This is a genomic window from Pseudomonas sp. KH_024_B2 (assembly GCF_057839965.1).
This window is the reverse complement of record NZ_CM174502.1, coordinates 707,501-765,171: the sequence shown is the minus strand read 5'-3', so window position 1 is coordinate 765,171 and position 57,671 is coordinate 707,501. Positions and strand designations below refer to the sequence as shown.

Below are 57,671 nucleotides of genomic sequence, written 5' to 3'. Positions count from 1 at the left end.
AGCATTCAGGATCGTGCAAACGATTGTCCCGGCACCCGTCGTGGCGGTACCTGATGCGGTAGTCGTGCAGTTACCCGTAGTAGCGGTGCCGCCCACCAGGGCCAATGTCGGATCGGTGCCCTGATTGATGACGTCTTCAAAAGGAACTTTCAGCGCGGTGATCTCGGCCAGACCGGCTGTGACCTTCGCTCTGGCCTGGTACTTCGAGTAAGCCGGCAGCGCGAACGTTGCCAAAATGCCGATGATCGCGACCACAATCAACAGTTCGATCAAGGTAAAACCTTTTTGACTATTCATAGAAAAGCTCCAAGCATTAGGTGAAGTTTCATGACCTTAACAGGTCAAAGCACAGCACGTGCCAAACCCTTTGGACCCTTGCCAGCAGGCCCGCGCCGGTGCCGGTGCAGTGCCCTTATCCTCAAAAGTTGCACATTCTGACATTTTTCGTCACCCGAGCGTCCCTGATTAGGCTCCTGCGACCGACTACGCTATAAGTCTCCAACTGTTTGCCGCTGGTACTCGAATGAATGACATCGCCCTCTCCGGTCTGGCCAGGCAATTGGTTCTGGCCGAGCTGCTCACGGACAAAAGCGCGCTACAGGCGTCTGAGCAAGCTCAACGCAATCGAATGTCCCTGGTGACCTACCTGGTGCAGAACAAGCTGGTCAAAAGCCGGCAGCTGGCACAAGTCGCCTCTGAACACTTTGGTGTAGCCCTGCTCGATCTGAGTTGTCTCGATAAGGATTCTCAGCCTCGCGGCCTGGTCAGCGAAAACCTGATCCGGCAACACCACGTGCTGCCCCTGTGGCGTCGCGGCAACAAATTGTTTGTCGGTGTTTCCGACCCGACCAATCATCAAGCCATCAACGATATTCAGTTCAGCACCGGGCTGACCACCGAAGCCATCCTGGTGGAAGACGACAAGCTCAGCGACGCCATCGACAAGTTCTTCGACACACAATCCAATGGCCTGGAAGACCTCGCCGATGTCGATCTGGACGGCCTGGACATCGAGTCGATCGATGACAAAAAACACGACGCCATTGCCGGTCAAGACACCGACGATGCACCCGTGGTGCGCTTCGTCCACAAGATGCTGCTGGACGCGATCAAGGGCGGCTCTTCGGACCTGCATTTCGAACCTTATGAAAAGATCTATCGGGTCCGTCTGCGCACCGATGGCATTCTTCGCGAGGTCGCCAGGCCTCCCATCCATCTCGCCAGCAGGATCGCCGCGCGCCTGAAGGTTATGGCCAGCCTGGATATTTCCGAACGCCGCAAGCCGCAAGACGGGCGGATCAAGATGCGCATTTCGAAGAGCACATCCATCGATTTCAGGGTCAACACCTTGCCGACACTGTGGGGCGAAAAGGTCGTGATGCGAATTCTCGACCCGTCCAGCGCACAAATGGGCATCGATGCCCTGGGCTATGAACCCGAGCAGAAAGCCCTGTACATGACGGCGCTCAAGCAGCCCCAGGGAATGATTCTGGTGACCGGGCCGACCGGCTCAGGCAAAACCATTTCGCTGTATACCGGTCTGAATATCCTCAATACCGTGGACATCAATATCTCCACCGTCGAAGATCCGGTGGAAATCAACATGGAGGGCGTCAACCAGGTCAACGTCAATCCCAGGCAAGGTCTGGATTTTGCCCAGGCCCTGCGCTCGTTCCTGCGTCAGGACCCGGACGTCATCATGGTCGGCGAAATTCGCGACCTGGAGACCGCCGAGATCGCCATCAAGGCCGCACAGACCGGCCATATGGTGCTTTCGACCCTGCACACCAACAGCGCCGCAGAAACCCTGACCCGCCTGCAGAACATGGGCATCCCCGGGTTCAACATCGCCACCTCGGTAAACCTGATCATCGCCCAGCGTCTGGCCCGCAAGTTGTGCAGCCACTGCAAAAAAGAAATCGATGTACCCCACGAAACACAGCGCAAGGAAGGCTTCGCCGAGGAACATATCGGCAGCTTCAAAATCTATGAGCCGGTGGGTTGTGATCATTGCAATGGCGGTTACAAGGGGCGAGTCGGGATCTATGAAGTGGTGAAAAACACGCCGGACCTGCAACACCTGATCATGGCTGAAGGCAATTCACTGGAGATCGATGCGCAGATGCGCAAGGACGGTTTCAACGACTTGCGCACCTCCGGCCTGCTCAAGGCCATGCAGGGCATTACCAGCCTTGAAGAAATCAATCGGGTCACCAAGGACTAATCGATGGCGGTCAAAGCAGTAAAAGTCAGTGTTTACGCCTGGGAAGGCACAGACAAGAAAGGCGCCAGAATGACCGGCGAACTGAGCGGTCATAACCCGGCGCTGATCAAGGCGCAGTTGCGCAAGCAAGGCATTACCCCGGGCAAGGTACGAAAGAAAAACAGCTCGATCTTTGGCGCCGGTAAACGCATAAAGCCTCTGGATATCGCCCTGTTCACCCGTCAGATGGCGACCATGATGAAAGCCGGGGTACCGCTGCTGCAGTCCTTCGACATCATCGGTGAGGGTTTCGATAATCCTAACATGCGCAAGCTGGTGGACGAGGTGAAACAGGAAGTCGCGGCCGGCAACAGCTTTGCCGCTGCGCTGCGTAAAAAGCCGCAGTATTTCGATGACCTGTACTGCAACCTGGTGGACGCCGGTGAACAGGCCGGTGCCCTGGAAACCTTGCTGGAGCGGGTGGCCACCTACAAGGAAAAGAGCGAATTGCTCAAAGCCAAGATCAAGAAAGCCATGACCTATCCCCTGGCCGTGATCGTCGTCGCGATCATTGTGACCGGCATTCTGCTGATCAAGGTGGTCCCGCAATTCAAGACGGTTTTTTCCGGTTTTGGCGCAGAGCTTCCGGCGTTTACCCTGATGATCATCGCCATCTCCGAATTCTTGCAGCAGTGGTGGATGTTGGTACTGGGCGGGATCGCCGCCGCCGTGTTCGGTTTCCGCTATGCGCGCAAACGCTCGCAAGGCTTTCGCGACTGGCTGGACATCAGCTTGTTGAAACTGCCGCTGGTGGGCCCGCTGATGTATAAATCAGCCGTGGCCCGTTATGCCCGTACGCTTTCCACCACCTTCGCCGCTGGCGTACCCTTGGTCGAAGCCCTGGACTCGGTGGCCGGCGCTACCGGCAATATCGTGTTCAAGAATGCGGTCAACCGCATCAGGCAGGATGTCTCGACCGGTATGCAGTTGAATTTTTCCATGCGCACCTCCGGCATCTTCCCGAACATGGCGATCCAGATGACTGCCATCGGCGAAGAGTCCGGCACACTGGACGACATGCTGGAAAAAGTCGCGACCTACTATGAGGGTGAAGTCGACAATATGGTCGATAACCTGACCAGCCTGATGGAGCCGTTCATCATGGTGGTTCTTGGCATCATCGTCGGCGGTCTGGTAGTTGCCATGTACCTGCCTATCTTCCAACTTGGCTCTGCGATTTGAACATGCCCTTGAGCGATTTTCTGGCCAGCTCTGCGCTGGCCCTGGTTTTATCGGCGCTGGTCCTCGGTCTGATCGTCGGCAGCTTCCTCAATGTGCTGGTCTGGCGCCTGCCAAAGATGCTCGAACGCGAGTGGCGGGAACAAGCCAACGATGTGTTGGGTTTACCGCCAGAGTCGCCAGGCCCGACCTACAATCTGCTGCGGCCACATTCCCAATGCCCGCACTGCGCCCAGCCGATCCGCGCCTGGGAAAATATCCCGCTCATCAGTTATCTGCTGCTCCGGGGCCGCTGCGCGAAGTGCAAGACACCGATCAGCAAACGCTACCCGATCACCGAACTGGCCTGCGGCCTGCTGACGGCCTTCGTCGCCTGGCATTTCGGCTTTGGCTGGCAGGCGGGGCTGGTATTGATCCTGAGCTGGGGTTTGCTGGCGATGAGCCTGATCGATGCCGATCATCAACTCTTGCCGGATGTATTGGTGCTGCCCTTGCTTTGGCTGGGCTTGATCGTCAACAGCTTCGGTCTGTTCGTGTCCTTGCATGACGCCTTGTGGGGCGCGGTGGCCGGTTACATGAGCCTGTGGTCGGTGTATTGGCTGTTCAAGCTGCTCACTGGCAAGGACGGCATGGGCTTTGGTGACTTCAAGCTCCTGGCGATGCTCGGTGCCTGGGGCGGCTGGCAAATTCTGCCCCTGACGATTTTGCTGTCATCCTTGCTCGGCGCCGTGCTGGGGCTGATTTTTCTGCGCGTGCGTAACGTGGAGACTTCGACACCCATCCCTTTCGGCCCTTATCTGGCGATTGCCGGCTGGATTGCATTGCTCTGGGGTGGTCAAATAACCGACTCCTATTTGCAGTCTGTCGGTTTCAAATGAATACCCCTGATCTCAAACCCTGGATTCTTGGTCTGACCGGTGGAATCGGTAGCGGCAAAAGTGCCGCTGCCCAGCACTTCATCGACCTCGGTGTGCATCTGGTGGATGCCGATCATGCCGCCCGCTGGGTGGTCGAACCGGGTCGTCCGGCACTGGCGAAGATCGCCGGACACTTCGGTGCGGGCGTGCTGCAAGCGGACGGTCAACTGGACCGCGCGGCGCTGCGCAAGCTGATCTTCGAAGTCCCGGAAGAACGGCGTTGGCTGGAATCCTTGTTGCATCCGTTGATCGCTCAGGAAATCGCCAGTCATTTGGCCCAGGCCCGGTCGCCTTACGCGATTCTGGTCTCGCCGCTGCTGATCGAGTCGGGGCAGTACAAGCTGACGCAACGTGTCCTGGTGATCGATGCGCCAGAGCAACTGCAAATCGAGCGAACCCTGTTGCGCGACCAGACCAGCGAGCAACAGGTCCAGGCGATTCTCAAGGCTCAGGCCAGCCGTGAAGAACGCTTGCGCCATGCCAACGATGTACTGGTCAATGACCGCGATCTAAACTGGCTGCATAGCGAGGTCGAACGCCTGCATCACTTTTATCTTACCTTGCGTGGAGGCCAGTCATGAGCCAACCCAAAACCATCGAATGCCCAACCTGCGGTGCCCCTGTGGAATGGAGCGCAGCCTACCCCAACCGGCCGTTCTGCTCGGAGCGTTGCAAACTGATCGACCTGGGCGCCTGGGCGTCTGAAGAGCACAAAATTCCGGTCAGCCCGGATGCCGAAGACGAGATGTTCTCCGAAGACTTCGATCCTCGTACGCACTAATCAGAAAATCACGGCCGCATAAAACCGTAATCCTGCCCCTCCTCGAGGTTCTCGGCCAGAAACTGCAACTCATCCGCCAGATCCTCGAGGCTGCGTACGCCCTTGCTCTGCTGCACCACCGCACTGAGCAAGGCGCGCAGACTCAAACCCGGGTCAAAACCCACTTCTTGCGCTGCATCCAGACTCTGACGCAGCTCCTGTCTTGCCCACTCGTAGACACTCATGCCGATGCTCCTGAAGATTTTTCAGAGCATGTAGGGCGTCACGATTTCAGTCTTTGATGTGGATCAAGATCGTGGATCAAGATCGCGGATCAAGATCGCGGCTCGTCATCCTTCCACGGCGCCGACAGGTAGCGGGTGCGATTGAAGGTCTCCAGCCACTCGGGGCAGAACACCACCAACGCACTGACGATCATGCCGTTGATAAAGGCTTCGGGAAAAATGATCAGCCACAGATAACCGACAAAATCTTCCAGCCATTCCGGCATGGCGAAACGCTCGTCGAACCACAGCAAGCCGAGCGCCAGCAATAGACACGACAACGCCGAAAGCGCCGCCGCCAAAAAGCCGGAACAAAAGATATACACAAAGGGATTACGCGGCTGCGCCCGCTCTACCAGTATCGCGCAGCATTCAGTGATCAGCACGGGCAGCAGGATCAGCAAGGCACCGTTGACCCCCACCGCCACCAGATCCTGACGACCCAACGCCACCAGCCCGAGTTGCGCAACCAGGCCGCCGACGATCGCCAATGGCCAGTCCAGCAGCAAGGTCACCGCGGTCATGCCGATAAAGTGGTAGGACACGCCGGTATCGAAGTCCCGTCGCACCAGCCACAATACAAACAAGGCGAACACCGTACCAAACAGCAGGTGCTGACGCCGACTGTCGGTGAACAGCTCGACCCAGGGCGAGCGCGCAATCGCCCAGACCAGCACCGGCACATAGATCAGCCAGCCGACCGTCAGGGTTTGGGGCGACAGCAGCTCGGCGCCAATCATGGCTGGAGCCTCTCCGGGGCCCACATCGGCGCAAGACTCAGTAACACCACTGACCTGAACTTCACCCCAGACTCCTTGCGCGATAGGGCTCGATGTAACAGGCCGTCAGTCTACACCGCCCTTTCCATGATGGCTTTTTGTAGGAGCCGAGCTTGGTCCGGGCGGCGTTCCGACGATGGTGATCTCAAGGACGCCATCGCTGGCAAGCCGTGCTCCTACAGGTTGCTCCATACGTGACAGGCAGTGTCGAAGACCGGGCAGCAGCTCTTACCACTCTTTTCTCCATGCCAATCAAAGCAGCGTCCAGGTGTAACTGAGGATCAGCCGGTTCTCGTCGATATCGCTGCGGTAGTTGGAACGCGCCATGACGTTGCGCACCCGCACCCCGAGCCCCTTCAGGGTTCCGCTCTGCACCACGTAACCGAGATCGAGGTCGCGCTCGCGATCCTTGCCTTCGAAGCCCTTGCCGGTGTCGACGTTATTGCCCGTGATGTAACGCACCGTGCTCGTCAGACCGGGCAACCCCAGGGCCGCATAGTCGTAGTCGTAACGCACCTGCCAGGAACGCTCATCGGTGAAGGCGAACTCGTAGGTCGGCACCTCGTTGCCCAGCGGCGAGACGTTGGCGAATACCCGCGGGAAGGCGCTATCGCCATAGATTCCCTGATAACCGAGGTAGAAGGTATGGCCGCCGCGCTTGGCTGACAGCAAGGAGAAGAACGCCTGATTATCGATCGTGCCCAGCAGCTTTTTTCCGTCCTCTTTGGAGTCGTAGTAACCCAGATTGGCGCCGAGGGTCCAGCCACCGAACGGCTCGCTGTGCTTGAGGCCCAGGAAGCGCTGGTTGTAGATATCTTCCAGTTGTCCATACCAGGCACTGACCGAGGTGCGCTTGTCATTGAAGGCGTAATCCGCGCCGGCATAATTGAAGCCATCACTGCTGACCTGGCGTTGCGGCACATGGCCGAGCATGGCCTGCATTTTTTCGTCACCCGCCTCGTTGCGCAGGCTGGTTGAATTCAGATGACCGCCTTGCAGGGTCAGGCCATTGATCTCGCTGGAGGTGATGCTCGCCCCTTGGTAGCTGGGAGGCAGCAGTCGGATATCACTGAAGGCCAATACCGGGAGATTGGGCTGCAGCTCACCGACCCGCAGTTCGGTCTTCGAGTAGCGCAGCTTCAAAGCGCCCTCCAGACGGCTGTAATCATCCGCTGCACGACCATCGCCGTGCACCGGCAATAGCCCGGTGTTAACCCGGTCCGGGCTGCTGTCGAGCTTGATCCCCAGCAAGCCGATGACATCCACACCGACGCCGATCGGCCCCTGGGTATAACCCGATTTGACGTTAAGGATAAAACCTTGCGCCCACTCCTCGGCCTTCGATTGCCGGTTGGCCCCGACGATGTCGGAGAAGTCACGGCTGAAGTAGTAATTACGTGCCTGCAAGGTGGCGCTGGCATCCTCGATAAAGCCTCCCTCGGCGGCCATCAGGCCACTGGAAAAACTCAAGGCGAGCGAAAGGGACAACACTGAACGAGTTGCTGGGAAAGTCTGTTTCATCGTTTTGCTCTTATTGTTATTAATCGACAGGTTGCAGTACTCCACCCGCACAGATGGAGATTCGGGTGGTTGTAGAAGTCAGCGCGCCACCTCCTGGCCGCTGGTTGCCTGAATAACGGGGTCAGGTCGCCGCACACTCAGCAACAAGTGCGCAGCCATGCCGAAAATCAGCCCCCAGAACGCAGCGGACAATCCGAACAGGGACATACCCGATGCCGTGGTGAGAAAGGTCACCAGCGCCGCCTCGCGGTCATTCGGCACCGCCATGGCACCAGCCAGAGCGCCCGCAATCGCGGCGAACAGTGCCAGCCCGGCCAAGGCCGCGATCAGCTCTTTGGGAAAGGCGGAAAACAGCGAAACCAAGGTGGCGCCGAAGATGCCCAGTAGCAGGTAGCAGAGGCCACCCACCACCCCGGCGACATAACGTTTGCCCGAATCTTCATGGGCTTCACGCCCGGTGCAGATGGCGGCGGTAATAGCTGCCAGATTCAGACCATGGCAGCCGAAGGGTGCCAATAGCGCAGTGCCCAACGCGCTGCTGGCGATGATCGGGCTGGCCGGAGTGGCATAACCGCTGGCACGCAGCACCGCCATGCCCGGGACGAACTGGCCAGTCAGTGCCACCATCACCAGTGGCAAGGCGATGTTCAGGGTTGCACTCAGACTGAACTGCGGCGTGATCCACACCGGCGTTGCCAGGCCAATCACCAGCGCCTCGCGGTGCAGATCCCCGGCGATAAAGGCGATGGAGCAACCCACCAGCAGCACCATCAACACCGCATAACGCGGCATCACACGCTTGCACACCAGATAGGTGGCGAACATCGCCAGCACCAGCAATGGCTTGCCCTGCAAGGAAACGAACAAGCCAGTCCCGAAACTGAACAGAATGCCTGCCAGCATCGCCGCCGCGATCGCCGCTGGCAGCTTGCTGATGACGCGATCGAAGGCCCCTGACACCCCGATCAGAAAGATGATCAGGCTGCTGATCAGATAGGCGCCCACCGCCTCGTGCATGGAAACATCCGGCAGCAGTGCCACCAACAATGCCGACCCGGGTGCCGACCAGGCGATGATCACCGGTACCCGGTAACGCAGGCTCAGCCCTATGCCAAGCAATGCGCTGCCAATGGAAATAGCCCACACCCAGGACGACAGCACCTCATGGGATAGATGGGCTGTTTCGGCTGCCTGGAAAATGATCACCAAGGGACCGGCATAGGAAATCACCGTAGCGATAAACCCGGCGACCGCGGCGGACAGGGAAAAGTCGTGGAATAACGCTTTCATGGGACCTCGTCGCAAGGCGCATCTGGCCATCCATGGCACGCGGCCCGGATGTGCTTGTCAGGGGAAATCGACTGATTCAGGTAAGCGCAGGCACGGCAGAACGCCGCGCCCCTCCGTCCTCAGGCCCTGGACGTCGACAGCACCGACGCAACCCCGTTGGCGCTGCGCCGACTACTGATGGCGAACACGGTCATGGCGATGGCAGCGATGGCGCCCGGAACAGCGAAGGCCATGAAGTTGAGCTGCAACGGCAGGCTGATACCCAGCAGAGCACCGCCCAGCAACGGGCCGACGATGGCACCGTTGCGACCGATACCCGAAGCCCAGCCAAGGCCAGTGGAGCGAATGGTCATGGAGTAAAACTGCGCGGCACAGGCATACAGCAGAATTTGCGAACCGATGGTGGTGGCGCCGGCGATGGCGATCAGCAGATAAAGCAAGGGCGTCGGGCTCTTGAAACCGAGCAAGGTGATCGACACGGCGGCAATGGTGAAGAACACCCCCAGCACCCGCGGCAGATTATGTTTGTCGCCCAATACCCCGCCGCCTACCGCACCGAAGATTGCGCCGAAGTTGAGTACCAGCAAGAAAGACAGACTCGAACCCAGACTGTAACCGGCATTGGCCATCAGCTTCGGCAGCCAGGAGCTCAAGGCGTAGACCATCAGCAAGCAGCAGAAAAATGCCGCCCAGAGCATCAGTGTGCGCAGGGCACGACCTTCACGGAACAGTTGCAGAACCGGAGTGCCGGTGCCTTTCACTTCCGCCATGTGCAGCTGATCGGTGGCCTGCGCCACATAGCCCGGGTCGATTCGTTCGAGGACTTTGCGTGCTTCCTCATTGCGCCCCTGGCGCAGCATGAAACCCACCGACTCGGGCAGGAAGTACATGATCAGTGGCAACAACAGCAACGGCAGGGCCGCCACATAAAACACCGCCTGCCAACCGAAGCTGGGAATCAGCACAATGCCCAGCCCGGCGGAGAGCATGCCGCCCACCGAGTACCCGCTGAACATAATGGCAACCAGTGTGCTGCGGATTTTTTTCGGCGCGTACTCGTTCATCAGCGCCACCACATTGGGCATCACGCCACCAATGCCGAGCCCGGCAATGAAACGGCAAATACCAAATTCCGTGGGGCTCCTGGCAAAGCCATTGAGCACGGTGAAACCGCTGAAGAGGATGACGCAGATGGTGATGGCTTTTTTTCGGCCGATCTTGTCCGAGAGCGGGCCGAAAAACAGCGCCCCGAACATCATGCCGAACAGCGCATAACTGCCCAATGCCCCGGCTTCAAGGGGACTCAACCCCCACTCCTTCATCAGCATCGGCAATACCACGCCGTAGATCACCAGGTCATAGCCATCGAAGATGATGATCAGGGCACACCAGAACAACACCATCCAGTGGAAGCGGTTGAAGCGGGCGTTGTCGATAACCTCATGTACGTCGATATTGCGCATGGCATCTGTCTCTTGTTGTTGTTTTTAGAACGGTGGACGAGAACTCCAGCGTTTTTTGGTGCAGGCCATGCGAGGTTATGGAGGCAAAACAAAACGCAATATCCGCCCAGTGCAGATCGCTATCCGTTTTGTGCAGAGCTGGCTTCATGCCCCCAAGGTCGAGAAGCTCGCGTCAAAGGCATGACAGCTTTTATGCTTCCCCGACAGAAGTTCTTCTTTTCGATCACATTTGGACGCTAAGCTAGGGCTATGGATGATTCAGATTATTTGCGCCTGCTGACTATCGCGGCCGAGCAAGCCAACGCGTTCCTGTCCAATGCCCGCAAATGGGAGCGTGAGCGTTGGGTCTGCCAGCGCCTGCTACAAGGCTTGAACATTCCCTATCGCGTCGACGAATTCGCTCCTGCCGGGGAACCGCCGGACGTGTTGTTTCGCGATGCGAGTTTCGAGGTGTTTTTCGTGCTCGATGAGGGGCGCCGCCTGAACGACGAATGGCGCGACGAGCTTCAACGCCGGCGCAGCGCCTTCTCGCTGAGCCAGCTGGTGCGTCGCCAAGCCAAACCCAGACGCATTCCCGCCAACGAGTTCTTGCTGCGATTGGCGCCGACCTTGCGCAAAAAAGCGCATAACTACAAAGAGCGCGGCATGGACCTGGGCGAACTGGACATCATTGCCTTCGCCAGCCTCAAGCGTGAAGTGCTCGACCTCAACAGCCACTTCCCGCCGCCGACCGAATACCTGCGCCAGGGCTGGCGTTCGCTGTCGCTGGTCGGTCCGACCTTCGCCCGCGTGCTGTTCGCCCACCCGGACGCCCCCGACTTCCTGCGCAACAACCTGGGACGCAGCATCGTCTTCGACGTCGGTATCAGCCTGTGAGCCAGCGAGCGGCTATGCTCCTTCGACGCCGGATGAGTCCGCACTGTAGCTTCTATACATTTCGCAACGTCTACCTGACGAGGCCTTTATGACCAGCCGCCTGAACCCCGACGACCAAAAGCATGTCGAAGAGTACCTGCAACTGTCCCCGCACCGAGTCGAGCGCCGGCCATTCCGGCCCTGGATGCTCCTCGTGGTGGTAGTGGCAGTGACGATTACCTTGGGCCTGCTGGCCCGACTTTTGAGTTATCTGACGCTATGAGCTGCGTGGCGCTCGCTCGGATAACTGCACCGATTTCTTTTAGCCTTGCGAGATATCCCCATGACCCATCGTATTATCATCGTTGGCGGCGGCGCCGGCGGTCTGGAGTTGGCTACCCGCCTGGGTAAGACTCTGGGCAAGCGTGGTACGGCCAGTGTGGTACTGGTCGACGCGAACCTGACCCACATCTGGAAACCGCTGTTGCACGAAGTCGCGGCCGGTTCGCTGAACTCTTCCGAAGACGAACTCAATTATGTTGCCCAGGCAAAATGGAACCATTTCGAGTTCCAGCTAGGTAGCATGAGCGGGCTCGATCGCGAACAGAAGAAAATCCAGCTCGCAGCCACCCTGGACGAAAAAGGCAACGAACTGGTCCCGGCCCGTGAACTGGCCTACGACTCGCTGGTGATTGCCGTCGGCAGCACCACCAACGATTTCGGCACCCAAGGCGCGGCAGAGCACTGCCTGTTCCTCGACACCCGTAAACAGGCCGAGCGCTTCCATCAGCAATTGCTCAACCACTATCTGCGCGCCCATGCCGGGCAAACCGATGCGGTCGAAAAAATCAGCGTGGCCATCGTCGGCGCCGGCGCCACAGGCGTCGAACTGGCGGCCGAGCTGCATAACGCCGCCCATGAACTGGCGGCTTACGGCCTGGGCCGGATCAAGCCGGAAAACATGCACATCACCTTGATCGAAGCCGGACCACGGGTGCTGCCAGCCTTGCCGGAGCGCATCGGCGGCCCGGTGCATAAAACCCTGGAAAAACTCGGGGTCACAGTGCTGACCAATGCTGCGGTCAGTGAAGTCACCGCTGATAGCCTGATCACCAGCAGCGGTCAGGTGATCGCGGCCAGCCTGAAAGTCTGGGCCGCGGGGATTCGTGCGCCGGGATTCCTCAAGGACATAGCCGGTCTGGAAACCAACCGGATCAATCAGTTACAAGTGCTCCCGACCCTGCAAACCACCCGTGACGAAAATATCTTCGCCTTTGGTGATTGCGCCGCCTGCCCGCAGCAGGGAACCGATCGCAACGTGCCGCCACGGGCACAAGCCGCGCATCAGCAGGCGTCACTGCTGGCCAAATCGCTGAAACTGCGCATCGAAGGCAAGACCCTGCCCGAGTACCGCTACACGGATTACGGCTCGCTGATCTCGCTATCGCGTTTTTCGGCTGTGGGTAACTTGATGGGCAACCTGACCGGCAGCGTGATGCTGGAGGGCTGGTTGGCGCGGATGTTTTATGTGTCGCTGTATCGTATGCACCAGATGGCGCTGTACGGCGCTTTCCGCACGGCGATGCTGATGCTCGGCAGCAAAATCGGACGCGGGACTGAGCCGCGGTTGAAGCTGCATTAAGGGAAATTTCCGACAGTCGATCGTTCCCACTCCCGCGTGGGAACGATCACCATGATTGGGATCGACGCTGTACCTGTGGGAGCGAGCTTGCTCGCGATGACTATTTAATCGGCGCCCCATGTTCCGGAATTATCATCAAATGCCCCACGGATTGATGACAGGCAAACCGGAAAACTCGAAATCGCGCACATTGCGCGTAGCAATCGCTGCTCCGTGCACCCGACAGATCGCTGCGATCTGAGCGTCCGCCATGGAGACCGCCCGACCGTTGGCCTCGCTACCTGCCACCAACGCAGCATACTCGACGGCCGCATAAGCATCGAAGGGCAGGATCTTGCCGGCAAAATCCTCCTCGAACATCGCCAAGGCGTGAGCCTCCAACCCTTGTTTGCGCTTGCCGGCGGGGAGTCGGGCAATGCCGTGGAGAATTTCTGCCACAGTGATGGCGCTGATGGCCAGATCCATCGCCGGTTGCCCATCGACCCAAGCCAGTACCTGATTAGCCGGTTCAGCGCGCATGAACTCCGATAGAACATTGGTATCGAGCACAATCATTCAGTGAGATCTACCGCAGTGGCTTTCTCATGCCGAGCAGGCAAGTCGAGTTCAACCCCTCCGCTTGCGCTGAATCGAGCGCGAATCCGACTGCCAAGGCCTCCGGCGCGATTGACCTGGGCCAATGCCCGTCCGAGGATCAGTCGTGCCTCCTCTTCCATCGAGTGGCCATTGTGAGCCGCCTCGATGCGCAGTTGCTCTTTGATCTGGTCGTCCAGATGACGAATGGTGATGCTGGCCATGGAAGCGCCCCCTATGCAATCAATGAAATCATTGATTTATCCTAGCACGGGATCCACGCTGAATGTACCACCGCCTTCGCGGGCAAGCCCGCTCCCACAAAGACGGCGCAATACCTGTGGGAGCGTGGCTTGCCCGCGAAGGCCGTTATGCGGTCTTGCGTAGACACCTCACACATCTCGTTGCGAATCAGCCTTCGAACACCGTCATGGCGTAGGCCGCCAGCTTGCTCTGAATAAAGTCGAGGAAGCATTGAATGCGCAACGCCAGCTGCGAGTTTCGGTAGTACACCGCGTTGATCGGTTGGCGATAGCCGCTATTGGCTTCGGCCAATAGCACTTTCAAGCGGCCGGCCTTGATGTCATCGATGGTCATGAAATGCGACAAGCACGCAATGCCCTGCCCCTCCAGCGCCAGATGGCGCAAGGTTTCACCACTGGACGCCGATATGCCCGGCTGAATTTGCCAGCGGTCACCCTGGGCGTGCCGCAATGGCCAATGATTGAGGCTTTCGGTCTGGGTGAAGCCCAGTAGAAGATGCCCGGCCAGTTCCGCCACGGTAGCCGGCGTGCCGTGTTTTTCCAGGTATTCAGGACTGGCAAGGATGTGCAACGGGCTGCAACCCAATGAGCGCGCATGGAGCGTGGAATCCACCAACGGCCCGATACGAATGGCGATATCGGTGCTTTGCTCCAGCAAATCGATGATCAGATCGTTGCTGTTGAGTTCCAGTTGGATGTCCGGGTACAGACTGCGAAATTCGCTGATGTACGGCACGATAGCGTGGAGCATGAACGGCGAAGCGGCGTTGATTCGCAGGCGCCCGGACGGCGTTTGCTGGCGTGAGGACAAACGCTCTTCGAGGTCGTCCATTTGCTCGAGAATCAGCTTGGCGTGCTCGAAGAAATACTTGCCCTCTTCGGTCAGGTCCATGCGCCGCGTGGTGCGATTGATCAGCGTAGTGTCGAGCTTGGCCTCGAGCCGCGACAGCGTGCGGCTGACTGCCGAGGGTGTTTGCCCGACCTGTTCGGCCGCAGCGGAAATCGAACCGCACTCGATCACGCAGACGAAAATCTGCAACTCATCGGATCTGGCTTTCACGTATGTCCTCTTTATCGAGTCGTCCCGGCGAGCGCTTAATTGTGGCGAGGGAGCTTGCTCCCGCTGGACTGCGAAGCGGTCCTAAAACCAGTCACCGCGCTGCTTCTGGTGGAACGCATGCGCCGGTTTACGACTGCTGCGCAGCCGAGCGGGAGCAAGCTCCCTCGCCACAGGTTCGATGCTTATTGCTACTGACGTGTCGATAGTAGTCCGAAGCGGGGCAAAAGGAACGCTTACGCCGGCAGGTTGAAAACCTCGGTCAGGTGCTGCTCGTAGCGGACGACGTCGGCTTCGATGTCTGGACGCTTCATCACGTCGACGCACAGGAAGGTCGGCAGACCGCTCATGCCGAGGAAGGTGTTGGCCTTGTGGAACGGGAAATACACCGCGTCCACGCCTTTGGCTCCAAAGAAGTCGGTCGGGTCGTCGAAGGCTTGCTGCGGCGCGTTCCAGGTCAGCGAAAGCATGTATTGCTTGCCCTGCAACAGGCCGCCGCTGCCGTATTTTTGCGAAGCATCGGAACGGGTGCGACCGTCACTGGCATAAAGGCTGCCGTGGCCTTCGGTGAAGACTTCGTCGATGTACTTCTTGACGATCCACGGCGCGCCCATCCACCAGCCCGGCATCTGATAAATGATTACGTCGGCCCAGACAAACTTCGCCACTTCCTCAGCGAGGTCGTAGCCCTCGTCGATGTGGGTGACTTTCACGTCGAGGCCGCCGCGATCCAGCACGCTCAGCGCGGCGTCATGCAGCGTCGAATTGTAGCGACCATCGGAGTGGGCGAATTTTTTGCCACCGTTGAGCAACAGTACTTTTTTCATGAGGAGCCTCATCAGGGTCCAATCCGCAGCGCTGTGGATAAGTCGCTGGATTGAGAAGGTTGAAAGTTGATGACGGCAGGTTATCGATGCAGCGCTGAGGGAATAAGCCCGAAGCAGTCAAAATACATTTGACCCATACGCACGAATCATTGACGAATTGTTGCCGTAGACTTTTCGAACCCCAGACTTGAGGAGATCTACATGAGCGACTTGCACGGTTTTATCTTGCACGCCAAAACCAGACTGGAAAAAGCCGAAGCGTTCGAAGCGCTGTTTCGCGCCTATGTCGAACCGAGCCGCGCCGAGCCCGGTTGCATCGAGTACCACATGCTGCGCGACCAGCAGGACCCGACGCTGTTTATCTTCTACGAAATCTGGCAATCCCGGGCGCATCTGGAGGTGCATTCAAACCTGCCGCACATGAAGCAGTTCTTCGAGCAACGCATGGATTACCTGGAGCGCGATTTCGATGTCCGCCCCATCGACATGCTCAGCCCGTCATCCGCTAGCCGCTGATCAGCAAATGGCCGCCGAGCAAGAGCAGCCTTGACTCTCCCGTCAGGGGCAGACTCTACCCTGAAGGCACTATTTTCAGGAGCAGGTCCGATGAGCAAGCGAGTACTGGTGATTCTCGGCCACCCTTCCAGCGACAGCTTCTGTGGCGCGCTCACCGACAGCTACGTGCAGGCCGCGCAAAGTGCCGGGCACGAGGTACGTCAGTTGCGCCTGGGCAAACTGAGTTTCGACCCGGTTTTGCGCGAAGGCTACAACCAGATCCAGCCTCTGGAAGCCGATTTGCTGCAAGCCCGGACGGATATCGCATGGGCCGAGCATTTGGCGTTTGTTTATCCGATCTGGTGGGGCGGAACTCCGGCGCTGTTGAAAGGTTTTTTCGAGCGGGTTTTCCTGCCGGGTTTCGCCTTCCAATACCGCGCAGGCAAAGCCTTTCCGGACAAGCTCCTGCAAGGCCGCACCGCCCACTTGCTGGTGACCATGGACACCCCGCCCTGGTATTACCAGTGGATCTACCGCATGCCCGGGCTGCACCAGATGCGCAAGACCACGCTGGCGTTCTGCGGTATCAAGCCAACCAGGACCCTCACCTTCGGGCCGATTCTCGGTTCGAAAGCAGCGCAACGGCAGACGTGGATCAAGCAAGCGCAGGCTATCGCCAGCGGTTGAATGTCCCGGATAATGCGCCAGCCTGTCTGGCGCACTCAGGGACATTCATAAAAGGGATTTGTCATGTACATCGGCAAAGCTGCACAGCTGTCGGGAACCACGGTCAAGAGCATCCGTCACTACGAAGACATCGGTTTGTTGCCGCAGGCACCGCGTCAGGGCAAATACCGGATCTACACCCAGCAAAGCGTCGAGCTGCTGATGTTCATCAAGTGCGCCCAGCAACTGGGTTTCAAGCTCAAGGAAATGCAGATGATGTTTGAGCAACACCGGGGCGAGGCACTGCCCTGGGATCTTGCTCAAGCCGCCATCGCGGACAAGAAGCGCGAACTGATGGACAAAATCGACGCACTGCAACAACAGCATGCCGGGCTGGTCGCGTTCGAAGCCAGCCTCGAAACGGCCCAGGATCAATGCCGGCTCGGCAGTCTATGAAAACTGCCGGCCGGCATTGCCTGCTTCCCCCTGCTAAACCTTCGGCAGCGGATTCAACGCCACGGCTGCCTTGGGTTTTCTGAAGAAGATCCAGTAGACAACCGTAAGGATCAGCAGGAAAGGCACACCGAAGACCAGGGTCATTTTGAAGGCCTCGGTGAAGTAGGTGGTGATCATCACCGCGCCCATCAGCACCAGCCCCAACAGCGTGGTGTAGGGAAACAGGCGCATGCGGAAGGACAGTTTCCGCTCGCCGTTGCGCTCGTGGTAGCGACGGAAACAGTAGTGGGTCAGGAAGATCATGAACCAGGTGAAGATCGCGCCGAACATCGAGATCGCCATCATCAAGGTGAAGGAGCTTTGCGGGTACAACACGTTGAGCAACGTCGCCAGAGCAATGCCCGAGCTCGACAGCAACAAAGCATTCAGCGGGATCCCGGTCTTGCTCAACACCCCCATGGACTTGGGTGCATAACCGCCGCGGGACAGGCTGAACATCATGCGTGTGGTGATGTAGAGCTGACTGTTCATCGCCGACAACGCCGCAATCAGGATCACGAAGTTCATCACCCCGGTGGCACCGGGAATACCGATGGTCTGCATGACGGTGACAAACGGGCTCTGGGCATGACCGGCCTGGACCCACGGCACAATGGCCAGCATCAGGGCCAGGGTCAGCAGGTAGAACACCACCAGCCGCACGATGGTCGCGCGAAAGGCCTTCTTCACCGCTCGCTCTGGATCCTGCGCTTCACCGGCCGCCACCGCGATCATTTCCACGCTCAGGTAGCTGAAGATCGAGACGATCACCGCGATCCACATCCCTTGCAGACCATTGGGAAAGAAGCCGCCATGAGCCGTGTAGTTGTGCACGCCGTAATCCGGGTTGCCGGAACCGTACACCACATACACCGCGAGGATGATGAAGCCGACAATCGCACCGATCTTGATGGTCGAGAACCAGTACTCGAAGGTGCCGAAAGTCTTCACGCTGATGGCGTTGAGCACGATCAGGATGCTCGAGAACGAGACGATCCAGATCCACTCCGGGACGTTGGCGAACCAGTACTTCATGTACATCGCCACTGCCGTCACTTCCGTGCCCACCGCCAGCACAATCGCCGCCCAATAGGCATAGCGCACCAGAAACCCGGCCAATGGGCTGATATAGAATTCGGCATAGGCGCCGAACGAGCCGGAGGTCGAATGGGCCACGGTCATTTCCGCCAGACAACCCATCAACAGCAGCGTGATGATCGCGCCAATCGCGTAGCTGAGCAGCACGCTCGGCCCGGCATAACCAATGGCGTAGGCACTGCCCATGAACAGCCCGGTGCCAATCGCGCCGCCAATGGCGATCATGCTCATCTGACCCGAGGTGAGCTGGCGCCTGAGGCCCTGTTCACGCTTGGAGATGCTTTCAAAACCGGTGTTATCGGTCATTTTTCTGTCCTCTGAATATTGTCTTTCTTGAAGAGAGCAAGTCGTTGGGGTTACCGGTGGGGATCAGCCACGCACAGCAGGACACGGATCAGAAAATACTCAGCGGATACTCGACGATCACCCGGACTTCATTGTTGTCGGTGGTGTCTGCCCGGGCCACCTGGCCGGTGGAACGCACACTGGCCTGACGCACACGTATCGACAGATCCCTGGCCTTGCCCTCCTGCACCACGTAGCGCGCTTCAAGGTCGCGCTCCCAGCGCTTGCCGTCGCTGCCGTAACGTCCATAGGCGCCATTGGCACCACCGTCATAGTGGCTGTCGTCGATATGGTCACCGCTCACATAGCGCGACATGAAGCTCAGGCCCGGCACGCCGAAAGGCGCCATATCCAGGTCATAACGCAGCTGCCAGGAACGTTCATTGGGCGCGTTGAAATCGAGGATCTGTATCGAGTTGGCGAGGAAGATCGAGGTGCCCGGTTGTTGATCGAAACCCAGATAATCGAACGGCTCATCGCCATCGACCCGTTGGTAGGCCAGGGTCAACCGGTGTGCACCGACCTTGTAAGCGGCGGCCAGCGACCAGGTGGTGTTGTCGATTGTTCCGGCCAGGCTCTGGCCAGAGTCGTTGGTGCGATAGAGGTTAAAGTCCAGATTCAGCGACTGATTTTCGCTCAGGGCATAGCTGTAGTTGGCGTTGGCGTAGTACTGCCGCCAGATATCGGTGAACTGCGAACCGTACAGGCTGACGCTCAATTGATCGTTCAGGGCATAGCTGCCGCCCAGATAATCGACGCTGCGGGTCTCGACCCCGGCATACAGCGCCTTGAGGGCGCCATCGTCGTTGGTCGAGGCACTGTCATTGCCCGAGGTGAAGTGTCCGACATCGAGTTGCAGTCCTTTCAACTCGCTGCTGGTCAGCTGAAAGCCGTTGGCGTAGGTGGTGAACAGGCGCGCCGAGCCGGTGCCGAACACCGGGTTGAGCGGTGTCAGGTTGCCGTATTTGAGTTCGGTCTTCGAGATCCGCGCCTTGAGCGCGCCGCCCGCTTCGGAATACTCATCCTCGGCGCGACCATCGGAATCGACCGGCAATAAACCGGTGCCGGTACGACCCCTGCCGCTGTCGAGTTTAAGGCCCAACTGCGCATAGGCATCGACCCCGAAGCCCACGGTGCCCTGGGTATAGCCGGAACGATAATCGAGCATGATCCCGTGGGCCCATTCCTCCCGATAGTTCTGACCACCCGGGTTGTTGAGGTTGTTGCGGTAGAAATAGAAGTTGCGGTTGGTTAGGGTCAGGCTGCTGTCTTCAACAAATCCATTGTCGGGTGCGGCATAGGCCACTTGGCCGAGACAGCTGGTAATGGCGAGCGGCAAGGCGGGCCAGAGGGACAGTTTCATTCTGCGTGCTCCTTATTATTGTGTTTTCACAGAACTCTTTATTGGAGGCGACCGAAGCCCTGCTGCCGGGAAATTCGTGGCAGCAAGACAAGGGCGCCGGATGTATCAGGTGACGCTGTGGCGGACCTGGAATTGCTCTTGCGACCAGGTTTTCTGATCGAGAATCTCGCCGAGTATCTGCACCGCATCCCAGACCTCGGTGAAGCTGGTGTACAGCGGGGTGAAGCCGAACCGCATGATCCGCGGCTCGCGGTAATCGCCGATCACGCCACGGGCGATCAAGGCCTGGATCACCGCATAACCTTGGGGGTGTTCGAAGCTGACATGGCTGCCACGTTTGGCGTGTTCGCGCGGGGTGATCAGGGTCAGCTCGTGAGCGGCGCAGCGCTGCTCGACCAACTGGATGAACAGGTCCGTCAGGGCCAAAGACTTGCTGCGCAGGCTGGCCATGTCGGTCTGGGCGAAAATATCCAGACCGCACTCGACCATCGCCAATGAAGTGATGGGCTGGGTGCCGCACAAGTAGCGGGCGATTCCGCTGCTCGGCTGGTAACGCGACTCCATGGCGAACTGCCGTGAATGACCGAACCAGCCGGACAGCGGTTGCGCCACCAGATCGCACAGATCAGGAGAAACCCAGACGAAAGCTTGCGAACCCGGACCGCCATTGAGGTACTTGTAGGTGCAACCGATGGCGTAGTCGGCGCGCGCCTGATGCAGATCGACCGGCACCGCACCAGCGGAATGCGCCAGGTCCCAGATGGCCAGCGCGCCACATTCGTGGGTCAGCGCGGTCAGGGCCTGCATGTCGTGCATGTAGCCGGTCTTGTAGTTGACGTGGGTGAGCATGACCACCGCGGTGTCCTGGTCAATTGCTTGCGGCAGCTCTTCAGGGCTGTCGACCAGACGCAAGGTATAACCCTGCTGCAGCATGTCCGCCAGACCTTCGGCAATATACAGGTCGGTCGGGAAGTTGCTGGTCTCGGTGACGATCACCCGCCGCGTCGGCGCCCGCGTGGCCTGCACCCGCAGCGCAGCGCTGAGCACCTTGAACAGGTTGATCGAGGTAGTGTCGGTCACCACCACTTCACCGTCACCGGCGCCAATCAGCCCCGCCAATCGATTGCCCAGACGTTCAGGCAGGTCGCGCCAGCCGGCGCTGTTCCAGCTGCGGATCAGGCCATTGCCCCATTCCTCGGCGATCACCGCCTGAGCACGCGCCAGCGCTGCGACCGGGCGCGCACCGAGGGAGTTGCCGTCGAGATAAATCACCCCTTCGGGGAGCGCAAACTGCTGACGCAGAGGCGCCAGAACGTCCTGCGCATCAAGCGCCAGGCAATCGTTTCTTGTAGTCATTGAGTGTCCTGTTTTTTTGAAAGAAGTGCCGTCCGGGCAGATCGCGATAGTCGGGCCGAGCATGGGCGTGAGTGTCGTATTTCAGGCGTTATTTGCGCCTTCACGGTGATGAGATAATGAACGAAGTTTTAGAGAATTTTCGTGCAAAGTAAGCGGCCATATAGTAGTTATCTCGAATAAAATTCGAATCCAACTCCAAATATCGAGGATTTATTCTAGCCATGACTCTCGACTCGACAGACCTGCGGATCCTGCATCACTTGCAACAGGACGGCCGTATCAGCAATCAGGAATTGGCAGAGAAGGTCGCACTGTCGCCGTCGGCCTGTTTGCGCCGATTGCGCCTGCTGGAAAGTGAGGGAATCATCACCGGCTATCGAGCGGTGCTGAACGCAGAAAAGCTCGGAATCGAACTGGAAGCCATCGTCCATGTGTCATTGCGACAGGACGTCGAGGACTGGCACGAGACCTTCATCAAGAAGGTCCAGTTGTGGCCGGAAGTGGTCACCGCCTACGTGATTACCGGGGCGAGCAACTATGTGCTGCGGGTCCAGGCGCGCAACCTCAAACACTTCTCCGATTTCATCGTCAACCAGCTGAACCGCACGGCGGGGGTGACTGATATCCGCTCGGAAATTGTGTTGCAGAAAATCAAGGAGCGGGAGGCGTTGCTTGATCTTGTTGTGCGCAAGTGAGGGCGGCGATGTAGATGCGATCTACAAAACTCCACAGATCCACATTAGATTTTCTTTGCCTCAAGACCGTGCTCGCAGGTGATCACCCCTGATCACCGCCACCCACCGGCAGTGTCATGCCGGTGATGTAAGAGGCCTCGTCCGAAGCCAGAAACAATATTGCCGCGGCCTGTTCATCGATCGTGCCATAGCGCTTCATCAGGCTGCTGTCGCAGGTCTGGTCAACGATCTGCTGGTACCAGATTTTCTCTTGAGGCGTTTGCTCAGCGCTGTTGCGTGGGATGCGCCGGGGCGGTGCTTCGGTGCCGCCGGGGGCCGTGGCATTGACCCGGATTCCGCGCTCGGCGGTCTCGAATGCCAGGCATGCCGTCAGCGCATTCACCCCGCCTTTGGCCGCGCCATAAGGCACACGGTTGATGCTGCGGGTGGCAATTGACGAGACGTTGACGATAGCCCCGCTGCCCTGCTCCAGCATGTACGGCAACGCGGCATGACAGCACCAGAGTGTCGGGAACAGCGAGCGCTGCACCTCGCTCATGATCTCGTCCGGCTGGTAATGCTCGAACGGCTTGGCCCAGATCGTCCCGCCGACGTTGTTGACCAGAATATCCAGGCGGCCGAAGCGCTCGATGGCCTGAGCCATGACCCGATTGCACTCTGTGTATTGCTCAAGATCGGCGGTCAGCGCCAGCACTTCGCTGCAGGCCGCCAGCTCATCGCGCAACTCGAAAACCAGTTCCGAACGATCGACCACCACCAACCGCGCACCTTCGGCCGCCATGCGCTCGGCAACCCGTCGGCCAATGCCCTGGGCAGCGCCGGTGATCAATGCGACCTTGCCGCTGAAACGTGAAACGCTCATGTCATCTCCTCAACCATGGGATTGGATTCAGGCCGCGCTGGCGGCGAATTTCTCGTAGTAGAAGTTCGCTGGCGCAATGCCCTGTTCGGCCAGAAAGCGGCTGACCCCATCGACCATCGGCGGTGGCCCGCAGAGGTAGACGTCGACGTCTCCGGCGTTGAGATGCCGCGGTTCGATATGTTGGGTGACGTAGCCCTTGAGCGGATGGCCGCTGTCCGGATTGGCGACGCACGCGCTGAAGCTGAAGTTTGGAATGCTCGCCGCGAACCCTTGCAGCCGCTCCAGCTCTACCAGATCGTGGTCGTTGGTCACGCCGTAGATCAGGTGCAACGGATACTCACTGCCCTGTTCGGCGATACGCTCAAGCATCGCGGTAAAGGGCGCCAAGCCGGTTCCGCCCGCCAGCAACAGCAACGGCCGACGGATTTCCCGCAGGTAAAAGGAGCCCAATGGACCGGCAAGGTTGATCGAATCGCCAGCCTTGGCCAATCCCGTAAGGAAACTGCTCATCAACCCGCCCGGCACATTGCGGATCAGGAAACTGACCTCGCCGTCGCGCTGCAGCGAGCTGAAGGAATAGGCGCGAGTCTGTTCGCTGCCGGGCACTTGCAGGTTGACGTATTGCCCCGGCAGGAACGCCAGTTTGCTCAGTGCCTCGCCCTTGATCGACAGCGACAGGGTGCTGTCGGAGAGCTGGCGAATCTGGCTGATGGCGGCGTTGTAACTGCTCTGCTGGGTGCGACAAATGTCCGAGGACACCGGGACCCGCACCACGCAATCGCTTTGCGCGCGCATCTGGCAGGTCAGCACGTAACCTTGCGCCGCTTCATCCTCGCTGAGGGCGTCTTCGATGTACTCATTGCCCAGATCATAGCGACCGGCTTCGGCGAAGCATTTGCAGGTCCCGCAAGCACCGTCGCGGCAGTCCAGCGGAATGTTGATGCCTTGGCGATAAGCTGCGTCGGCAACGGTTTCGCCGACATCGGCAGCGATGAAACGGGTCACCCCGTCTTCGAAATTCAATGCGATTTGATGGCTCATGGCGCCGGCCTCACAGATGGTAGATGTCGATGACCTGACGGACGTAATCGTTCTTCAGGATGACTTTCTTGGCCTTGATCAGTGGGGTCTCGCCACGCACGTCGAGGGTGTAGAAACTGCTCCCGAAATAGCTGTCCACAGTCTTGTAGCGAAAGCTCAGGGTGTGCCAGTTGAAACGCACCTTGCACTGGCCATCGGCGACTTCCAGCAGTTCGATATTGCTGATGTTGTGGGAGGTCCGGGTGTCCGGCACGCTGGCGCTGGAGCGCTCGGTCTTGATCCGGAAGACCCGGTCTTCCAGACCTCCACGGTTGCCGTACCAGATCAGCGAAATTTCTTTCTGCGGATCTTCGGTGAGCTCGTCGTTGTCGTCCCAGGACGGCATCCAGAAACTCGCATCAGCGGCATAGAGTTCCAGCCAGTTGTCCCAGTCCTTGTCGTCCAGGTAACGCGCTTCGCGGTAGAGAAAATCACGCACCGCGTCATGGGAGATGGTCATTACACGGCCTCCACAGGAATGGCTTTCGACTGTTCGGCGGCCAGAGCCTTGAGCATGGTCTCCTGCCAGTACTTGTGCTGGAGCACGAACAGACCTTCGTCTTCGGTGCGCACGCCGCTGAGCAGCGGGTGCAGATCGATTTCCTGAGCGGCCGGATCGGCCCCTTCGACCCAATGCATGGCGCCGCGCGACATGTCGTTCCAGCCAGCGCTGCCCTGATAACCGACCTGGCAGGAGCGGAACTCTTCCAGGTCATCGGGAGTGGCCATGCCACTGACGTTGAAGAAATCCTCGTACTGGCGAATGCGTTTGGAGCGGGCCTCGTCGCTCTCGCCTTTCGGTGCGATGCAGTAGATGGTGATCTCGGTGCGATTCACCGAAATCGGCCGGGCGATGCGGATCTGCGAGCTGAACTGGTCCATCAGGTAGACGTTGGGGTACAGGCACAGGTTGCGCGAGTTCTCGATCATCCAGTCGGCGCGGGCCTGACCGAAGTCCTTGGCCAACTCATCGCGGCGTTCGTACAGAGGACGGTCTTCAGGGTTGGCCCAACGGGTCCAGAGCAGCATGTGGCCCTTGTCGAAGGAGTAGAAACCGCCACCCTGCTTGGCCCAGCTGCCGGCGCTCATGGTCGGATTGCAGTCACCGGCTTCGCGCTGTTTACGCTGGTTCTGGGTGGCTGCATAGTTCCAGTGCACGGAGCTGACGTGATAGCCGTCGGCACCGTTCTCGGCGGTGAGTTTCCAGTTGCCTTCGTAGATGTAGCTGGACGAACCGCGCAGCACTTCAAGGCCGTCGGCGGATTGATCGACGATCATGTCGATGATCTTCGCCGATTCACCGAGATGCTCGGCCAGCGGCGGCACGTCGGCGTTCAGGCTGCCGAACAGAAAACCGCGATAGGACTCGAACCGCGCGACCTTGGTCAGGTCGTGGGAGCCTTCGCAGTTGAAACTCGACGGATAGCCCGCTTCGGCCGGGTCCTTGACCTTGAGCAGCTTGCCGGAGTTGTTGAAGGTCCAGCCATGGAACGGGCAGGTATAGGACGCCTTGTTGCCGGTCTTGTGCCGGCACAACATCGCGCCGCGATGACTGCAGGCGTTGATGAACGCGTTGAGCACGCCGTCCTTGTTGCGCGCGATAAAGATCGACTGGCGGCCCATGGTGGTGGTGTAGAAGTCGTTCTTGTTGGGGATCTGGCTCTCATGGGCCAGGTACAGCCAATTCCCTTCGAAGATGTGTTCCATTTCCAGGTCGAACAACCGCGGGTCGGTGAACATCTCGCGCTTGCAGCGGTAGACGCCTTGTTCCGGGTCTTCTTCCAGCAGTGAATGAAGGTATTCAGGTCGCAAAGACATGGCCACAGCCCTCCGTTGTTTTTATTCAGGCAAGGCTCATGCTAGGGAGATGGTGCAGGCGGCAATATCCGTTGAGTGCAGATCGCTATCCGTTTTCTGCACTGGGGATTGAGGGGAGTGGAGCGCGGATTCAGTGACGACGCTTGAGGGTGTCCGACGGCAGTTCGCCGAACTGCTGGCGATAGCTTTGCGAGAACCGCCCCAGATGCAGGAAACCATAGTCCATGGCCAGCTCCGTGACGTTGCGCACGTTGCACGTCTCATCGCTGAGACAGGCATGCACCCGCTCCAGCTTCTTCAGGCGAATGTAGTTGTTCGGCGTGGTTCGGGCATGGCGCTCGAACAACGAGTACAGCGAACGCAGGCTCATCCGCGCCTGAAGCGCCAGTTCTTCGCTGCCGATGTCCTGTTTCAGGTGTTGCTCGATATAGTCGACGATGTGCTCGAAGGTGGCACCACGGGAACTCAGATGGGCGCGACTGACGTTGGTTTTCATCAGGCTCAGCATCTTGCTGGCGACGATCTGGGCGTAATGCTCCTGGACCTGGAACATGGGTTCGGCTGCCTCAGCCTCCATGCAGACCATTGCCAGCAAGTTGACGAAGCCTTCCAGCTCTCCCAGAGTGTAGCGATTCTGCAAAAAGCGCACGCCCTGCGCCGGGTGTAACCAGCGCTGCTCCAGACAAACCGACTCCAACAGGCTGGTTGGTATTTTCAGAATGAATTTTTCGCAGTCGGCGGAATAGGTCAGATCCACCGGGTCATCAGGATTGATCAGCAATAATTCTCCCGGCGCCAGATAGTGTTCCTGATTATGCCCGCGCCACAGGCAATTGCCCCTGAGCAGCACTTGCAGGTGATAGATGGTTTCCAGTGCCGGTGAGGTGACGTGAACGCTGCCGCCATAGCTGATGCGGCACAGGTCGAGGCTGGCAAACTTGCGGTGATTGAGGCTGGCCTGCGGGCTGGAGGCCCTGGGCAGATGAATGCAATGCACGCCAACATGCTGATTGACGTAACCGGACACCGCATAGGGGTCGGCACGCTCAAACACCATACTGCGCTCGCTCAGCAGACTTTCCATAACCGGTCACTCTTATTGTTCTTCAGCCGTGATTCTATGCCAGCCGACGCTGCAAAAAACGCCGCGAGATAAACGGTCATCTCGCGGCTGCGCAGCGATGAGCTGTCAGTCCTCCAGGGCGCGGACCCGCTCCATACGCTTCTGTTCAACCGGCTCGGCGGCGGCCTGCAAGGTGAAGTCAAAGTCGATCTGTGCGAAACGCCCTTCGACACCCAGCTCGCGGGCCATTTGCTGTTCCTCGCTGAAACGAATCTCGGCGATCAGTTCATCACGGGTCGCATAGGCGAAATCGTCGTGCAGGTATGGATCACCGGACAGGTTGATCTGCGTAGTCAGGTGCCGATGGCCGGGCGCCGAAATGAAGAAGTGGATATGCGCTGGACGCTGGCCGTGGCGGCCCAATTGATCGAGCAACTGCTGGGTCGGACCGGTCGGCGGGCAGCCATAGCCGGACGGCACGATACTGCGGAAACGATAATTCCCCTGGGCATCGGTCTCGATACGCCGACGCAGGTTGAACTCCGACTGCGTGCCATCGAAGTAGGAATAGGTGCCGCCGGTGTTGGCCTGCCAGACATCGACGATAGCGCCGGCCAACGGTTTGCCGTCGGTGTCGCGGACCTGGCCCTGCATGAACAACGGGACGCCCGGATCCAGACCGTCATCGAGGCGCGCTTCGTATTTCGACAGCGGCGCACCGGCCACATACAGCGGCCCTTCGATGGTCCGTGGCGTACCGCCCGACTTGCCGGCCTGCTCGTCCTCGGCATCCATCAGCAGGTCCAGATAATGCTCAAGGCCTAAACCTGCCACGAGCAAACCGGCTTCCTGGTTCTTGCCCAGTTCGTTGAGGTAGTTGACCGCTTTCCAGAACTCTTCCGGGGTCACTTCCAGGTCTTCGATGATGTTTACCGAGTCACGCAGGATCCGGTAAATCAGCGCTTTGGCCCGTGGGTTACCGCCGTCATTCAGGTTGCCGCTGACTTCTTCAAGAAACTTCTGGGCGCTGGCAGTGTGGGAAATTCTGACTGACATGATTCATTCCTCATCTTGTATTTATTAGGTTAGAGCACAAAGGTCACAGGGCTCAGCGATCGTCTTCGTGAATCGACGAAGGATGCCGGCACAGTGCATTCACTTCGATGGCCATGTACGGATAAAGCGGCAGTTGCATCAGCAGGTCATGAAGCTCCTGCACGCTGTCGACGTCGAACACGCTGTAGTTGGCGTAGAGACCGGCAATCCGCCACAGGTGCCGCCACTTGCCTTGCTGTTGCAGGCGCTGGGCCAAGGCTTTTTCGTCAGCCTTGAGCTGCGCGGCGCGCTCTGGATTCATGTCGACCGGCAGGTTCACGGTCATTTTTACGTGGAACAACATGGCAGGATGTCCTCAGGCGTGTGAAGTAATTGGGGACGACTTGTCGCGTCGGAAGAACGCCAGGCGCTCCTCGTCAATGCTCAGGCCCAGGCCCGGCTCGTTCGACACGTGCAGTTGGAAATCGCGGTACACCAGCGGTGTGGTCAGGATGTCTGCGGTCAGCAACAGCGGACCGAACAGCTCGGTATCCCACGCCAGTTTGCCCAGGGTCAGAAAGGCATGGGCCGACGCCAGCGTGCCAATCCCGCCTTCGAGCATGGTGCCACCGTACAGGCCGATCCCCGCTGCTTCGGCAATTGCCGCGGTGCGCAACACGGCACGCGGGCCGCCGTTCTTGGCGATCTTCAGGGCAAACACCGAGGCCGCGCCTTCACGGGCCAGATTGAAAGCGTCCTCGACACATTCGATGGACTCGTCGGCCATGATCGGCGCCGGGCTGGACAGGTTGAGCCGGGCCATCCCGCCACGGTTATTGCGCGAGATCGGCTGCTCGATCAGATCGATGCCGTTGTCGCCCAGCACCTGGCAGGCCCGCAGGGCGACGGCTTCATCCCAGGCCTGGTTGACGTCAACCCGGACACTGGCGCGATCACCCAGGGCTTTTTTGATGGCGATGACATGGGCCAGATCCTGATTCACTTCGCCAGCGCCGATCTTCAGTTTGAAGATCCGGTGACGACGCAGATCGAGCATCTGCTCGGCTTCGGCGATGTCTTTTTCAGTGTTGCCGCTGGCCAGGGTCCAGGCCACCGGCAAGGCATCCCGCACGCGCCCACCCAGCAACTCGCTGACCGGCAGACCAAGGCGTTTGCCCTGGGCATCGAGCAGCGCGGTTTCGATCCCCGACTTGGCGAATGTATTGCCGCGAATGCTGCGATCGAGCCGGAGCATGGCCGCGTTGATGTTGCAGGCATCCTGACCGATCAACAGCGGTGCGAAGTGGCGGTCGATGTTGGTCTTGATGCTGTCCGGGCTTTCATTGCCATAACTCAGGCCGCCGATGGTGGTGGACTCACCGATGCCTTCGATACCGTCGGCGCAACGCAGACGGATGACTACGAGGGTCTGGTTCTGCATCGTGTGCATCGCCAGCTTGTGCGGGCGGATGGTCGGAAGATCGACGATGATCGTCTCGATCGATTCAATGGCGCTAGCGTGCATGTCGATACCCGTCAGGTTCTTTGCTTGTTTTCCCCGATTTTGCCCCCCATTGTTTAGCTGTTCCAATATAGAATTTGTCTCGATCCATACCCTCAGGGTATGCAACACATTCTCTTCGAGGAGTCCCCATGGAGCTTCGCCATCTGCGTTATTTCCAGGTCCTGGGGGAAACCCTCAACTTCACCCGCGCCGCCGAGCGTCTGCATATCGCCCAACCGCCCCTCAGCCGACAGATTCAGCAACTGGAAGACGAGTTGGGCGTGGTGCTGCTGGAGCGCGGCCGCCCGCTGCGACTGACCGAAGCCGGACGGTATTTTTACGAACACTCCAATGTCTTGCTCGAACAACTGGGCAAAGTCTGCGACAACACCCGGCGCATCGGGCTGGGTGAGAAGACCTGGCTGGGCATCGGTTTTGCGCCTTCGACCTTGTACGGCATGCTGCCGGAGCTGATTCGGCGCCTGCGCAACAACGACGCTCTGGAACTGGAGCTGGGCTTGTCGGAGATGACCACCCTGCAACAGGTCCAGGCGCTCAAGGCCGGCAGGATCGATGTCGGTTTCGGCCGCATCCGGATTGATGATCCGGCGATTGCGCAACGGGTGCTGATCGAGGATCGGCTGGTCGCCGTCCTGCCTGCCGGTCATCCGTTGCTGGCCGGGCCGACGACCCTTGCCGAGTTGGCCAGGGAGCCTTTCGTGCTGTATCCGGGCAACCCCAGGCCGAGTTACGCCGACCATGTGATCGCGCTCTTCGATGCCCATGGATTGAGTATCAAGGTGTCCCAGTGGACCAATGAACTGCAGACCGCCATCGGTCTGGTCGCGGCTGGCATGGGCACGACGCTGGTGCCGGCGTCGGTACAAGTGTTGCACCGCGCCGACATCGGTTACACCCCGCTGCTCGAGGCCACGGCCACCTCGCCGATCATTCTCAGTCGGCGCGTTGCCGACCAGTCGCCAGGCCTCAATCACTGCCTGCAACTGATCGAGGAGTTGCTGATTCAATCCTAGACGCCGGGATATTCAGAGCCCGCGCATGCGCCGGGCTTCGTTACGCTGCAAGGTCATGCTCGGGGACTCGTCAAACAACTTGCGGTACTCGGCGGAAAAACGCCCGAGATGCGTAAAGCCCCAGCCCATGGCGATCGCGGAAATATTGCGCGCCGAGCCGTGTTCGAGGATTTCCTGACGCACAGCGTTCAACCGGTACTTTTTCAGGTAGACCATCGGCGACAGGGCGAAGTACTTCTTGAACGCCTCGAACAGCTTGAAACGCGAGACCCCGGCCGCGGCTTCGATGTCCTCCAGGTGCAACGCTTCGCGAGCATTGTCGTGAATGCATTGTCTGGCCCGGATCAGATAGTGCGGCAGTTTCACACCGAGCACGTTGCGCAATGCTTCGGAGTAGTTGTTCGGCTGGGCGAGGATCAAACCTTTGATCAATGAGCTTTCGATGTCCCGAGTGAAGGCCACCTGTTCGTACAGTTCATTGCTGCGTTCCAGCTCCGCGATGAAATAACGCGCCATGCGCCACCACGAGGCTGACGCGCCGTCGACGGCATCCATCACCGGCTCGAAGCGCAGCGGCGCCTCCAGCGGTCGCTGCAGCATGCCTTCCAGCGACTCGCTCATGGCGGCGCGGGTGATCACCACCTGGACTTTGCGACAGTCGCCGGAGATCGCCAGCATCTGGCTTTCATGCGGGGAAATGATCACCCCTTGGTCGCGGTTGGACTTCAACAGGGTGCCGTTCTTGCTCAGTTCCTGCTCGCCCACCAAAGGTAAACTCAGGCTGTAACTGCTGAAGTGTTCGGCGTCTTCGATATCGATGGTGACATCGGTGCCGTATTCGATAGTCCCCAGGGTCGTGGCCATCGACTTGAACACATTGGCGCTGTGATGAAAGCGGATCCGCTCGGGCGTCGAGGTTTGCAGTCGGTGCGGCCCGCAGATACCGGACATCCAGTTCCTCGCACCCTCGAGGTCATAACGATCGATACGAATGTCGCGAAACTGCGGATCAGCGTTGCTACTCATCACGGCGCACCCACGGCAATATTTTTCAGCGCGCTCTGACGGCGCGTATCAGGCTTGAAAAGAGCAAGTTCCAAGCCACAAAACGGCTGTACCAACCCAGTGGATAGCAATCATCTACCCAGCGGATAAAGCAGCCGGTTTGAGGCCAGCGAACAGCACTGACACCCCGCAAAACAGTACCTGATTGCTGCACATGGGTGCAGCCGTTCATCGGAGGGTGCAGGAGTTTGAGTAGTAGCTGCCCAGAGCAATGCCCGGGTGTTACCCCGAGTTAAATCGCAATGGTGAGCCTTTGTGGCGAGGGAGCTTGCTCCCGCTCGGGCGCGAAGCGGCCGTAAAACCGGCAGATATGTTTTACCTGACAAACCCCGGTTGCAGATTTTAGGGCTGCTTCGCAGCCCAGCGGGAGCAAGCTCCCTCGCCACAGGGGTTGCGCTCGGCCTGTCTTCTCTGACTGACCCGTCAACAAACTTTATGGACTGCCTTCGCCGACAAACCGGATAGACCCCTGTGCGCCCCACTCTCTCTAATGAGTACAGCCGTACAAAAACGAATGGCAATTGAATAAACTGACGCATTCAAACCAAACCTGACCATAACAATTAGAAAGGGAATCAGATGGCAGATGAATTCTTGCAACAAGGCGAGCTCAAGCGGGGGCTGAAAAATCGTCATATTCAGCTGATCGCATTGGGCGGAGCGATTGGTACCGGGCTATTTCTAGGCTCCGCCGGCGTGCTCAAATCGGCCGGACCGTCGATGATCCTCGGCTATGCGATTGCCGGGTTCATCGCCTTTCTGATCATGCGTCAGCTGGGCGAGATGATCGTCGAGGAGCCGGTGGCGGGTTCATTCAGTCACTTTGCCCACAAGTACTGGGGCGGTTATGCCGGTTTTCTGTCCGGCTGGAACTACTGGGTGCTGTATGTGCTGGTGGGCATGGCCGAGCTGACCGCCGTCGGCAAATACGTGCAGTTCTGGTATCCGGAAGTCCCCTCCTGGGTCAGCGCGGCGGTGTTCTTCGTTCTGGTCAACCTGATCAACATGACGAACGTCAAAGTCTTCGGCGAAATGGAGTTCTGGTTCGCGATCATCAAGGTCGTCGCGATCATCGGCATGATCGCCCTGGGCTGCTACATGCTGTTCAGCGGCACCGGCGGCCCGCAAGCCTCGGTCAGTAACCTGTGGAGTCACGGCGGTTTCTTCCCCAACGGCACCACGGGTTTGCTGATGTCCATGGCGTTCATCATGTTCTCCTTCGGCGGCCTGGAGCTGGTCGGCATCACCGCTGCTGAAGCCAGTGAACCGCGGAAGGTGATTCCCAAGGCGATCAACCAGGTGGTTTATCGCGTGTTGATCTTCTATGTCGGCGCACTCACCGTGCTGCTTTCGCTGTATCCGTGGGATCAACTGCTGCAAACACTGGGCGCGTCCGGCGATGCCTATAGCGGCAGCCCGTTCGTGCAGATCTTCTCCTTGATCGGCAGCGATACCGCAGCGCACATCCTCAATTTCGTGGTGCTCACCGCAGCGCTTTCGGTCTACAACAGCGGCGTCTACTGCAACAGCCGCATGCTGTATGGCCTGGCCGAACAGGGCGACGCTCCCAAGGCGCTGATGAAACTGAACAAACAGGGCGTGCCTTTACTGGCGCTGGGCGTATCGGCGTTGATCACGATGTTGTCCGTGCTGGTCAACTACCTCGCCCCGCATGAAGCGCTGGAGTTGCTGTTCGCACTGGTGGTCGCCTCGCTGATGATCAACTGGGCGATGATCAGCCTGACGCACCTGAAGTTTCGCAAAGTCATGGGTCAACAAGGCATCGTGCCAAGCTTCAAGTCATTCTGGTTTCCCTTCAGCAACTACCTGTGCCTTGCGTTCATGGCCATGATCGTCTGCGTGATGTTGATGATTCCGGGGATACGCGCTTCGGTGTTCGCCATGCCGGTGTGGGTGTTGATCATCTTCGTTTTCTACCGGATGCGTGTGGCCAAGGGTCGGGTATTGCCAGTGACTCAATAGCGCGGCAGCCGCTACAAGCAAAAACGGCCCGGCATTCGATGAATGCCGGGCCGTTTTTTTATCCGGGTCAGAGAGTCGAACGCACTCGCCACAATTCCGGAAACAGCACGGTATCGAGCATCTTGCGCAGATAACCGACACCTTCGGTGCCACCGGTCCCTGGTTGAAAGCCGATGATCCGCTCAACCGTGGTGACATGCCGGAAGCGCCATTGCCGGAACGAGTCTTCAAGGTCGATGAGTTTCTCCGCCAGTTGATAGAGATCCCAATAACGCGAAGGGTCAGTGTAGACCTCGCGCCAGGCCGCTTCGACCGACGCGTCATGCACCGTCGGACTGGTCGGATCGCGCTCGAAACGCTGCGGGTCGATGGACAAGCCAGCGCTGACCATCAAGCGAATCGCCTCGTCATACAGCGAAGGAGTGGCGATCGCCTTTTCAAGCTCCTGCAACAGCTCCGGCCGATGCGCATGGGGGCGCAACAGGGTCGCGCTTTTGTTGCCCAGAATGAATTCGATCTCGCGGTACTGGAACGACTGGAAGCCCGATGACTGCCCCAGAAAGGGCCGTATCGCGTGGTACTCGGTGGGGGTCATGGTGGCCAGCACCGTCCAGGCATGCACCAACTGATCAAAGATCCGCGAGACCCGCGCCAGCATCTTGAAGGCCGGCGGCAACTCTCCCAGCCGAACGTGTTCACGGGCAGCTTTGAGCTCGTGCAGCATCAGCTTCATCCACAGCTCTGACGTCTGATGCTGGATGATAAACAGCATCTCGTTATGGTCCGGAGACAAGGGATGCTGAGCGCTGAGAATACGCCCCAGATCCAGGTAATCGCCGTAGCTCATGGAGTCGGAAAAATTCAGCTCGGCGTTATGCCATTCTTCCGTCTGGTTTGCAGGTGAATAGGGGCATTGGCTCATTGAGTCGGCTCCTCAAGTTGCGGTTTATTCAGTGGACGTAAAATTGCCCTTACCGGACTGGCGTCCAGATGGGCAAAACGCAGCGGCAGCGCGATCAATTCATAGTCCCCTTCCGGGACGTCATCGAGCACGATGCCCTCGAGGATGGCCATGCCATGGCGGGCCACCGCATTGTGCGAATCCATGGTTTTGGATTGCTGAGGGTCCAGCGACGGCGTATCGATACCGATCAAGCGCACACCGAGGCTCGCCAGCAGGTCGACGGTTTCTTTGGCGACTGCGGTGAAATCCGGATCCCAGGAGCTCAATGGCGCTTGTCGCCAGGTGCGCAGCAGAACCCGTTCAGGCAGGTCTTGCAAGCGACCTTCAAGCTGCTCAGGGTGCACCAAGTGGCCGCTGTCCAGGCAATGCAACACGCGGCAAGGCCCCATATAGACATCGAGCGACACGTCGCCAATGGCCGCGCCATCAGCGCTGTAATGCAGCGGCGCGTCGACATGGGCACCGGTGTGAGGCGACAGGGTGATGCGCCCGACATTCACCGGACACTCTGGACCGAACTTCCACACGCGCTCTTCCTGAAAAGGTGTATCACCCGGCCAGGTAGGTGTTGCGGTGCTCAAGGGCGGGCTGATATCCCACCACGATATTGTTTTTTTCATTGCAAAGCTCTCGGCCTGTTCCGAAGTGAATGATACGAGTGATACCTGTGAATATTCTTGCGAAAACCTTCGGGAACGCCCAAGTGTTTCGCACAAAATTCTAAAAACCACGAATTTACCGGATGGAAATTTCAACGGGAAAAGCAGGCAGCTCAACAGCCTGTTTTCATCCGCCAGGCATTGCGTGAATGCATGCCGGCCGCTGCGTTTCTGGATAGCTCAGTGTCGAGCACAGACAACTGATGCCTGGCCAAGCCCTATAGGGTGCGACTTCAGTTCACCCTAACGCTCGGAGTCATCATGTCCGCACCGATTACCGTTCTTCGCGATACCCACCCATTGCCCGTGCTCGATGCCTGCAAATGGGAAAAGCTCGAAGGCGACCCGCACACCGTCAACCTCAACGCCTACACCAGCGAAGACGGCAGCAAGATCATGGGCACCTGGATCTGCACGCCGGGCAAATGGCGTGTGGAATATGTGAAGTGGGAATACTGCCATTTCCAGGAAGGCTACTGCGTGATCACCCCGGACGGCATGGCGCCGATCCATCTGCGGGCGGGTGATATTTTCGTTATCGAGCCGGGGATGACTGGCACCTGGGAAGTGGTCGAGACCGTGCGCAAGTATTTCGTCTTCGCCTGACTCTCTGGCGGACATTTGTGAAAAGCGGGCTTGGCGCAGCCTATTGTAGGAGCAGCCGGTCGACGCTCGATTGCTCGCGATGGACGTTAACGATGACGCGTGTTTGCTGGATAAACGCGTCGCCCTTGAGTCCATCGCGAGCAATCGAGCGTCGACCGGCTGCTCCTACACATACCCCTTATTGGGGTTTGCGATAGCTGTTGATGATCGCCGAGAAGTCCATGTCACCTTCCCCACGCTGACTCATCGCCTGATACAACTGCTGGGCCATTGCGCCAAGCAGTACCGGTTGGTGCGCCTGACGCGCCGCTTCAGTGGCCAGGCCCAGATCCTTGAGCATCAGCTCGGCATGGAAACCGCCGGTATAACCGCGTGAAGCCGGCGCCGTTTCGACGATGCCTGGCCATGGGTTGTACATCTCCGAACTCCAGCAACGCCCGGTCGAGCTGTTGATGACGCCGGCGAGCACCTGGGTGTCGATCCCCAGTGCGTCGCCAAGGGCCATGGCTTCGCTGACGCCGACCATGGAAATCCCCAGCAGCAGGTTGTTACAGATCTTGGCGATTTGCCCGGTGCCGACTTCACCGCAATTAACGATATTGCGGCCCATTTGCGCCAGCACTGGTTGCAGGGTGGCGAACAGCTCTGGCGTCGCCCCGACCATGAAGGTCAGGGTGCCTGCCTGGGCGCCACCGGTGCCACCGGAGACCGGGGCATCAGCCATCGCCACGCCTTGCTTGGCCGCCGCCGCCGCAACATCACGGGCGGTCTGCGGGTCGATGGTGCTGCAATCCACTGCTGGCACACCCTTGGCGATCCCGGCCAGCACACCGTCTTCACCCAGCCAGACACTGCGCACATGGGCGGCGGCCGGCAACATGGTAATGACCAGTTCACTGCCTTGGGCTGCTTCACGAGGTGAAGTGCTGATGGTGCCACCAAGCAGAGCCAGTTCGGCGAGCACGGTCTGATTCAGGTCAAACAGATTCAGAGCGTGGCCGGCCTTGAGCAGGTTGCGCGCCATCGGGGCGCCCATGTTGCCCAGACCGATAAATGCGATTTTCATGTTCTTCTCCTCGATCAGCGCAAGTGAATGGTGGTGTTCACGCCATCGTTCACGCTGTCATCGTCGAACCAGCGACTGGTGACCGTCTTGGTCTGAGTGTAGAACTGAACCACTTGTTTGCCGTACGGGCCGAGGTCACCGAGCTTGGAACCACGCGAACCGGTAAAGCTGAAGAACGGAACCGGCACTGGAATCGGGATGTTGATCCCGACCTGGCCGACATCGATCTCGTTCTGGAATTTACGTGCGGCAGCGCCGCTCTGGGTGAACAGACCGGTGCCGTTGCCGAACGGGTTGCTGTTGACCAGAGCGATGGCCTGATCAAGGGTATCGACTTCCATTACCACCAGCACCGGGCCGAAGATTTCCTGGGTGTAGATCTGCATCTCGGGGGTCACGCCGGAGAACAGGGTCGGGCCAATGAAGTTGCCCTGCTCGAAACCCGGAACCTTGATATCGCGGCCATCGAGTTCCAGCTTCGCGCCTTCCTTGATGCCGCTTTCGATCAGGCCCAGAACGCGCTCCTTGGCCTTTTTGGAAATCACCGGGCCGACATCGGTGCCCGGCTCGCTGCCGGCATTCACTTTGAGTTTCTGCGCCAGCGCCTTGAGGTCCGGCAGCCATTGCTTGGCCGCGCCCACCATCACCACCACCGAGGTGGCCATGCAACGCTGACCCGCCGCACCGAAACCGGCACCGACCAAGGCGTTGAGGGCTTGTTCGCGGTTGGCATCGGGCAGCACCACCGCGTGGTTCTTCGCGCCCATCATCGATTGCACGCGCTTGCCGTGTTTGCCGGCCAGATCGTAGACATGAGTACCGACCGCCGTCGAACCGACGAACGACACGGCTTTGATGTCCTTGTGGGTGCACAGTGCATCTACCACCTCCTTGCCGCCGTGCACCACGTTGAGCACGCCCGGTGGAACCCCGGCCTCGATTGCCAGTTCCACCAGCAGCATGGTCGACATCGGGTCCTGCTCGGAAGGCTTGAGGACGAAGGTGTTGCCGCAGGCGATAGCCATCGGGAACATCCACAGCGGAATCATCGCCGGGAAGTTGAACGGGGTAATCCCGGCACACACACCGATTGGCTGACGCAGGGTGTAGGTGTCGACGCCACCGGCGACGTTCTCGGCGAACTCGCCCATCTGCAGGCTGCCGATGGAGCACGCGTGCTCGACCACTTCCAGACCGCGGAAAATGTCACCTTCGGCATCGGCGATGGTCTTGCCCTGCTCGGCGCTAAGGACTACCGCAATACGTTTGGAGTGTTCACGAATCAACGCCTGAAGCTTGAGCATGATGCGCATCCGCGCGCCAATCGGCGTCAGCTTCCAGGTCTGGAAGGCGCGATGGGCGGCGCTGATGGCGGCATCGACTTCAGCGGCGGTAGCGAACGGGACCTTGGCCAGCACTTGCTGGGTGGCCGGGTTGACGATGTCGTGCCACTCGGTGGTCTGCGACTCGACCCATTCGCCGTCGATCAGCAATTTGACCCGTTGCAGCGTGGTGTCGGTCGGCGTAAGCGATACGTTCATGATGGTCTCCGGGCTTCTTGTTATTGAAGAGAGTGGTGATGCAGAGAGCCAAGGCGTGATGTCGCCTTGAGATGAAGCGTGTTTGGTTGTCGGACTGTTTTTGGAGTATAGATGTGCAAACTTCTAATAAAAACGCACATAAAAGCCGGTCCAACATGCAAAAAAACATCACGTCTTTAAGCTCATTGAACTGGGACGACCTCAAGTTTTTCCTCGAGGTCGCCCGTACACGCAAGGCCAGCACCGCCGCCAAGCGCCTGGCAGTGGACTACACCACCGTGTCGCGGCGCATCAGTTCGCTGGAAGGTGCGCTGGGGACTCTGCTGTTTGAAAAATCGCGGACCAACGGCTTCGTTCTGACCGCCGAAGGTCAGCGCTTGCTGGGCTATGCCGAGTCGATCGAAAGCACCCTGCACATGGCCTGTGAGCAGGTTTCGGGCTCCGGCGTGGCGCTGTCGGGTCATGTGCGCATGGGCTGCACCGAAGGGTTCGGCAGTTTCTTTATCACCCCGCAGCTGAGCCACTTCGTCGACACCTACCCGGCGATCTCGGTGGATATCCTGCCGCTGCCGCACTTCATCAGCCTGTCCAAGCGCGAGGCGGACATCGTCATCGCTCTGGAACGCCCGGAACACGGCCCGTACGTGTGCTGCAAACTCTGCGACTACCGTTTGCAGCTGTACGCGACCCAGGATTATCTCGACCAACACCCACCGATCCACCGCCCGGCAGACTTGGGCAAACACCAGTTCATCAGTTATGTCGACGATCTGGCATTCAGCTCGGAGCTGCTTTACCTGGCCAACGTGTTGCCCGGCGCCAGCGCCAATCTGCGCAGCACCAGCGTGATCGCCCAGTACGTCGCCGCGCAGCAGGGGCGCTCGCTGGCGATCCTGCCGTGCTTTCTTGCCGCACAGGATCCGCGCCTGCTGCCAGTGCTGCCGGAAGAAATCAACATCACCCGGCAATTCTGGATGTACTGCCGGGAGGATCTGCGCAAGCTCAAGCGGATCACTCTGTTGTGGGATTACATCCGCAGTGTGACCGAGCAGAATCAGCGTTTATTGATGGGGGAAACCCGCTCGATGCTGTTCGCGGACTAGCCCGCGCTCACCACAATCGACACTCGGCGGTTTTCGGTGTGGATTCAGCTCCTGGTTTGAACATGGGCCACAGGGTGCTCCGACCCCGCGGTGTACTGCCCGCCTTTGGAAAAGCGTTTGGCCTGGTACATCGCCGCATCGGCGGCATCGAGCAGGGCGCCTGGGGTAGTGCCATGATCGGGATAGATGGCAATCCCGATACTGAGTGAAGTCAGGACCGAGGTACTGCCCGGCAACTGGATCGGCAGGTCCATGCTGGCAATGATCTTCTCGGCAATGCGCTCGGCATCCTCGTGCTCGTGCAGGGGCGTCAGCAGGATGGCGAACTTGTCACCGCCCAGACGCGCGACCAGGTCATCTTCGCGCAACTGCGCTCTGACCCGGGTCGCGACGGCAACCAGAACCGCATCACCGGCCGCGTGGCCAAAACTATCGTTGATGCCCTTGAACCGGTCACTGTCGAGAAACAACACCGCGACCCGCTCATCGAGTTTGGTCGCACTGCGCAACGCGCGGATCAGCCGGCCTTCGAAAAACGCCCGGTTTGGCAGGCCGGTGAGGCTGTCATGACTGGCCTGGTGGACCAACGTCTCGTTTTCGCTTTGCAGGTGCGTCTGCCAGGCTTCCATTTCATCGAGCAAGGCATTGAAGTCGTTACCCAGATTGTCCAGCTCGGCAATCTCGGCCGGCGGCACACGCCGATCGAAGGCTCGCTCGCTACGCGCGGCGTGGGCCACGCTGGCCAGACTGCGCAGCGGGCCAGTGATTCCTCGAAGCTGACGTCGTGCCAGAGACAGGGCAACCCAGGCACTCACAGCCGTGCACAACACAATGCCGGCCAGACCACGGAGCAGAAAACGCAACAGGCTACCGCCGTGACCAGTGAGCAGAATGCTGCCGACTTCCTGACCTTGATGGAGGATCGGCAGGGTGATCGGTTTTTCCAGAAAGACCCGGGCAATCTGCATTTCCAACTCGGAGAGCAACCCGGTTTCCGGTCGCTGCCAACGCGCCAGCATCCGCCCGTTCGCGCCGAAAACCTGGGCGTCTGCCACCTCTTCCATGGAGGCGATCAACGCCAGAGCTTCAGTCGCCGCGACCTTGTCGTCAAACACCACTGCTGCTTCCACGGTGTAGTTGATCGAGCGGGCAATCAGATGCAGGTTGTGATCGGCATAGACGCGCAAGGCCAGGGCACCGAGCAGGGTCAAGGAAATGCTGGCCAGGGCCACCACTACCAACGCGACGATCCAATGCCCGCGGCCGATGACCGAGTGCAGTGTGGGATGACTGTGCTGGCGCAAGAGCTTCATGGGACCGGCGCTTCCGGTTGGGCGAAAGGGAGAGAGGTCAACAGACAGAGGATGGTGGACAGCAGTAATTGCTTCCAGCCAAAAATGCGCTTTGTCGTCGAGACGGCCACGTCCATGCAGGGATTCTCTTCAATCGTCAGGGCGGTGCGGAAACGGTAGCACAGCCGGTGAAACCTTCACGAAACAGCGCTCATCGATAGGTGCCTAATTGTTTAGAGAAACATGAAGTAACGATTTGAGCTTTCCTATTCTTCCCTGCGTCGCTTCCTGCCTACCATCGGTGCCAGCGTGACCTGTGGCCCAAGCGGCCCTAATAACAATAAAAATTGACAACGATGCAGTGAGAACGGATCCCCAGAGATCCGGCTCATGAAAACCTTTTACTACTGCCATAACAGCCCGACTCGGTCATGTACCGCCGTCGAGCCTTGAGTAGTTGAAGGAATCGTGGAGGTTCACCGATGAAACTGGAAATATTCCGTACCCTCTGGGGCTATACCGCGAGCAAGGCTCAGGCACTCGATGAGTTACTGCAAGCCGGCTTCGACGGCATGGAGGCCCGCCTGCCGCTGCAAGCCCGCGAGCGAGCCGAGTTCGGCGCCTTTCTACGGGCCAATCGACTGGGGTACATCAGCACGGTTTTTACCGCCTATGACGTGTTGCCGGACCAATCCGCGCCGCCCGCCGAACACCTCCTTGACCTGGACAAAAAACTCGCCTGGGCCGCCGAGCTCAATCCTCGCTTCGTCAATGTTCTGGCCGGCAATGACCGCTGGCCAATGGCGCAGCAGGTAGAGTTCTTCGGCCAGGCCATGACGCTGGCACGCAAACACGGGCAAGTCTGCAGCTTCGAAACCCACCGTTCGCGCTCACTGTTCAATCCCTGGCTGACCCTTGAGCTGATCCGGCAACTGCCCGACTTGCTGTTCACCAGCGATATCAGCCATTGGGTCGTCACTTGCGAGCGCTTGTTGAATGACCCGGCGGATGACCTCAGCGCCTTCGTCGAGCGCGTGCACCATATCCAGGCCCGGGTCGGTTATGACCAGGGCCCGCAGGTTCCCCATCCCGCCGCGCCGGAATACGCCCGGGAACTGGCCTTCCATCAACAGCACTGGGAAGCCATTTGGCGCTCCCAACAAGCTCGCGGCTATCAGGTCAGCACCCTGACGCCAGAGTTCGGCGCCGACGGCTATTTGCATCACCTGCCCTTCACCAATGTGCCGGTCGCCGATTTGTGGTCGCTGAATATCTGGATGGCCAGGACCGAGCGCGAACACTTCGATCGCTTCAACCACTCAACCTTCCAGTGAGGTTTTTGCGTTATGCCCGAGCAGATCAATAACAGCGCGGCCCAAGCCAACTTCAACAGCATTCCGGTGGTGGATATCGCCGGTCTGTTCAGCATCGAACGGGAGCATCGCCTGGCCGTCGCCGAGCAGTTGGGCGCGGCCGCCAGTGACGTCGGCTTTCTCTACATCACCAGCCACGGCATCGAGCCGCAGCTGATCGCCAATTTGCGCCAGGCGGCAAAGGATTATTTCGCACAGCCCTTCGACACCAAGATGCAGCACTACATCGGCACCTCGAAGACCCATAAAGGTTTTGTCCCGGAAGGCGAAGAGGTTTACGCCAAGGGCAAACCGGATCACAAGGAAGCCTTCGATATCGGCTTCGAAGTTCCGGCAAACGACCCGCTGGTACTGGCCAACACCCCGCTGCTCGGGCCGAACGAATGGCCAGTGCTGCCAGGGTTCAAGGAAGCGGTACAGGCCTACTACGCGGCGATCTTCGCCCTCGGTCGACGACTGTTCGGTGGCTTCGCCCTGGCATTGGGCCTGGAGGAAGACTATTTCGACAGCATGGTCACCCGACCGCCCTCGAAGCTGCGGCTGATCCACTACCCCTTCGACGACAGGGTCCAGGATGCACCCGGCATCGGTGCGCACACCGACTATGAGTGCTTCACCATTTTGCTGGCAGACAAACCGGGTCTGGAGGTGATGAACAACCTCGGCCAATGGATCGATGCGCCGCCCATTCCGGACGCTTTCGTGGTGAACATCGGCGACATGCTCGAAGTCATGACCGCGGGCACGTTCGTGGCTACCGCTCACCGTGTGCGCGCAGTGAGTGAAGAGCGCTACTCCTTCCCGTTGTTCTACGCCTGCGACTTCCACACCCAGATCAAGCCACTACCGAGCTTTGCCAAAGCCGGGCACGAATATGAACAAATCGCCATCGGTGAACACATGTATGGCCAGGCTTTGCAGACTTACCAATACCTGCGCAAGCGGGTCGAAACCGGCGAAATCCGGCTTCCAGAAAAGGCCCGCAAGCCATCGAGCTTCGGACATTTGAAAAACCAGGCGCAGCCTTCCTGAAACCCTGTCGTCGGCCACTACGTTCCTACCTTGGAGTCTTTGAACATGCTCACTAACAACACCGCATCGCGCCTGACCCTGCTCGCCGCCGGCCTGCTCTGCGCCACCGCCAGCCTGGCCAACACCGCCACACCGGGCCAGTTGAAGATCGGCATGGAAATCACCTACCCGCCCTTCGAGTCCTACGATGCCGAGAAAAACGTCGTCGGCTCCGACCCGGAGCTCGGTCATGCCCTGGCCAAACACCTGCAAGCGAAGGCAGAGTTCGTCGACACCAAATTCCCCAGTCTGATCCTCGGCCTGAATGCCGGGCGTTATGACGCAATCATCTCCGGCATGTACATCACCCCGGAGCGCCAGACTCAGGCCATGACCATTGCCTACGCGAAAACCGGCGCAGCGATCATGACACCGAAAGACAGCGGTCTGAATCCGCAAACCCCGGAAGACCTCTGCGGCCTGAAAGTCGGACTGGAACAGGGCACCACCTGGGTCAGCCAGTTGCAAAAGCTCTCGAGCGAATACTGCGTGCCGAACAACAAGGGTGCGATCAGTGTCAGCGAATACCCGTCAGCTCCGGAAGTGACCCAGGCATTGCTCTCGAAAAACATCCAGGCCCAGGTGGAAATCGCCGGCGCGGCGAAGCTGATCGCCGAACGCACCAATGGTCGTGTGGTGGTGACGACCAAACACCTGATCTATCAGCAGACCCTCGGCATCTTCGTCAAGAAAGGCAACGACGCCACCTATCAGGCACTGCTGGAAGCCTTCGCGCAAAGCAAGAAGAGCGGTGAATACGCGGCGATCCTGAGCAAGTACAACCTGGAACCAGTGGCTGACTGAAGAGCCTCGCGGGCAATCCCGTCCCCACAGCCTGTGGGAGTACGGTTTGCCCGCGATCGAGTCGGGTCGCGTATGGATGCAGCGCTCATCATGATTTCAGCGACATAAAGCGGTTCGAGGTATTTATGCAATTCGATTGGTCCTACTTCTTTTCCCTGTTCTCGGTTCCGAGCTTCTGGCATGCCTGCGTCACGGTGATTGAACTCAGCGCGCTGGCCTGGTTCATCGGCATGCTGCTGGGCTTCTTGCTGGCGTCGGCCAAACTGTCCAGCGCCGCCTGGATCAGGACACCGGCGGCGGTTTATATCTGGTTTTTCCGCAGCATTCCGCTGCTGGTGCTGGTGGTCTTCGTCTACAACCTGCCACAGCTCTTCCCGGTCACCGGCTCCGTGCTTTCCAACCCGTTCTATTCCGGGCTGTTCGCTTTGGTGGTGACTGAAGCGGCGTACATGGCGGAAATCCATCGCGGCGGCCTGATCTCGGTCGCCAAGGGTCAGAAAGAAGCCGGACGTGCCTTGGGTATCGGGCTACTCGGATTGCAACGGCTGATCGTGATTCCCCAGGCCTTTCGTATTTCTTTGCCAACGCTGATCAACGAATACATCACCGTGGTGAAACTGACGTCGCTGATCTCGGTGATTTCCCTGACCGAACTGCTCACCGAGGGCCAGCGTCTCTACGCCCAGAACTTCCTGGTGATGGAAACCCTGGCCGCGGTGGCGGTGTATTACGTGCTGATCGTCAGCGTGTTCGGCTGGCTGTTGCAGCGCCTGGAACACTCGCTGGACTTGAACCAGCGCAAGCCGAAAACCCTCGACGACAACGCCGTGGCTGAACTCAAGTCGCTCATCTCGTCGCAGGTCACTCAGACTCGCACGCAAACCAACTCCGCAGCGGACTCGATCCTGCACTTGCAGGACATTCATAAAAGTTACGGCGACCATGAGGTGCTCAAGGGCATCGACCTGAAGATCAACAGCGGCCAGGTGGTTTCCATCATCGGTCCTTCCGGGTCGGGCAAGACGTCGTTGATTCGGACCATCAACGGTCTTGAGAGCATTGATCAAGGCGAGATCATGCTGTTCGGCGAAAGCTTCATCAACGCCAGCAACAACCTCAACAGCGCGAAGATCCGTCAAGGTGTCCGGCACATCGGAATGGTCTTCCAGAGCTTCAACCTGTTTCCCCATCGCTGCATTCTCGACAACATCACCCTGGCACCACGCTTCCACGGCCGCGCCAAACCCTTGAGTGAACAACGCGCCTATGCGCTGCTGGATAAAGTCGGCTTGCTGGCCCACGCGCACAAATACCCGCATCAGCTTTCCGGCGGCCAGCAGCAACGGGTAGCGATTGCCCGAGCCTTGGCCATGGAGCCACAGATCATGCTGTTCGACGAACCGACTTCAGCCCTCGATCCGGAGCTGGTAGGCGACGTATTGAACGTGATCCGCGATTTGGCGAAGGAAGGCATGACCATGCTGATCGTGACCCACGAGATGGACTTCGCGATGTCGATTTCCGATCGGGTCATTTTCATGGAAGGCGGGCATATTCAACTGGATGCAAGCCCGCACGCCATACGCAATGAGCGGGCCGGGGAGCGGGTCCGACGCTTTATGGGTCTGCCCTCTCACGCCGAAAGACCAATGGCGGCGGTGGTGTAGAAGATAGAGTCGAAGACCCACCTTGTGGCGAGGGAGCTTGCTCCCGCTCGGCTGCGCAGCAGTCGTAAAACCGGCACCTGCGTTCTATCTGAGTACTCGCGGTGACTGATTTTAGGGCCGCTGCGCGCCCCAGCGGGAGCAAGCTCCCTCGCCACAAGGTAATGCGCCCGCCCCCAATATCACCCCAGTTCCAGCATCAACCCGCTCAAGCGTTTGACCTTGCGCCGCACCGCCTCTTCGAACACGCCGGGCCTTGGTTCGATCAGGCTGAACCAGTCCTTGGCCCGGGTAATCCCGGTGTAGATCAGCTCCTTGGTCAGCACCGGGTTCAGGGCATCCGGAAGGATCAATGCGGTATGGGCGAATTCAGAACCCTGGGATTTGTGCACGGTCATGGCGTACACGGTTTCCACGTCATTGAGCCGGCTGGGCAACACAAAGCGCACCCCGCCCTGACCATCGTTGCGCGGGAACGCCACGCGCAGTACCTGGCGAGCCTGCGGGTCGTCGCGTTCCGGCAGTTTCAGGGCGATGCCGATGTCGCCGTTCATCAAGCCCAGGCCGTAATCGTTGCGGGTCATCAGCACCGGACGACCTTCGTACCATTGCTGATCGCTGTCGATCAGCCGGGCCTTGAGCAGCGCGCTGGTGATGCGTAGATTCAAGCCCTCGACACCCCAAGGGCCCTTGCGCACCGCACAGAGCAACTGGAACGCATCGAAAGCTTGCAATACGTCGCGCGCCCATTCGGTCCAGCGTGGATCCTCGAGCGCGGTGTCGACTGCCGGGCGCTGACGGCGCAGAAGGCTCAAATAATGCCGATAACCCAGCGGGCCGTCGCCGTGCCCTTCCAGCAATAGTCGCTCCAGAGCGTGGTCCTGCTCCCCCTTGAGCGCCAGCGAAAACAAATCGGCATGGGTGCGAACGGCCAGCAGTTTGCGCGCCTCGTCGGCCTGCTGCTGATTGACCCAACGAGCCAGCTGGCCGATACCGCTGCCCTCACCGAAGCGCCGCGAGTGGCGCAACATCACCACTTGCTGGGCCAAGGGGTGAACGCCCTCGGTGTCTTCATGCAAGCCACTGGCACTCAGCTGTTCACCGCTGATCGCCTCCAGCCAGTCACGAGTCTGCGGGCTGTACCAACCGGCCTCGGCATCGCGGCACAAATCACCGAGTACCGCACCGGCCTCCACCGAGGCCAGCTGGTCCTTGTCGCCAAGCAATACCAGCCGGGCATGGACCGGCAAGGCATCGAGCAGGTTGGCCATCATCTCCAGGTCGATCATCGAGGCTTCGTCGACCACCAACACATCCAGCGGCAAACGATTACCCGCGTGGTGACGGAAGTGACGGGTGCCCGGTCGGCTGCCAAGCAAGCGGTGCACGGTGGTGACTTCGGAGGGGATCTTGTCCCGCACGTTGTCAGCCACTGCCAGCGTTCGGACCTGTTGGCTGATGGATTCGGTCAGTCGTGCGGCGGCCTTGCCGGTCGGTGCCGCGAGACGGATTCTCAATGGTTTGCCGGACTCCACGGCCGGCGCCTGCAACAGCGCCAGCAGACGCACCACGGTGGTGGTCTTGCCGGTACCCGGTCCGCCGGTGACGATGCTGAAGGCACCGCGAGTAGCCAGCGCGCAGGCGAGCTTCTGCCAATCGATCGGCGCCCCGCTCTTCGCCACACCGAACAAACCACTCAAGCGTTCGGACAGATCATCGGGCGTTACTTCGTGGGCCGCGAGCCGCTGGCGCAGTGCGTTATCGATGCGCCGTTCGTAAGTCCAGTAACGCCGCAAGTACAAACGCTTGCCGGACAACACCAACGGCCGCTGCAGCGCGTCGTGACTGTCATCGACGGCCAGCGCCACCAATCGGCTGGACGCCAGCACTTTGCACCAGTGCGCGCCGTCCAGCGCTTCGAGCAGTTGCGAAGGCAACAGCATGGAACCGCTCTGCACATCCCCTTCCGGCGGCAGCGACAACGCGAAGTCCGGCTCCTTGAGGGTCTCGAACAGATCCAGGCAAACGTGGCCGTGACCCAGTTGATGACTGGTCAACGCCGCCGCCAGCAACACCAGCGGGTCGCCCTGGGGTTCCAGTTCGTGAAGGAAGGCGACAAAGGCCTTGTCCAGCGCCCTCAGCCAACTGCGTTCAACCCAGCGTTCCAGCAACAGCAGCAGGTCTTCGGCTCGACTCAGCGGTGCCAGATCGGCCAGGCTTTCAGCGGCCAAAGACCTCGGCAACAGGTCGGCAAAGGAACGATTCATAGCAATACTCCCTGTTCCCAGGCAGGCTCGGCCTTGGGTTGTTCCGCTTTGCCCTGGAACAGCCGATCCAGACGCTCGATCAACTCCCGCGGCGGACGGGTGAAATACACACCTTGGCTCGCTGCCTGAGTACCGCGTAAAAACAGATACAGCGCCCCGCCCATGTGCCGGTCGTAATCGTAATCGGCGAGCCGTGCCTTGAGTTGGCGATGCAGGGCTAGCAGGTACAACACGTATTGCAGGTCATAGCGGTTGTCGAGAATCGACTGTTCCATCGCCTGCTCGGTGTAGGCAAGGTCATCGACGCCCAGCCAGTTGGATTTGTAGTCAGCGACGTAATAGCGCCCCTGGTGTTCGAACGTCAGGTCGATAAAGCCCTTGAACATGCCATTGAGCAACACCGGCTCAGCCGCCACCCGGGCAACACCGTTGTGGGTATGTTGGCGCACCAGTTCATCGAGTTTCAGCACATCGACTTTATGGCTGGCGAACCAGAATTCCATCTCGACCCGGTGCTGGCTCAGCTGCTCGAATACCACCGGCGGCTGCCCTGCGCCGATACGCAGTGGTGCTTGCAGCAGATGCAGCAACCAGTCGCTCAACGTGCCGATCCAGCCTTCCCAGCCACGACGGTTGCAGCGCCTGGCGATGGCGTCTTCGACGCTTTGCCGATCGGCAGTAAAACCTTCGTTACCGGCCCACTCCAGCAGGCCGTGGAGAAAGGTCCCCGGGTTCGGTCCACGGGGGAAACGGTGGATATCGCCACCGCTGGCGAGCATTTCTCGAGGTGCGTCAGGGTCGAGTCGCTCATCGTCAAAAAGCTTTTGCGCCTGCGGGCTTTCCGGCGCTTCGTCGCTGCCGGCGCTCATGCTCTCGCCGATGCGCAAGGCGCTGTAAGAGGCAATCCACCAGTTCTCGGCCGCCTTGCGCTTGGGAAGCAGCGGCGCGAGCAGGATCGCTTCGTTGCGCGGCGGGTTGAATCGGGTCTCGCAGGCTTCGGGCATTTCGCTGCAGTTCAGCGCCTCGCAGCCGTGCTGCAGATCTTCCAGCCAGCGGCTCAGACCGGCCGACTCAGTCAAAGGCAGGCCGCCACCCAGCAGATAACCCAACGCCGAGAGGTGCAGGACCGAACCGTTGTTATTGCCGCGCTTGAGATCGGTGACACCCAACCAGCAGGCATGTTGCGCGCGGGTCAGCGCCACGTAGAGCAACCGCAGGTCTTCCGCCAGACGCTCGTCATCGGCCTGGGCGATCAGCTCGGCAGTGGGCTTCAACGATACTTGCGCCTTGCCCGCTGCGTCGTGGTAATGCAGCGGCAGGCGACTGCCATCCACCGGTTTTGCCGAGCAGATGAACGGCAGGAACACCAGCGGGTATTCCAGGCCTTTGGACTTGTGGATGGTCACCACTTTGACCAGTTGCTCATCACTTTCCAGCCGCAGAATCTGTTCTTCACCGGCCTGACCGGACAACGCCAGATGCTCGGCCAAATGCCGGATCAAGGCTTGCTCGCCATCCAGTTCGGCGGCGGCTTGTTGCAACAACTCGGACAGGTGCAGCAGATTGGTCAACACCCGCTCGCCATCGCTGCGAGCAATCAACGCCTGAGGCAACTGGAAGTCATGCAGCAGACGGCGCAGCATCGGCAACACACCCTGGCTGCGCCAGATCAGCCGATAACCGCGGAACTGCATGACCCGCGCCTCCCAGGCCAGTTCGTCCTGATTCAAGCGTTCCAGTTCAGCCAGCGGCAGGTTCAGCGTGATACAGGCCAGCGCGGCACGTAACGGCCGCTCGACATCCGGTTCGGCACAAGCCTTCAGCCAGGCCAACAGGTCATGGGCTTCTTGAGCGGCGAACACCGAATCCTTGTCCGACAGGTAAACGCTGCGCACCCCTCGGGCGGACAGCTCACCGCGCACCGCCTGGGCCTCTTTGCCGTCGCGCACCAGAATCGCGATATCGGCCGGCAGCAGGCCACGCAAATCCTTGTCGCCTCGAACGAATCCTGCGCGGCCCTGCTGACCGCCATTGAGCAGCGCGACGATTTCACTGGCGCAGGCGGCGGCCAGTTGTTGCCGGTAAACCACGCCGGACAGCGGCTGCTCAGTGGACAACTGCCAGATATTCAGCGCAGGCACCGACCGACCATCGACCTGCAAAACTTCTTTGCGGCCCGAAGAAGCTACGGGCAGAAAGGGTACCGGGTTCTCGCCAGTCTTTTCCCGGAACAGAAACGCACCACGCCCAAGCTCACGGGACTCGGCGCGCTCGAACACGTGGTTCACCGCGCTGACCATTCCATGGCTGGAACGGAAGTTGGTGCCCAGGGTATGCAGTCGTCCACTGGTGGCCTGACGCGCGCGCAAATAGGTGTAAATATCGGCACCACGGAAGGCGTAGATCGCCTGCTTAGGGTCGCCGATCAGGAACAGACCGCTTTCGGGATTGTTGTCTTCGATGCAGTAAATACTTTCGAAGATCCGGTACTGCACCGGGTCGGTGTCCTGGAATTCGTCAATCAACGCGACCGGGAATTGCTCGCGAATCAAGGTCGCCAGACGCTCGCCACCGTCAGCTTGCAGCGCCGCGTCGAGCCGCAGCAGCATGTCGTCGAAACCCATCTCGGCGCGGCGACGCTTTTCTTCTTCGAAGCGCGTCCCCACCCACCGGGCAGCATGTTGCAGGACCGCGGCATCCGGGGTTGGCAAGGCATCCAGACTGGCTTTCAGGCCGGGCATGGCGTCCAGTCCCGGATGGCTCGGTGCCTGGCCTTTCCAGGCTTCGGCCATGCCGTCCGGTGTCAGACGACTGAAGCCAGTACCGATATCCAGCTGCTCCTGAGAATCGTCTTCGGCCCAGGCGCTGATTTTTTCGAACCAGGGCTCGAAGTAACGCGCCTGCATCTTGCGTCCATCGACGGTTTTGTCAGCGACCGCTTGCAGGCAGATATCCCGCAACTCGGCCGCCCATCGCAGCCATGGCGTCTTCAGTTGCAGCAGCGCCTTGCGCCGCTCTTGCAGGCAGGCGTCGATCAGTTCGGCCGGCTCTTTTCCATCATCAAGGCCTCGTTCACTGGCGAACAAGGCTCGCACTCGCGGCAACAAGGCGGCCGGGCCACCCCAATTAGTCCGAACCCAGCTCAGCGCATCGCCCTGCATCGGGTAGCAAAACAGCCGCCAGTAATCGCGCAGCACTTCACCGAGCAAATCGCTGTGGTCGGTTTCAAGGGTCTGGGTAAACAGGCTGCCGCTGTCGAAGGCGTGCTCGCGCAACATCCGCTGACACCAACTGTGGATCGTCGAAACGGCCGCTTCGTCCATCCATTGCGCGGCGATATCCAGCCGATTGGCGCAAGCCGACCATTGCTCAGGGCTGTACTGCTCGCGCAACTCGGCGATCAGGTCATCCGGTGCCGGCGTTTCGTCACGGAAGAACCGCGCAGCTTCGGCTAGACGGGTGCGGATACGCTCACGCAGTTCTTTGGTCGCCGCGTCGGTAAAGGTCACCACCAGAATCTGCGGCGGCAGCAACTCGCGGCCAAAACCGCTGGCCTCGCCGCCGTGACCGAGCACCAACCGTAGGTAGAGTGCCGAGATGGTGAAGGTCTTGCCGGTCCCGGCGCTGGCTTCGATCAGTTGGCTGCCGCGCAGGGGGAAAGCCAGCGCCAGAGGTGTCTTCGTCGTCATGGGCGAGCCTCCTCGTTGGCCAATGATCGCCACGGAGCCTCAAGCAGTGGGCGATAAAGAGCGTCGCACCAATCGGCGAAGGTTTCGTCGGCGACGAGTGCGTTGTAATCAGGGAATTGCCGGGCCAATGCCGGACTCTCGCGACGTTCACCGTCGCTGGTCTGACCGTCGCCTTCATAGGCTTTACGCGCGGCCGCTTCGGCTTTGACCATATCGTTCTGACCCAGCCAGGCGAAGGCGGTCTTCACCGCAACCGGCAATGGCTGACGCATGCCGGTTTGCCGGGCCTGCAACAGATCGCCCAAGGCTTGAAGAGCTGCGCTCTGCGTTATGGGAGCCAGCAGCAAAGTGTCGTCACTGGCCACCAGCGCCGTGGTCATCGATAACCCGCTCCCGCAAGCCGCCAGATGATTGACCCACGGCCGGGTCAGTCGATGCCATTTGCGGGTCTTGATCGAACCAATGCTGTTGGGAATCGTAGTCACGGACAACAATCCACCATCGCTGCGCTGATGCAGACCACTGAGCCAGCCTTCGAGGCTGATACCGTGCTGCTCAAGACTCACCGGCAAGGCGCTGTTGAGTGGTGTTGGCCATAGAGCCAACAACTGCTGATAACGCAGGAGCAAGTCCGGCAGCGGCTCGATCAACTCCTGCTGCAAGCGCTCACCAAAACCGGCCATGGGCAATAGACCGCTGCCCTGCAGGCGTTTAGCTTGAGCCGCCAGGGCCTGGTCGGCTTGATCCGGATGGACAAGGGCCGCTTCGAGCAGACTGTCGCTCAGGCTGTAGCGCTGTAGCGCATCGAGGACAAAGGGCTCCTCATCCGCCAAAGGTGCCTCGGCGGCCTCGAAAAACACTTTGAGCCGTTGACTGAAGAAATGTCGCACCGGGTTTCGCAGAAAGTCCTGCAACTGACTCAGGCTCAGCGGCTCTTCCTGAATGTAGGGCGCTAGCGCTGCAAGCTCGGCGGCTTTTTCGTGAGTCTGGTGCAGCAACTGCCACTCACGGGCATAACTGAACAACTCGTCGCCTTCATGGAAATAGCGTGCGCTGAAGGGTTGCAGTGGATGCTCCTGGGTCATTGCCTCAAGAAGCGATTCATCGTCATTCGCCAGTCGCCAACCGCTGGCCAGATGATCGCGCAACTGGCCGATCAATACCGACGCCGGACGCTCGCTGTTGTCGCGAATGCTGCGGCCGACCCAACTGATGTAGAGCTGATCGCGTGCCGAGAGCAAGGCTTCGAGCAGCAGATAACGGTCGTCCTCACGTCGCGAACGGTCGCCGGGACGGTAATCACTGCCCATCAGGTCGAAGTCCAGCGGCGGTTGCGCGCGCGGATAGTCACCGTCATTCATGCCAAGCAGGCAGACCAGTTTGAAAGGAATGGCGCGCATCGGCATCAAGGTGCAGAAGTTCACCGCACCAGCCAGAAAGCGTTGCGACAAGCGGCCCTGATCGAGACCCGCCAGCCAAGCCTCGCGGACTACGGTCAGCGGTAATTCATCCTGCAAGCCTACCGACTCGCAGGTTTCCAGCCAGCTCTCGCGCAACTCTTCGAGCTGGGCCAGGAGGTAGTCGTCATGCTCATTACTGGCCAGGAAGAACAGCTGCACCAATGCTTGCAAGCGTTCACCCCAGTTTTTCGGCGATGCGGGCTGTGTGAGCTCTCGGTGGGCGATCTGCAATGCATCGAGCAATGCCACCAATGGACCGATCAACGCCGCGTCCAGACCACCGATTTCATCATAGGGTTCAATGCCGTCACAGGCAGCGCCACTGCCTACGGCATAACCGAGCAGCATCCGCCGTAGGCCGAAACGCCAACTGTTCTGCTCCAAAGCATCCGGCAGACCCAGTCCGGCCCGCTGCTCAGCGTTCATGCCCCAGCGAATACCGGCGCCTTCAATCCAGCGATGCAAGGTTGGCAGGTCGCGTTCTTCCACGCCGAATCGAGCACGCAAGGCCGGAACATCCAGCAGATCGAGAATCTCGCTGACCGGGAAACGACTGTCAGGCAGTTTGAGCAGATGTTCCACGGCGATCAGCAGTGGATCGCGGCCACGCTGACCCTGGTCAGCCAGCGTGAAGGGAACGAAGCGCCGGTCATCTCGCTCTAGTTGACCGAATACGGCACGGATATGCGGTGCATAACTGTCGATATCAGGGACCATCACAATCACATCGCGAGGGCGTAATTGTGGATCGGCGCTGAAGCGCGAGAGCAATTGGTCGTGAAGGATTTCTACCTCACGCTGAGCGCTGTGGGCGATGTGAAAACGGATCGACGGGTCTTGGGCAAGATCAACGGCGGGCCAGAGTTCGCGGGTTTCATTCAGGGGACGCAGCTCGAGAATGTCGTCCTGCAACTGGTTGAGCATATTCTGCGGCTGGCTTTCGCTGAACAGATCGATCCGCCCATCACGAAAGGCCGAGCGGTAGCTGTTGGGATCGTCATAGCTGTCGAGCAGATTGATGTAGTCACGACCCTGTTTGCCCCAGGCCGCCAGCAACGGATGCGCGTGTTGATGCAGGGTTTGCGGATCGAGCGCCACGGGCATTCCGGCCTTGCGCGCCTGACGCTTGTATTGGTGCCGTAACAGGTCTTTATCGGCGACGATGTCCGCCCAATGGTGACGACATGGGTTGTGCACGCAGAGCAGAACCTGACTGAAACGCGCCAATCCGGCGAGCGCTTCCAGGGCCTGGGCCGGCAACGAAGAAATGCCGAAAACGATCACTCGGGAGGGTAATCCTTTTGGAGCCGTCTCCAGGCTGTTGATTCGCTCAATGAAACGTTGATGAACTCCGGCACGACTTTGCGCCATGCCTTGCTCACCCACATCCAGCAGCAACGCGCGCCACAACTCCGCCTGCCAGCAATTTGCGGACGTCAGCGCCTTGGCTTCGCCTCGGCCATTGCGCAGTTGATGACGAGCTGCCGCCCAGTCTTCCAGCCAGTCAGCTCGATAGACCTGATATTGGTCGAACAGATCCGCCAGGCGCTCGGCCAATTGATAGCGTTTACGCAGATCAGTGTCATGGGTGAGGAAGCGTTGCAGCGGTTCGAAGTGCGGCTGATCAATCAGCTCGGGCAACAAGCGCATCAAGCGCCAGGTCAGCGGGGCTTTATCCAGCAGGGATTTGGCCGGGATTTCATCACGACCCAAAACCATACGATAGAGCTGCCACATAAAGCTGCCGGGCAACTGCACATCGATGGCGGCGGCTATTCCGCAGCCGCCCATATCGTCATCTTCCGGGTCTTCAGCCAATGCGAGCTTCAGCCATTGGGCAATACCGTTGCTCTGCACCAGGGCGATTTCATTTTCCAGGGGGGCAAGTGGATAGCGCCGCATCCAGCTGACTACAAGACTACGCAACTCGTCCAGACGGTTACCGTGAACCACCATAAAACCAGCACTGAGGGACGTCGCGTCCGGCATAAAGGCTTCCTTGGAAAATGCAAAAGCTAGGGCCGAACCTTAGCATTGTCGGACGGCTGTAGGAGCGTCGACAGGCTGCCCTTACAAAATCGCGCGCAAAAACAAAACCCCTACCTGCATACGCAGATAGGGGTTTCGGAAGTTAATCTTGACGATGACCTACTCTCACATGGGGAAACCCCACACTACCATCGGCGATGCATCGTTTCACTGCTGAGTTCGGGATGGGATCAGGTGGTTCCAATGCTCTATGGTCGTCAAGAAATTCGGTAGCCGGCTCGTTTACTCAGTTGAGTTCACGCTCCAGCGAATGGGTATGCGATAGATTTGTGTGTTGCGAACTTTCGACTGTTGCGTCTTCACACACCGCAATCTGGCGCCCTTTCGGATCAGCAAATTGCTTGGGTGTTATATGGTCAAGCCTCACGGGCAATTAGTATTGGTTAGCTCAACGCCTCACAGCGCTTACACACCCAACCTATCAACGTCGTAGTCTTCGACGGCCCTTCAGGGGACTCAAGGTCCCAGTGAGATCTCATCTTGAGGCTAGTTTCCCGCTTAGATGCTTTCAGCGGTTATCTATTCCGAACATAGCTACCCGGCAATGCCACTGGCGTGACAACCGGAACACCAGAGGTTCGTCCACTCCGGTCCTCTCGTACTAGGAGCAGCCCCTCTCAAATCTCAAACGTCCACGGCAGATAGGGACCGAACTGTCTCACGACGTTCTAAACCCAGCTCGCGTACCACTTTAAATGGCGAACAGCCATACCCTTGGGACCGGCTTCAGCCCCAGGATGTGATGAGCCGACATCGAGGTGCCAAACACCGCCGTCGATATGAACTCTTGGGCGGTATCAGCCTGTTATCCCCGGAGTACCTTTTATCCGTTGAGCGATGGCCCTTCCATACAGAACCACCGGATCACTAAGACCTACTTTCGTACCTGCTCGACGTGTCTGTCTCGCAGTCAAGCGCGCTTTTGCCTTTATACTCTACGACCGATTTCCGACCGGTCTGAGCGCACCTTCGTACTCCTCCGTTACTCTTTAGGAGGAGACCGCCCCAGTCAAACTACCCACCATACACTGTCCTCGATCCGGATAACGGACCTGAGTTAGAACCTCAAAGTTGCCAGGGTGGTATTTCAAGGTTGGCTCCACGCGAACTGGCGTCCACGCTTCAAAGCCTCCCACCTATCCTACACAAGCAAATTCAAAGTCCAGTGCAAAGCTATAGTAAAGGTTCACGGGGTCTTTCCGTCTAGCCGCGGATACACTGCATCTTCACAGCGATTTCAATTTCACTGAGTCTCGGGTGGAGACAGCGCCGCCATCGTTACGCCATTCGTGCAGGTCGGAACTTACCCGACAAGGAATTTCGCTACCTTAGGACCGTTATAGTTACGGCCGCCGTTTACCGGGGCTTCGATCAAGAGCTTCGCGTTAGCTAACCCCATCAATTAACCTTCCGGCACCGGGCAGGCGTCACACCCTATACGTCCACTTTCGTGTTTGCAGAGTGCTGTGTTTTTAATAAACAGTCGCAGCGGCCTGGTATCTTCGACCGGCATGAGCTTACGGAGCAAGTCCTTCACCCTCACCGGCGCACCTTCTCCCGAAGTTACGGTGCCATTTTGCCTAGTTCCTTCACCCGAGTTCTCTCAAGCGCCTTGGTATTCTCTACCCAACCACCTGTGTCGGTTTGGGGTACGGTTCCTGGTTACCTGAAGCTTAGAAGCTTTTCTTGGAAGCATGGCATCAACCACTTCGTGTACCAAAGGTACACTCGTCATCAGCTCTCGGCCTTAAGATCCCGGATTTACCTAAGATCTCAGCCTACCACCTTAAACTTGGACAACCAACGCCAAGCTGGCCTAGCCTTCTCCGTCCCTCCATCGCAATAACCAGAAGTACAGGAATATTAACCTGTTTTCCATCGACTACGCTTTTCAGCCTCGCCTTAGGGACCGACTAACCCTGCGTCGATTAACGTTGCGCAGGAAACCTTGGTCTTTCGGCGTGGGTGTTTTTCACACCCATTATCGTTACTCATGTCAGCATTCGCACTTCTGATACCTCCAGCAAGCTTCTCAACTCACCTTCACAGGCTTACAGAACGCTCCTCTACCGCATCACCTAAGTGATACCCGTAGCTTCGGTGTATGGTTTGAGCCCCGTTACATCTTCCGCGCAGGCCGACTCGACTAGTGAGCTATTACGCTTTCTTTAAAGGGTGGCTGCTTCTAAGCCAACCTCCTAGCTGTCTAAGCCTTCCCACATCGTTTCCCACTTAACCATAACTTTGGGACCTTAGCTGACGGTCTGGGTTGTTTCCCTTTTCACGACGGACGTTAGCACCCGCCGTGTGTCTCCCATGCTCGGCACTTGTAGGTATTCGGAGTTTGCATCGGTTTGGTAAGTCGGGATGACCCCCTAGCCGAAACAGTGCTCTACCCCCTACAGTGATACATGAGGCGCTACCTAAATAGCT

At 59.1% G+C, this 57,671-nt stretch carries 50 protein-coding genes and 2 rRNA genes (2 of these 52 running past the window's edge); 20 read left to right on the top strand and 32 right to left on the bottom strand.

What is annotated here, in order from left to right; all coding sequences use genetic code 11:
- Positions 1–297, bottom strand: partial view of a pilin gene (locus AC3I0A_RS03515; protein WP_489376264.1) — the 5' portion only. Its footprint begins 111 nt before the window's first position; 297 of the gene's 408 nt are visible here — the first part of the coding sequence; the start codon lies at positions 295–297; the stop codon falls past the left edge of the window.
- 226 nt (positions 298–523) lie between these two features.
- Between AC3I0A_RS03515 and pilB the strand changes: the two genes are divergently transcribed.
- The 5 genes from pilB to yacG are packed head-to-tail and all read left to right on the top strand — an operon-like array spanning position 524 to position 5,140.
- Positions 524–2,224 carry a type IV-A pilus assembly ATPase PilB gene (gene pilB, locus AC3I0A_RS03510; RefSeq protein WP_489376263.1) on the top strand — a complete coding sequence of 567 codons (1,701 nt, stop codon included), beginning with the start codon at positions 524–526 and terminating at the stop codon, positions 2,222–2,224.
- Positions 2,225–2,227: 3 nt separating this feature from the next.
- Entirely contained in the window at positions 2,228–3,445 is a 1,218-nt protein-coding gene (locus AC3I0A_RS03505; RefSeq protein ID WP_489376262.1) for a type II secretion system F family protein, read from the top strand.
- A 2-nt stretch (positions 3,446–3,447) separates the two neighbouring features.
- Entirely contained in the window at positions 3,448–4,320 is an 873-nt protein-coding gene (locus tag AC3I0A_RS03500) for a prepilin peptidase (protein WP_489376261.1), read from the top strand.
- A complete protein-coding gene (gene coaE / locus AC3I0A_RS03495) occupies positions 4,317–4,940 on the top strand; it encodes a dephospho-CoA kinase (protein WP_489376260.1) in 624 nt (207 codons plus the stop codon). The genes AC3I0A_RS03500 and coaE overlap by 4 nt, the downstream gene beginning before the upstream one ends.
- Complete coding sequence (yacG, locus tag AC3I0A_RS03490) at positions 4,937–5,140, top strand: DNA gyrase inhibitor YacG (protein WP_489376259.1); 204 nt, start codon at positions 4,937–4,939, stop codon at positions 5,138–5,140. Before coaE ends, yacG begins: the two co-directional genes overlap by 4 nt.
- Before the next feature lie 8 nt (positions 5,141–5,148).
- On the opposite strand, the gene AC3I0A_RS03485 is transcribed toward yacG, so the two are convergent.
- From AC3I0A_RS03485 to AC3I0A_RS03465, 5 genes are all read right to left on the bottom strand, one after another.
- Positions 5,149–5,364 (bottom strand): hypothetical protein, encoded by a 216-nt coding sequence (locus AC3I0A_RS03485; protein ID WP_489376258.1) that lies wholly within the window; start codon positions 5,362–5,364, stop codon positions 5,149–5,151.
- An 89-nt stretch (positions 5,365–5,453) separates the two neighbouring features.
- Positions 5,454–6,143, bottom strand: a complete 690-nt coding sequence (locus AC3I0A_RS03480; RefSeq protein WP_489376257.1) for an energy-coupling factor ABC transporter permease — start codon at positions 6,141–6,143, stop codon at positions 5,454–5,456.
- A 291-nt stretch (positions 6,144–6,434) separates the two neighbouring features.
- On the bottom strand, positions 6,435–7,703 hold the full coding sequence (locus AC3I0A_RS03475; RefSeq protein WP_489376256.1) for an OprD family porin: 1,269 nt from the start codon (positions 7,701–7,703) through the stop codon (positions 6,435–6,437).
- A 78-nt stretch (positions 7,704–7,781) separates the two neighbouring features.
- Positions 7,782–8,993 carry a benzoate/H(+) symporter BenE family transporter gene (locus AC3I0A_RS03470; RefSeq protein ID WP_489376255.1) on the bottom strand — a complete coding sequence of 404 codons (1,212 nt, stop codon included), beginning with the start codon at positions 8,991–8,993 and terminating at the stop codon, positions 7,782–7,784.
- A 119-nt stretch (positions 8,994–9,112) separates the two neighbouring features.
- Complete coding sequence (locus AC3I0A_RS03465) at positions 9,113–10,456, bottom strand: aromatic acid/H+ symport family MFS transporter (RefSeq protein WP_489376254.1); 1,344 nt, start codon at positions 10,454–10,456, stop codon at positions 9,113–9,115.
- A 249-nt stretch (positions 10,457–10,705) separates the two neighbouring features.
- On the opposite strand from AC3I0A_RS03465, the gene AC3I0A_RS03460 reads away from it, so the two are divergent.
- From AC3I0A_RS03460 to AC3I0A_RS03450, 3 genes are all read left to right on the top strand, one after another.
- Complete coding sequence (locus AC3I0A_RS03460) at positions 10,706–11,332, top strand: DUF1780 domain-containing protein (protein WP_489376253.1); 627 nt, start codon at positions 10,706–10,708, stop codon at positions 11,330–11,332.
- A gap of 88 nt (positions 11,333–11,420) precedes the next feature.
- Entirely contained in the window at positions 11,421–11,594 is a 174-nt protein-coding gene (locus AC3I0A_RS03455; protein WP_489376252.1) for a DUF3094 family protein, read from the top strand.
- A gap of 60 nt (positions 11,595–11,654) precedes the next feature.
- A complete protein-coding gene (locus AC3I0A_RS03450) occupies positions 11,655–12,953 on the top strand; it encodes an NAD(P)/FAD-dependent oxidoreductase (protein WP_489376251.1) in 1,299 nt (432 codons plus the stop codon).
- A 135-nt stretch (positions 12,954–13,088) separates the two neighbouring features.
- Here AC3I0A_RS03450 and AC3I0A_RS03445 read toward each other — a convergent pair whose 3' ends face one another.
- The 4 genes from AC3I0A_RS03445 to mdaB form a co-directional block, all read right to left on the bottom strand.
- A complete protein-coding gene (locus AC3I0A_RS03445; protein WP_489376250.1) occupies positions 13,089–13,508 on the bottom strand; it encodes a type II toxin-antitoxin system VapC family toxin in 420 nt (139 codons plus the stop codon).
- Positions 13,505–13,750 carry a FitA-like ribbon-helix-helix domain-containing protein gene (locus AC3I0A_RS03440; RefSeq protein ID WP_489376249.1) on the bottom strand — a complete coding sequence of 82 codons (246 nt, stop codon included), beginning with the start codon at positions 13,748–13,750 and terminating at the stop codon, positions 13,505–13,507. The genes AC3I0A_RS03445 and AC3I0A_RS03440 overlap by 4 nt, the downstream gene beginning before the upstream one ends.
- Before the next feature lie 187 nt (positions 13,751–13,937).
- On the bottom strand, positions 13,938–14,849 hold the full coding sequence (locus AC3I0A_RS03435; protein ID WP_489376248.1) for a LysR substrate-binding domain-containing protein: 912 nt from the start codon (positions 14,847–14,849) through the stop codon (positions 13,938–13,940).
- Between the two features lie 233 nt (positions 14,850–15,082).
- A complete protein-coding gene (gene mdaB / locus AC3I0A_RS03430; protein ID WP_489376247.1) occupies positions 15,083–15,673 on the bottom strand; it encodes an NADPH:quinone oxidoreductase MdaB in 591 nt (196 codons plus the stop codon).
- Between the two features lie 201 nt (positions 15,674–15,874).
- Here mdaB and AC3I0A_RS03425 point away from each other — a divergent pair, with 201 nt between their 5' ends.
- The 3 genes from AC3I0A_RS03425 (at position 15,875) to AC3I0A_RS03415 (ending at position 17,290) form a co-directional block, all read left to right on the top strand.
- Positions 15,875–16,189, top strand: a complete 315-nt coding sequence (locus tag AC3I0A_RS03425) for a putative quinol monooxygenase (RefSeq protein ID WP_489376246.1) — start codon at positions 15,875–15,877, stop codon at positions 16,187–16,189.
- Positions 16,190–16,279: 90 nt separating this feature from the next.
- Positions 16,280–16,855, top strand: a complete 576-nt coding sequence (locus tag AC3I0A_RS03420; RefSeq protein ID WP_489376245.1) for an NAD(P)H-dependent oxidoreductase — start codon at positions 16,280–16,282, stop codon at positions 16,853–16,855.
- A gap of 63 nt (positions 16,856–16,918) precedes the next feature.
- Entirely contained in the window at positions 16,919–17,290 is a 372-nt protein-coding gene (locus AC3I0A_RS03415) for a MerR family transcriptional regulator (protein WP_489376244.1), read from the top strand.
- Between the two features lie 33 nt (positions 17,291–17,323).
- Here AC3I0A_RS03415 and AC3I0A_RS03410 read toward each other — a convergent pair whose 3' ends face one another.
- The 3 genes from AC3I0A_RS03410 to kynU form a co-directional block, all read right to left on the bottom strand.
- Positions 17,324–18,733 (bottom strand): amino acid permease, encoded by a 1,410-nt coding sequence (locus tag AC3I0A_RS03410; RefSeq protein WP_489376243.1) that lies wholly within the window; start codon positions 18,731–18,733, stop codon positions 17,324–17,326.
- A gap of 88 nt (positions 18,734–18,821) precedes the next feature.
- Entirely contained in the window at positions 18,822–20,135 is a 1,314-nt protein-coding gene (locus AC3I0A_RS03405; RefSeq protein WP_489376242.1) for an OprD family porin, read from the bottom strand.
- 105 nt (positions 20,136–20,240) lie between these two features.
- Entirely contained in the window at positions 20,241–21,491 is a 1,251-nt protein-coding gene (gene kynU / locus AC3I0A_RS03400; protein ID WP_489376241.1) for a kynureninase, read from the bottom strand.
- 221 nt (positions 21,492–21,712) lie between these two features.
- On the opposite strand from kynU, the gene AC3I0A_RS03395 reads away from it, so the two are divergent.
- Complete coding sequence (locus tag AC3I0A_RS03395) at positions 21,713–22,186, top strand: Lrp/AsnC family transcriptional regulator (RefSeq protein ID WP_489376240.1); 474 nt, start codon at positions 21,713–21,715, stop codon at positions 22,184–22,186.
- 82 nt (positions 22,187–22,268) lie between these two features.
- On the opposite strand, the gene AC3I0A_RS03390 is transcribed toward AC3I0A_RS03395, so the two are convergent.
- The 8 genes from AC3I0A_RS03390 to AC3I0A_RS03355 all read right to left on the bottom strand — a co-directional run bounded on the left by AC3I0A_RS03390 (position 22,269) and on the right by AC3I0A_RS03355 (position 29,569).
- A complete protein-coding gene (locus AC3I0A_RS03390) occupies positions 22,269–23,048 on the bottom strand; it encodes a 1,6-dihydroxycyclohexa-2,4-diene-1-carboxylate dehydrogenase (protein ID WP_489376239.1) in 780 nt (259 codons plus the stop codon).
- Between the two features lie 27 nt (positions 23,049–23,075).
- Positions 23,076–24,089, bottom strand: coding sequence for a benzoate 1,2-dioxygenase electron transfer component BenC (gene benC / locus AC3I0A_RS03385; RefSeq protein ID WP_489376238.1), 1,014 nt, complete (start codon positions 24,087–24,089; stop codon positions 23,076–23,078).
- 10 nt (positions 24,090–24,099) lie between these two features.
- A complete protein-coding gene (benB, locus tag AC3I0A_RS03380; protein WP_489376237.1) occupies positions 24,100–24,588 on the bottom strand; it encodes a benzoate 1,2-dioxygenase small subunit in 489 nt (162 codons plus the stop codon).
- Entirely contained in the window at positions 24,588–25,946 is a 1,359-nt protein-coding gene (gene benA, locus AC3I0A_RS03375; protein WP_489376236.1) for a benzoate 1,2-dioxygenase large subunit, read from the bottom strand. Before benA ends, benB begins: the two co-directional genes overlap by 1 nt.
- A 130-nt stretch (positions 25,947–26,076) precedes the next feature.
- Positions 26,077–27,030: an AraC family transcriptional regulator gene (locus AC3I0A_RS03370; protein ID WP_489376235.1), complete on the bottom strand. Its 954-nt coding sequence runs from the start codon at positions 27,028–27,030 to the stop codon at positions 26,077–26,079.
- 105 nt (positions 27,031–27,135) lie between these two features.
- The gene (catA, locus tag AC3I0A_RS03365) at positions 27,136–28,065 is read right to left on the bottom strand and encodes a catechol 1,2-dioxygenase (protein ID WP_489376234.1); all 930 of its coding nucleotides are present in this window, start codon (positions 28,063–28,065) and stop codon (positions 27,136–27,138) included.
- 52 nt (positions 28,066–28,117) lie between these two features.
- Positions 28,118–28,408, bottom strand: coding sequence for a muconolactone Delta-isomerase (gene catC / locus AC3I0A_RS03360; RefSeq protein ID WP_419118739.1), 291 nt, complete (start codon positions 28,406–28,408; stop codon positions 28,118–28,120).
- Positions 28,409–28,420: 12 nt separating this feature from the next.
- Positions 28,421–29,569: a muconate cycloisomerase family protein gene (locus AC3I0A_RS03355; RefSeq protein WP_489376233.1), complete on the bottom strand. Its 1,149-nt coding sequence runs from the start codon at positions 29,567–29,569 to the stop codon at positions 28,421–28,423.
- A 128-nt stretch (positions 29,570–29,697) separates the two neighbouring features.
- On the opposite strand from AC3I0A_RS03355, the gene AC3I0A_RS03350 reads away from it, so the two are divergent.
- Positions 29,698–30,582, top strand: coding sequence for a LysR family transcriptional regulator (locus AC3I0A_RS03350; RefSeq protein ID WP_489376232.1), 885 nt, complete (start codon positions 29,698–29,700; stop codon positions 30,580–30,582).
- A 12-nt stretch (positions 30,583–30,594) separates the two neighbouring features.
- Here AC3I0A_RS03350 and AC3I0A_RS03345 read toward each other — a convergent pair whose 3' ends face one another.
- The gene (locus AC3I0A_RS03345) at positions 30,595–31,608 is read right to left on the bottom strand and encodes an AraC family transcriptional regulator (protein WP_489376231.1); all 1,014 of its coding nucleotides are present in this window, start codon (positions 31,606–31,608) and stop codon (positions 30,595–30,597) included.
- A gap of 618 nt (positions 31,609–32,226) precedes the next feature.
- Between AC3I0A_RS03345 and AC3I0A_RS03340 the strand changes: the two genes are divergently transcribed.
- On the top strand, positions 32,227–33,630 hold the full coding sequence (locus AC3I0A_RS03340; protein WP_489376230.1) for an amino acid permease: 1,404 nt from the start codon (positions 32,227–32,229) through the stop codon (positions 33,628–33,630).
- A 67-nt stretch (positions 33,631–33,697) separates the two neighbouring features.
- Here AC3I0A_RS03340 and kynA read toward each other — a convergent pair whose 3' ends face one another.
- Both kynA and kynB read right to left on the bottom strand, forming a co-directional pair.
- Positions 33,698–34,552: a tryptophan 2,3-dioxygenase gene (gene kynA / locus AC3I0A_RS03335; protein ID WP_489376229.1), complete on the bottom strand. Its 855-nt coding sequence runs from the start codon at positions 34,550–34,552 to the stop codon at positions 33,698–33,700.
- Positions 34,549–35,214, bottom strand: coding sequence for an arylformamidase (gene kynB, locus AC3I0A_RS03330; protein ID WP_489376228.1), 666 nt, complete (start codon positions 35,212–35,214; stop codon positions 34,549–34,551). Before kynB ends, kynA begins: the two co-directional genes overlap by 4 nt.
- Before the next feature lie 300 nt (positions 35,215–35,514).
- On the opposite strand from kynB, the gene AC3I0A_RS03325 reads away from it, so the two are divergent.
- The gene (locus AC3I0A_RS03325; protein ID WP_158830155.1) at positions 35,515–35,859 is read left to right on the top strand and encodes a cupin domain-containing protein; all 345 of its coding nucleotides are present in this window, start codon (positions 35,515–35,517) and stop codon (positions 35,857–35,859) included.
- A 178-nt stretch (positions 35,860–36,037) separates the two neighbouring features.
- Here the strand turns inward: AC3I0A_RS03325 and mmsB are convergent, their stop codons facing one another.
- Positions 36,038–36,925, bottom strand: a complete 888-nt coding sequence (mmsB, locus tag AC3I0A_RS03320; RefSeq protein ID WP_489376227.1) for a 3-hydroxyisobutyrate dehydrogenase — start codon at positions 36,923–36,925, stop codon at positions 36,038–36,040.
- A 14-nt stretch (positions 36,926–36,939) separates the two neighbouring features.
- Positions 36,940–38,466, bottom strand: a complete 1,527-nt coding sequence (locus AC3I0A_RS03315; RefSeq protein WP_489376226.1) for a CoA-acylating methylmalonate-semialdehyde dehydrogenase — start codon at positions 38,464–38,466, stop codon at positions 36,940–36,942.
- 155 nt (positions 38,467–38,621) lie between these two features.
- On the opposite strand from AC3I0A_RS03315, the gene AC3I0A_RS03310 reads away from it, so the two are divergent.
- Entirely contained in the window at positions 38,622–39,569 is a 948-nt protein-coding gene (locus AC3I0A_RS03310) for a LysR family transcriptional regulator (RefSeq protein ID WP_489376225.1), read from the top strand.
- Positions 39,570–39,613: 44 nt separating this feature from the next.
- Here the strand turns inward: AC3I0A_RS03310 and dgcN are convergent, their stop codons facing one another.
- The gene (gene dgcN / locus AC3I0A_RS03305; RefSeq protein WP_489376224.1) at positions 39,614–40,882 is read right to left on the bottom strand and encodes a diguanylate cyclase DgcN/YfiN; all 1,269 of its coding nucleotides are present in this window, start codon (positions 40,880–40,882) and stop codon (positions 39,614–39,616) included.
- Between the two features lie 461 nt (positions 40,883–41,343).
- Between dgcN and AC3I0A_RS03300 the strand changes: the two genes are divergently transcribed.
- The 4 genes from AC3I0A_RS03300 (at position 41,344) to AC3I0A_RS03285 (ending at position 45,776) form a co-directional block, all read left to right on the top strand.
- On the top strand, positions 41,344–42,195 hold the full coding sequence (locus AC3I0A_RS03300; RefSeq protein ID WP_489376223.1) for a sugar phosphate isomerase/epimerase family protein: 852 nt from the start codon (positions 41,344–41,346) through the stop codon (positions 42,193–42,195).
- A gap of 12 nt (positions 42,196–42,207) precedes the next feature.
- Complete coding sequence (locus tag AC3I0A_RS03295; protein WP_489376222.1) at positions 42,208–43,266, top strand: isopenicillin N synthase family dioxygenase; 1,059 nt, start codon at positions 42,208–42,210, stop codon at positions 43,264–43,266.
- 45 nt (positions 43,267–43,311) lie between these two features.
- Positions 43,312–44,109, top strand: coding sequence for an ABC transporter substrate-binding protein (locus tag AC3I0A_RS03290; protein WP_489376221.1), 798 nt, complete (start codon positions 43,312–43,314; stop codon positions 44,107–44,109).
- Between the two features lie 125 nt (positions 44,110–44,234).
- Positions 44,235–45,776: an amino acid ABC transporter permease/ATP-binding protein gene (locus AC3I0A_RS03285; protein WP_489376220.1), complete on the top strand. Its 1,542-nt coding sequence runs from the start codon at positions 44,235–44,237 to the stop codon at positions 45,774–45,776.
- Positions 45,777–45,955: 179 nt separating this feature from the next.
- Here AC3I0A_RS03285 and recD read toward each other — a convergent pair whose 3' ends face one another.
- The 5 genes from recD to AC3I0A_RS03260 form a co-directional block, all read right to left on the bottom strand.
- Positions 45,956–48,040, bottom strand: coding sequence for an exodeoxyribonuclease V subunit alpha (recD, locus tag AC3I0A_RS03280; RefSeq protein ID WP_489376219.1), 2,085 nt, complete (start codon positions 48,038–48,040; stop codon positions 45,956–45,958).
- A complete protein-coding gene (gene recB / locus AC3I0A_RS03275; protein WP_489376218.1) occupies positions 48,037–51,729 on the bottom strand; it encodes an exodeoxyribonuclease V subunit beta in 3,693 nt (1,230 codons plus the stop codon). Before recB ends, recD begins: the two co-directional genes overlap by 4 nt.
- Positions 51,726–55,178 (bottom strand): exodeoxyribonuclease V subunit gamma, encoded by a 3,453-nt coding sequence (gene recC, locus AC3I0A_RS03270; protein ID WP_489376217.1) that lies wholly within the window; start codon positions 55,176–55,178, stop codon positions 51,726–51,728. Before recC ends, recB begins: the two co-directional genes overlap by 4 nt.
- 146 nt (positions 55,179–55,324) lie before the next feature.
- A 5S ribosomal RNA gene (rrf, locus tag AC3I0A_RS03265) occupies positions 55,325–55,440 on the bottom strand.
- Positions 55,441–55,590: 150 nt separating this feature from the next.
- A 23S ribosomal RNA gene (locus AC3I0A_RS03260) occupies positions 55,591–57,671 on the bottom strand (it continues 811 nt past the right edge of the window).

Coding starts and splice junctions, on each gene's coding strand:
- AC3I0A_RS03465 (WP_489376254.1), bottom strand. CDS start 10,456: ATGCGCAATATCGACGTACATGAGGTTATCGACAACGCCCGCTTCAAC.
- AC3I0A_RS03415 (WP_489376244.1), top strand. CDS start 16,919: ATGTACATCGGCAAAGCTGCACAGCTGTCGGGAACCACGGTCAAGAGC.
- benB (WP_489376237.1), bottom strand. CDS start 24,588: ATGACCATCTCCCATGACGCGGTGCGTGATTTTCTCTACCGCGAAGCG.
- mdaB (WP_489376247.1), bottom strand. CDS start 15,673: ATGAAAAAAGTACTGTTGCTCAACGGTGGCAAAAAATTCGCCCACTCC.
- yacG (WP_489376259.1), top strand. CDS start 4,937: ATGAGCCAACCCAAAACCATCGAATGCCCAACCTGCGGTGCCCCTGTG.
- catA (WP_489376234.1), bottom strand. CDS start 28,065: ATGTCAGTCAGAATTTCCCACACTGCCAGCGCCCAGAAGTTTCTTGAA.
- AC3I0A_RS03290 (WP_489376221.1), top strand. CDS start 43,312: ATGCTCACTAACAACACCGCATCGCGCCTGACCCTGCTCGCCGCCGGC.
- recD (WP_489376219.1), bottom strand. CDS start 48,040: ATGAATCGTTCCTTTGCCGACCTGTTGCCGAGGTCTTTGGCCGCTGAA.
- AC3I0A_RS03315 (WP_489376226.1), bottom strand. CDS start 38,466: ATGAACGTATCGCTTACGCCGACCGACACCACGCTGCAACGGGTCAAA.
- AC3I0A_RS03500 (WP_489376261.1), top strand. CDS start 3,448: ATGCCCTTGAGCGATTTTCTGGCCAGCTCTGCGCTGGCCCTGGTTTTA.
- AC3I0A_RS03345 (WP_489376231.1), bottom strand. CDS start 31,608: ATGAGTAGCAACGCTGATCCGCAGTTTCGCGACATTCGTATCGATCGT.
- AC3I0A_RS03475 (WP_489376256.1), bottom strand. CDS start 7,703: ATGAAACAGACTTTCCCAGCAACTCGTTCAGTGTTGTCCCTTTCGCTC.
- AC3I0A_RS03395 (WP_489376240.1), top strand. CDS start 21,713: ATGACTCTCGACTCGACAGACCTGCGGATCCTGCATCACTTGCAACAG.
- kynB (WP_489376228.1), bottom strand. CDS start 35,214: ATGAAAAAAACAATATCGTGGTGGGATATCAGCCCGCCCTTGAGCACC.
- pilB (WP_489376263.1), top strand. CDS start 524: ATGAATGACATCGCCCTCTCCGGTCTGGCCAGGCAATTGGTTCTGGCC.
- coaE (WP_489376260.1), top strand. CDS start 4,317: ATGAATACCCCTGATCTCAAACCCTGGATTCTTGGTCTGACCGGTGGA.
- AC3I0A_RS03485 (WP_489376258.1), bottom strand. CDS start 5,364: ATGAGTGTCTACGAGTGGGCAAGACAGGAGCTGCGTCAGAGTCTGGAT.
- AC3I0A_RS03455 (WP_489376252.1), top strand. CDS start 11,421: ATGACCAGCCGCCTGAACCCCGACGACCAAAAGCATGTCGAAGAGTAC.
- AC3I0A_RS03325 (WP_158830155.1), top strand. CDS start 35,515: ATGTCCGCACCGATTACCGTTCTTCGCGATACCCACCCATTGCCCGTG.
- recB (WP_489376218.1), bottom strand. CDS start 51,729: ATGACGACGAAGACACCTCTGGCGCTGGCTTTCCCCCTGCGCGGCAGC.
- AC3I0A_RS03420 (WP_489376245.1), top strand. CDS start 16,280: ATGAGCAAGCGAGTACTGGTGATTCTCGGCCACCCTTCCAGCGACAGC.
- AC3I0A_RS03480 (WP_489376257.1), bottom strand. CDS start 6,143: ATGATTGGCGCCGAGCTGCTGTCGCCCCAAACCCTGACGGTCGGCTGG.
- AC3I0A_RS03450 (WP_489376251.1), top strand. CDS start 11,655: ATGACCCATCGTATTATCATCGTTGGCGGCGGCGCCGGCGGTCTGGAG.
- AC3I0A_RS03410 (WP_489376243.1), bottom strand. CDS start 18,733: ATGACCGATAACACCGGTTTTGAAAGCATCTCCAAGCGTGAACAGGGC.
- AC3I0A_RS03505 (WP_489376262.1), top strand. CDS start 2,228: ATGGCGGTCAAAGCAGTAAAAGTCAGTGTTTACGCCTGGGAAGGCACA.
- kynA (WP_489376229.1), bottom strand. CDS start 34,552: ATGAGCCAATGCCCCTATTCACCTGCAAACCAGACGGAAGAATGGCAT.
- catC (WP_419118739.1), bottom strand. CDS start 28,408: ATGTTGTTCCACGTAAAAATGACCGTGAACCTGCCGGTCGACATGAAT.
- AC3I0A_RS03300 (WP_489376223.1), top strand. CDS start 41,344: ATGAAACTGGAAATATTCCGTACCCTCTGGGGCTATACCGCGAGCAAG.
- kynU (WP_489376241.1), bottom strand. CDS start 21,491: ATGACTACAAGAAACGATTGCCTGGCGCTTGATGCGCAGGACGTTCTG.
- AC3I0A_RS03350 (WP_489376232.1), top strand. CDS start 29,698: ATGGAGCTTCGCCATCTGCGTTATTTCCAGGTCCTGGGGGAAACCCTC.
- AC3I0A_RS03405 (WP_489376242.1), bottom strand. CDS start 20,135: ATGAAACTGTCCCTCTGGCCCGCCTTGCCGCTCGCCATTACCAGCTGT.
- AC3I0A_RS03310 (WP_489376225.1), top strand. CDS start 38,622: ATGCAAAAAAACATCACGTCTTTAAGCTCATTGAACTGGGACGACCTC.
- AC3I0A_RS03425 (WP_489376246.1), top strand. CDS start 15,875: ATGAGCGACTTGCACGGTTTTATCTTGCACGCCAAAACCAGACTGGAA.
- AC3I0A_RS03295 (WP_489376222.1), top strand. CDS start 42,208: ATGCCCGAGCAGATCAATAACAGCGCGGCCCAAGCCAACTTCAACAGC.
- AC3I0A_RS03445 (WP_489376250.1), bottom strand. CDS start 13,508: ATGATTGTGCTCGATACCAATGTTCTATCGGAGTTCATGCGCGCTGAA.
- dgcN (WP_489376224.1), bottom strand. CDS start 40,882: ATGAAGCTCTTGCGCCAGCACAGTCATCCCACACTGCACTCGGTCATC.
- AC3I0A_RS03390 (WP_489376239.1), bottom strand. CDS start 23,048: ATGAGCGTTTCACGTTTCAGCGGCAAGGTCGCATTGATCACCGGCGCT.
- AC3I0A_RS03460 (WP_489376253.1), top strand. CDS start 10,706: ATGGATGATTCAGATTATTTGCGCCTGCTGACTATCGCGGCCGAGCAA.
- AC3I0A_RS03355 (WP_489376233.1), bottom strand. CDS start 29,569: ATGCACGCTAGCGCCATTGAATCGATCGAGACGATCATCGTCGATCTT.
- AC3I0A_RS03440 (WP_489376249.1), bottom strand. CDS start 13,750: ATGGCCAGCATCACCATTCGTCATCTGGACGACCAGATCAAAGAGCAA.
- AC3I0A_RS03470 (WP_489376255.1), bottom strand. CDS start 8,993: ATGAAAGCGTTATTCCACGACTTTTCCCTGTCCGCCGCGGTCGCCGGG.
- AC3I0A_RS03340 (WP_489376230.1), top strand. CDS start 32,227: ATGGCAGATGAATTCTTGCAACAAGGCGAGCTCAAGCGGGGGCTGAAA.
- benC (WP_489376238.1), bottom strand. CDS start 24,089: ATGAGCCATCAAATCGCATTGAATTTCGAAGACGGGGTGACCCGTTTC.
- recC (WP_489376217.1), bottom strand. CDS start 55,178: ATGCCGGACGCGACGTCCCTCAGTGCTGGTTTTATGGTGGTTCACGGT.
- benA (WP_489376236.1), bottom strand. CDS start 25,946: ATGTCTTTGCGACCTGAATACCTTCATTCACTGCTGGAAGAAGACCCG.
- AC3I0A_RS03285 (WP_489376220.1), top strand. CDS start 44,235: ATGCAATTCGATTGGTCCTACTTCTTTTCCCTGTTCTCGGTTCCGAGC.
- AC3I0A_RS03370 (WP_489376235.1), bottom strand. CDS start 27,030: ATGGAAAGTCTGCTGAGCGAGCGCAGTATGGTGTTTGAGCGTGCCGAC.
- mmsB (WP_489376227.1), bottom strand. CDS start 36,925: ATGAAAATCGCATTTATCGGTCTGGGCAACATGGGCGCCCCGATGGCG.